This window comes from Bradyrhizobium sp. MV1.5 (assembly GCF_055807615.1).
Window position 1 is genome coordinate 56,672 of record NZ_JBVVPL010000004.1, and the last position, 57,260, is coordinate 113,931.

At 64.0% G+C, this 57,260-nt stretch carries 52 protein-coding genes (2 of these 52 running past the window's edge); 31 read left to right on the top strand and 21 right to left on the bottom strand.

The features are described 5' to 3' along the window. The 5 genes from AC0L2J_RS05280 to AC0L2J_RS05300 form a co-directional block, all read left to right on the top strand. Nucleotides 1–868: the end of a penicillin-binding protein 1A gene (locus AC0L2J_RS05280; RefSeq protein WP_007609759.1), read on the top strand. The gene continues 1,634 nt to the left of window position 1, outside the view; 868 of the gene's 2,502 nt are visible here — the last part of the coding sequence; its start codon lies beyond the left edge, outside the window; it ends in the stop codon at nt 866–868. A gap of 111 nt (nt 869–979) precedes the next feature. Continuing rightward, nucleotides 980–2,111, top strand: a protein-coding gene (gene prfB, locus AC0L2J_RS05285) for a peptide chain release factor 2 (protein WP_007609760.1) whose coding sequence is annotated in 2 segments (ribosomal slippage) — nt 980–1,048 and nt 1,050–2,111 — 1,131 coding nt in all. Because the reading frame shifts where the segments join, the coding sequence is not laid out codon by codon here. Further along, on the top strand, nt 2,111–2,992 hold the full coding sequence (locus AC0L2J_RS05290; RefSeq protein ID WP_007609761.1) for an NAD(P)-dependent oxidoreductase: 882 nt from the start codon (nt 2,111–2,113) through the stop codon (nt 2,990–2,992). The genes prfB and AC0L2J_RS05290 overlap by 1 nt, the downstream gene beginning before the upstream one ends. Nucleotides 2,993–3,133: 141 nt before the next feature. Next, nucleotides 3,134–4,045 (top strand): DMT family transporter, encoded by a 912-nt coding sequence (locus AC0L2J_RS05295; protein ID WP_473387640.1) that lies wholly within the window; start codon nt 3,134–3,136, stop codon nt 4,043–4,045. 108 nt (nt 4,046–4,153) lie between these two features. Next, complete coding sequence (locus AC0L2J_RS05300; protein ID WP_473387643.1) at nt 4,154–5,389, top strand: ABC transporter substrate-binding protein; 1,236 nt, start codon at nt 4,154–4,156, stop codon at nt 5,387–5,389. A gap of 104 nt (nt 5,390–5,493) precedes the next feature. Here AC0L2J_RS05300 and AC0L2J_RS05305 read toward each other — a convergent pair whose 3' ends face one another. The 3 genes from AC0L2J_RS05305 to AC0L2J_RS05315 form a co-directional block, all read right to left on the bottom strand. After that, nucleotides 5,494–5,979, bottom strand: coding sequence for a low affinity iron permease family protein (locus AC0L2J_RS05305; protein ID WP_473250041.1), 486 nt, complete (start codon nt 5,977–5,979; stop codon nt 5,494–5,496). Nucleotides 5,980–6,077: 98 nt separating this feature from the next. Continuing rightward, a complete protein-coding gene (locus tag AC0L2J_RS05310; RefSeq protein ID WP_473387645.1) occupies nt 6,078–7,436 on the bottom strand; it encodes a M23 family metallopeptidase in 1,359 nt (452 codons plus the stop codon). A gap of 110 nt (nt 7,437–7,546) precedes the next feature. Further along, nucleotides 7,547–8,239, bottom strand: coding sequence for a peroxiredoxin (locus AC0L2J_RS05315; protein WP_007609768.1), 693 nt, complete (start codon nt 8,237–8,239; stop codon nt 7,547–7,549). 204 nt (nt 8,240–8,443) lie between these two features. On the opposite strand from AC0L2J_RS05315, the gene AC0L2J_RS05320 reads away from it, so the two are divergent. Next, the gene (locus tag AC0L2J_RS05320) at nt 8,444–12,241 is read left to right on the top strand and encodes a YhdP family protein (protein WP_473387893.1); all 3,798 of its coding nucleotides are present in this window, start codon (nt 8,444–8,446) and stop codon (nt 12,239–12,241) included. 264 nt (nt 12,242–12,505) lie between these two features. Here the strand turns inward: AC0L2J_RS05320 and AC0L2J_RS05325 are convergent, their stop codons facing one another. From AC0L2J_RS05325 to tyrS, 4 genes are all read right to left on the bottom strand, one after another. Next, nucleotides 12,506–14,200 (bottom strand): methyl-accepting chemotaxis protein, encoded by a 1,695-nt coding sequence (locus AC0L2J_RS05325; protein ID WP_063992548.1) that lies wholly within the window; start codon nt 14,198–14,200, stop codon nt 12,506–12,508. 396 nt (nt 14,201–14,596) lie between these two features. After that, on the bottom strand, nt 14,597–15,001 hold the full coding sequence (locus AC0L2J_RS05330) for a DoxX family protein (RefSeq protein WP_007609771.1): 405 nt from the start codon (nt 14,999–15,001) through the stop codon (nt 14,597–14,599). Nucleotides 15,002–15,220: 219 nt separating this feature from the next. Continuing rightward, nucleotides 15,221–16,477, bottom strand: a complete 1,257-nt coding sequence (locus tag AC0L2J_RS05335) for an MFS transporter (RefSeq protein WP_473387649.1) — start codon at nt 16,475–16,477, stop codon at nt 15,221–15,223. Between the two features lie 57 nt (nt 16,478–16,534). Continuing rightward, nucleotides 16,535–17,788, bottom strand: a complete 1,254-nt coding sequence (gene tyrS / locus AC0L2J_RS05340) for a tyrosine--tRNA ligase (RefSeq protein WP_473387650.1) — start codon at nt 17,786–17,788, stop codon at nt 16,535–16,537. Nucleotides 17,789–17,952: 164 nt separating this feature from the next. Between tyrS and AC0L2J_RS05345 the strand changes: the two genes are divergently transcribed. From AC0L2J_RS05345 to AC0L2J_RS05355, 3 genes are all read left to right on the top strand, one after another. After that, nucleotides 17,953–19,056 carry an anhydro-N-acetylmuramic acid kinase gene (locus AC0L2J_RS05345; RefSeq protein WP_473387653.1) on the top strand — a complete coding sequence of 368 codons (1,104 nt, stop codon included), beginning with the start codon at nt 17,953–17,955 and terminating at the stop codon, nt 19,054–19,056. 108 nt (nt 19,057–19,164) lie between these two features. Beyond that, a complete protein-coding gene (locus AC0L2J_RS05350) occupies nt 19,165–19,842 on the top strand; it encodes a glutathione S-transferase family protein (RefSeq protein WP_473387657.1) in 678 nt (225 codons plus the stop codon). Between the two features lie 10 nt (nt 19,843–19,852). Continuing rightward, complete coding sequence (locus AC0L2J_RS05355) at nt 19,853–20,176, top strand: DMT family transporter (RefSeq protein WP_473387661.1); 324 nt, start codon at nt 19,853–19,855, stop codon at nt 20,174–20,176. A 121-nt stretch (nt 20,177–20,297) separates the two neighbouring features. On the opposite strand, the gene AC0L2J_RS05360 is transcribed toward AC0L2J_RS05355, so the two are convergent. Both AC0L2J_RS05360 and AC0L2J_RS05365 read right to left on the bottom strand, forming a co-directional pair. Further along, on the bottom strand, nt 20,298–20,945 hold the full coding sequence (locus AC0L2J_RS05360) for an alpha/beta hydrolase (RefSeq protein WP_007591562.1): 648 nt from the start codon (nt 20,943–20,945) through the stop codon (nt 20,298–20,300). Nucleotides 20,946–21,283: 338 nt separating this feature from the next. Then, nucleotides 21,284–22,138 carry a LytTR family DNA-binding domain-containing protein gene (locus AC0L2J_RS05365; protein ID WP_473387663.1) on the bottom strand — a complete coding sequence of 285 codons (855 nt, stop codon included), beginning with the start codon at nt 22,136–22,138 and terminating at the stop codon, nt 21,284–21,286. A gap of 179 nt (nt 22,139–22,317) precedes the next feature. On the opposite strand from AC0L2J_RS05365, the gene AC0L2J_RS05370 reads away from it, so the two are divergent. From AC0L2J_RS05370 to AC0L2J_RS05410, 9 genes are all read left to right on the top strand, one after another. Further along, nucleotides 22,318–23,508 (top strand): acyltransferase family protein, encoded by a 1,191-nt coding sequence (locus AC0L2J_RS05370; RefSeq protein WP_473387665.1) that lies wholly within the window; start codon nt 22,318–22,320, stop codon nt 23,506–23,508. 51 nt (nt 23,509–23,559) lie between these two features. Continuing rightward, nucleotides 23,560–24,699, top strand: a complete 1,140-nt coding sequence (locus AC0L2J_RS05375) for a cysteine desulfurase family protein (protein WP_473387668.1) — start codon at nt 23,560–23,562, stop codon at nt 24,697–24,699. Nucleotides 24,700–24,815: 116 nt separating this feature from the next. Next, entirely contained in the window at nt 24,816–26,312 is a 1,497-nt protein-coding gene (gene sufB / locus AC0L2J_RS05380) for a Fe-S cluster assembly protein SufB (protein WP_473387671.1), read from the top strand. Nucleotides 26,313–26,443: 131 nt separating this feature from the next. Next, complete coding sequence (gene sufC, locus AC0L2J_RS05385) at nt 26,444–27,196, top strand: Fe-S cluster assembly ATPase SufC (RefSeq protein ID WP_007609807.1); 753 nt, start codon at nt 26,444–26,446, stop codon at nt 27,194–27,196. Nucleotides 27,197–27,208: 12 nt separating this feature from the next. Then, complete coding sequence (gene sufD / locus AC0L2J_RS05390) at nt 27,209–28,513, top strand: Fe-S cluster assembly protein SufD (protein WP_473387674.1); 1,305 nt, start codon at nt 27,209–27,211, stop codon at nt 28,511–28,513. Next, nucleotides 28,510–29,757, top strand: coding sequence for a cysteine desulfurase (locus AC0L2J_RS05395; protein ID WP_007609823.1), 1,248 nt, complete (start codon nt 28,510–28,512; stop codon nt 29,755–29,757). Before sufD ends, AC0L2J_RS05395 begins: the two co-directional genes overlap by 4 nt. Beyond that, nucleotides 29,754–30,125: an SUF system Fe-S cluster assembly protein gene (locus AC0L2J_RS05400; RefSeq protein ID WP_007609827.1), complete on the top strand. Its 372-nt coding sequence runs from the start codon at nt 29,754–29,756 to the stop codon at nt 30,123–30,125. Before AC0L2J_RS05395 ends, AC0L2J_RS05400 begins: the two co-directional genes overlap by 4 nt. 61 nt (nt 30,126–30,186) lie before the next feature. After that, nucleotides 30,187–30,597: a HesB/IscA family protein gene (locus AC0L2J_RS05405; RefSeq protein WP_007609828.1), complete on the top strand. Its 411-nt coding sequence runs from the start codon at nt 30,187–30,189 to the stop codon at nt 30,595–30,597. Nucleotides 30,598–30,779: 182 nt separating this feature from the next. Next, on the top strand, nt 30,780–31,235 hold the full coding sequence (locus AC0L2J_RS05410) for a TfoX/Sxy family protein (RefSeq protein ID WP_473387677.1): 456 nt from the start codon (nt 30,780–30,782) through the stop codon (nt 31,233–31,235). Between the two features lie 3 nt (nt 31,236–31,238). On the opposite strand, the gene fabA is transcribed toward AC0L2J_RS05410, so the two are convergent. From fabA to AC0L2J_RS05430, 4 genes are all read right to left on the bottom strand, one after another. Then, nucleotides 31,239–31,769: a bifunctional 3-hydroxydecanoyl-ACP dehydratase/trans-2-decenoyl-ACP isomerase gene (gene fabA, locus AC0L2J_RS05415; protein WP_473387679.1), complete on the bottom strand. Its 531-nt coding sequence runs from the start codon at nt 31,767–31,769 to the stop codon at nt 31,239–31,241. 101 nt (nt 31,770–31,870) lie between these two features. Next, entirely contained in the window at nt 31,871–32,938 is a 1,068-nt protein-coding gene (locus AC0L2J_RS05420; protein ID WP_473387681.1) for a GGDEF domain-containing protein, read from the bottom strand. Nucleotides 32,939–33,103: 165 nt separating this feature from the next. Further along, nucleotides 33,104–34,666 carry a DEAD/DEAH box helicase gene (locus AC0L2J_RS05425; RefSeq protein WP_473387683.1) on the bottom strand — a complete coding sequence of 521 codons (1,563 nt, stop codon included), beginning with the start codon at nt 34,664–34,666 and terminating at the stop codon, nt 33,104–33,106. A gap of 298 nt (nt 34,667–34,964) precedes the next feature. Then, nucleotides 34,965–35,930, bottom strand: a complete 966-nt coding sequence (locus AC0L2J_RS05430) for a helix-turn-helix transcriptional regulator (RefSeq protein ID WP_473387685.1) — start codon at nt 35,928–35,930, stop codon at nt 34,965–34,967. Nucleotides 35,931–36,139: 209 nt separating this feature from the next. Between AC0L2J_RS05430 and AC0L2J_RS05435 the strand changes: the two genes are divergently transcribed. Further along, nucleotides 36,140–37,654: a caspase family protein gene (locus AC0L2J_RS05435; RefSeq protein WP_063992537.1), complete on the top strand. Its 1,515-nt coding sequence runs from the start codon at nt 36,140–36,142 to the stop codon at nt 37,652–37,654. A 142-nt stretch (nt 37,655–37,796) separates the two neighbouring features. On the opposite strand, the gene AC0L2J_RS05440 is transcribed toward AC0L2J_RS05435, so the two are convergent. Further along, nucleotides 37,797–37,931: a hypothetical protein gene (locus tag AC0L2J_RS05440; protein ID WP_007591544.1), complete on the bottom strand. Its 135-nt coding sequence runs from the start codon at nt 37,929–37,931 to the stop codon at nt 37,797–37,799. A 119-nt stretch (nt 37,932–38,050) separates the two neighbouring features. On the opposite strand from AC0L2J_RS05440, the gene AC0L2J_RS05445 reads away from it, so the two are divergent. Then, nucleotides 38,051–39,307 (top strand): FAD-dependent oxidoreductase, encoded by a 1,257-nt coding sequence (locus tag AC0L2J_RS05445; RefSeq protein WP_473387688.1) that lies wholly within the window; start codon nt 38,051–38,053, stop codon nt 39,305–39,307. A 179-nt stretch (nt 39,308–39,486) separates the two neighbouring features. Beyond that, on the top strand, nt 39,487–40,257 hold the full coding sequence (locus AC0L2J_RS05450; protein WP_063992536.1) for an outer membrane protein: 771 nt from the start codon (nt 39,487–39,489) through the stop codon (nt 40,255–40,257). 109 nt (nt 40,258–40,366) lie between these two features. Here the strand turns inward: AC0L2J_RS05450 and AC0L2J_RS05455 are convergent, their stop codons facing one another. From AC0L2J_RS05455 to parE, 4 genes are all read right to left on the bottom strand, one after another. Beyond that, nucleotides 40,367–41,137 (bottom strand): SDR family NAD(P)-dependent oxidoreductase, encoded by a 771-nt coding sequence (locus AC0L2J_RS05455; protein WP_063992535.1) that lies wholly within the window; start codon nt 41,135–41,137, stop codon nt 40,367–40,369. 21 nt (nt 41,138–41,158) lie between these two features. After that, on the bottom strand, nt 41,159–41,344 hold the full coding sequence (locus AC0L2J_RS05460; protein WP_007609848.1) for a hypothetical protein: 186 nt from the start codon (nt 41,342–41,344) through the stop codon (nt 41,159–41,161). A 230-nt stretch (nt 41,345–41,574) separates the two neighbouring features. Next, a complete protein-coding gene (locus AC0L2J_RS05465; protein WP_473387692.1) occupies nt 41,575–42,360 on the bottom strand; it encodes an outer membrane protein in 786 nt (261 codons plus the stop codon). Between the two features lie 479 nt (nt 42,361–42,839). Next, on the bottom strand, nt 42,840–44,882 hold the full coding sequence (gene parE, locus AC0L2J_RS05470; protein WP_473387694.1) for a DNA topoisomerase IV subunit B: 2,043 nt from the start codon (nt 44,880–44,882) through the stop codon (nt 42,840–42,842). A 274-nt stretch (nt 44,883–45,156) separates the two neighbouring features. Between parE and AC0L2J_RS05475 the strand changes: the two genes are divergently transcribed. From AC0L2J_RS05475 to AC0L2J_RS05495, 5 genes are all read left to right on the top strand, one after another. Continuing rightward, nucleotides 45,157–45,687 (top strand): DedA family protein, encoded by a 531-nt coding sequence (locus tag AC0L2J_RS05475; RefSeq protein ID WP_007609868.1) that lies wholly within the window; start codon nt 45,157–45,159, stop codon nt 45,685–45,687. 223 nt (nt 45,688–45,910) lie between these two features. Then, nucleotides 45,911–46,579, top strand: a complete 669-nt coding sequence (locus AC0L2J_RS05480; protein WP_473387695.1) for an FMN-binding negative transcriptional regulator — start codon at nt 45,911–45,913, stop codon at nt 46,577–46,579. Next, a complete protein-coding gene (argC, locus tag AC0L2J_RS05485; protein WP_473387698.1) occupies nt 46,576–47,574 on the top strand; it encodes an N-acetyl-gamma-glutamyl-phosphate reductase in 999 nt (332 codons plus the stop codon). Before AC0L2J_RS05480 ends, argC (AC0L2J_RS05485) begins: the two co-directional genes overlap by 4 nt. A gap of 93 nt (nt 47,575–47,667) precedes the next feature. After that, nucleotides 47,668–48,714: an N-acetyl-gamma-glutamyl-phosphate reductase gene (gene argC, locus AC0L2J_RS05490; protein WP_473387700.1), complete on the top strand. Its 1,047-nt coding sequence runs from the start codon at nt 47,668–47,670 to the stop codon at nt 48,712–48,714. Nucleotides 48,715–48,728: 14 nt separating this feature from the next. After that, a complete protein-coding gene (locus AC0L2J_RS05495; protein ID WP_473387702.1) occupies nt 48,729–49,316 on the top strand; it encodes a class I SAM-dependent methyltransferase in 588 nt (195 codons plus the stop codon). Nucleotides 49,317–49,487: 171 nt separating this feature from the next. Here the strand turns inward: AC0L2J_RS05495 and AC0L2J_RS05500 are convergent, their stop codons facing one another. From AC0L2J_RS05500 to AC0L2J_RS05510, 3 genes are all read right to left on the bottom strand, one after another. Further along, the gene (locus AC0L2J_RS05500; RefSeq protein WP_007609877.1) at nt 49,488–50,255 is read right to left on the bottom strand and encodes an outer membrane protein; all 768 of its coding nucleotides are present in this window, start codon (nt 50,253–50,255) and stop codon (nt 49,488–49,490) included. Between the two features lie 182 nt (nt 50,256–50,437). Continuing rightward, on the bottom strand, nt 50,438–50,836 hold the full coding sequence (locus AC0L2J_RS05505) for an MAPEG family protein (RefSeq protein ID WP_007609879.1): 399 nt from the start codon (nt 50,834–50,836) through the stop codon (nt 50,438–50,440). A gap of 65 nt (nt 50,837–50,901) precedes the next feature. Further along, nucleotides 50,902–52,710 carry a PHA/PHB synthase family protein gene (locus AC0L2J_RS05510; RefSeq protein WP_473387704.1) on the bottom strand — a complete coding sequence of 603 codons (1,809 nt, stop codon included), beginning with the start codon at nt 52,708–52,710 and terminating at the stop codon, nt 50,902–50,904. A gap of 255 nt (nt 52,711–52,965) precedes the next feature. Between AC0L2J_RS05510 and AC0L2J_RS05515 the strand changes: the two genes are divergently transcribed. The 5 genes from AC0L2J_RS05515 to AC0L2J_RS05535 form a co-directional block, all read left to right on the top strand. After that, nucleotides 52,966–53,241, top strand: coding sequence for a hypothetical protein (locus AC0L2J_RS05515; protein ID WP_473387895.1), 276 nt, complete (start codon nt 52,966–52,968; stop codon nt 53,239–53,241). A 214-nt stretch (nt 53,242–53,455) separates the two neighbouring features. Continuing rightward, complete coding sequence (locus AC0L2J_RS05520) at nt 53,456–54,676, top strand: LL-diaminopimelate aminotransferase (RefSeq protein WP_007591524.1); 1,221 nt, start codon at nt 53,456–53,458, stop codon at nt 54,674–54,676. A 29-nt stretch (nt 54,677–54,705) separates the two neighbouring features. Then, nucleotides 54,706–56,022 carry a homoserine dehydrogenase gene (locus tag AC0L2J_RS05525; protein WP_473387706.1) on the top strand — a complete coding sequence of 439 codons (1,317 nt, stop codon included), beginning with the start codon at nt 54,706–54,708 and terminating at the stop codon, nt 56,020–56,022. A gap of 96 nt (nt 56,023–56,118) precedes the next feature. Then, on the top strand, nt 56,119–57,120 hold the full coding sequence (gene glpX / locus AC0L2J_RS05530) for a class II fructose-bisphosphatase (RefSeq protein ID WP_007609885.1): 1,002 nt from the start codon (nt 56,119–56,121) through the stop codon (nt 57,118–57,120). Between the two features lie 125 nt (nt 57,121–57,245). Then, a protein-coding gene (locus AC0L2J_RS05535) for a haloacid dehalogenase type II (protein WP_473387707.1) crosses the window boundary here: on the top strand, nt 57,246–57,260 show its beginning. The gene runs 705 nt beyond the window's last position; 15 of the gene's 720 nt are visible here — the first part of the coding sequence; the start codon lies at nt 57,246–57,248; its stop codon lies beyond the right edge, outside the window.

Consider the following 57,260-nt stretch of genomic DNA (forward strand, 5'->3'; position numbering starts at 1 on the left):
GCAGTCGCTCAACACGGTGACGGTGCGCCTCGCCCAGGACATCGGCATGCCCCTGATCGGCGAATATGCCCGCCGCTTCGGCGTCTATGACGAACTGCCGAATTATCTCTCCTACGCGCTCGGCGCCGGCGAGACCACGGCGATGCGCATGGTCACGGCGTATTCGATGCTCGCCAATGGCGGTCGCCGGGTGAAGCCCACCCTGATCGACCGCATCCAGGATCGCTACGGCCACACCATCTTCAAGCACGACCAGCGTGAATGCCGCGGCTGCGACGCGCCGGGCGGCTGGAAGAACCAGAACGAGCCGCAGCTGATCGACCGCCGCGAGCAGGTGCTGGATTCCATGACCGCCTATCAGATCACCGAGCTGATGGAAGGTGTGGTCCAGGCCGGTACTGCCACCGTGGTCAAGCAGGTCGGCAAGCCGATCGCCGGCAAGACCGGCACCACCAATGAGGCCAAGGACGCCTGGTTCGTCGGCTTCTCGCCCGACGTCGCCGTCGCCATCTATATGGGCTACGACAAGCCGCGTCCGCTCGGCAAGGGTAACGCCGCGACCGGCGGCCATCTCGCAGCCCCCATCGCGCGCGACTTCCTCCAGCTCGCGCTCGCCGACAAGCCCGCGGTCCCGTTCAAGGTGCCGGCCGGCATCAAGCTGGTGCGGGTCGTCGCCAAGACCGGCATGCGCGCCGGTCCGGGCGAGACCGGCGGAACCATCCTGGAAGCCTTCAAGCCGGGCACGGCGCCGCCGGATAATTATTCGGTCATCGGCGTTGCCGATGCCGACGGCCGGATGCCGGCGTCACAGCAGCAGCAGCCGGATTCCGGTTTCTTCATGCGGCCGGGCACCGGCGGGCTGTACTAGGGCTTAGGACAAGACAGACGTTCGTCGCCGCGGCGGTTGCGCTTTGCAGCTGCCGCCGCTACATCCCGTTGTCATGAGACGCGGAACAATTCCGCGAGACCAGAGAATCCCATGCGCGCCGAAATCGAACGGTTGGTAGAAGAGATCAAGCAGTCTGTCGGGCTGCTGAGGAGGCATCTTTGACGTCGAGAAATCGACGGCGCGCCTCGCTGAGCTGAACAAGCTCGCAGAAGATCCCAACCTCTGGAACGATCCCCAGAAAGCCCAGAAATTGATGCAGGAGCGCACCTCGCTCGAGGATGCGCTCTCCGGCATCGGCAAGGTCGAGCAGGAGCTCGAAGACGACATCGGCATGATCGAGCTCGGCGAAGCCGAGGGCGATGAGGGCGTCGTCAAGGAAGCCGAAGCCGCGCTGAAGACCCTCAAGAAGGAAGTTGCCCGGCGCGAGCTCGAGGCGCTGCTGTCTGGCGAGGCCGATAGTTTCGATTCCTATCTCGAAGTTCATGCCGGCGCCGGTGGCACCGAGAGCCAGGACTGGGCGCAGATGCTGCTCCGCATGTACTCGCGCTGGGCCGAAACCCACGGCTTCAAGGTCGAGATGCTGGAAGAGTCCGAGGGCGAAGAGGCCGGCATCAAGTCCGCGACCATCCAGGTCTCCGGTCACAATGCCTATGGCTGGCTCAAGACCGAGGCGGGCGTGCACCGCCTGGTGCGGATCTCGCCGTTCGATTCCAACGCGCGGCGGCACACCTCGTTCTCGTCGGTTGCCGTGTTTCCCGTCATTGACGACACCATCAAGATCGACATCAAGGAATCCGACGTCCGCGTCGATACCATGCGCTCCGGTGGCGCCGGCGGCCAGCACGTCAACAAGACCGAGTCCGCGGTACGGCTGACGCATATCCCGACCGGCGTCGCCGTGGTCTGCCAGGCCGGCCGCTCGCAGCACAAGAACAAGGCGCAGGCCTGGGACATGCTGCGCGCGCGGCTTTACCAGATCGAGCTGAAGCGGCGCGAAGAGAAAGCCGCCGCCGACCAGGCCGCCAAGACCGACATCGGCTGGGGCCACCAGATCCGCTCCTACGTGCTGCAGCCCTACCAGATGGTGAAGGATCTGCGCACGGGTGTGCAGACCTCCGACACATCAGGCGTGCTCGGCGGTGATCTCGACGACTTCATGGCCGCGACCCTGGCGCAGCGCGCCTTCGGCACTCCCGGCGCCGACATCGAGGACGTCGACTGATGCCCCGCATCGCCTTCATCGGGCTTGGGCGGATGGGCCATGGCATGGCCGGGCGCTATCTCGATGCCGGCTTCACGGTGACGCTTTGGAATCGCAGCAAGGCCAAGGCGGAAGACCTGATCGCGCGCGGCGCGCAGTGGGCGACCTCGCCTGAGGACGCGGCGATCGACGCCGACGCCGTTGTGACCATGGTCGCCGATGACGAGGCCTCGCGTGCGGTCTGGCTCGGGCCTAAGGGCGCGGCCAAGACGGCGAAGGCCGGCACCATCGCGATCGAATGCTCCACCGTCTCCTATGATCATGCGCGCGAGATGGGCCGCGAAATGAACGCGCGCGGGCTGATCTATATCGATTGCCCCGTGACGGGATTGCCGGATGCTGCCGCCAGCGGAAAGCTGACGCTGCTCGTTGGTGCCGATGCCGCCGATCTCGAACGCGCGCGGCCCTATCTGACACCGATCGGCTCGACCATCCGCCATTTCGGCGCGGTCGGCGCCGGCACGGTCTACAAGCTGATCAACAATCTGATGGGCGCGATCCAGATCGCCGGCCTCGCCGAGGGGCTTGCCATTGCCGAGCAGGCCGGGCTCGACATGAACCTCGTGCTGGACTCGATCCAGGCTGGCGTTGCCGCGAGCCCGCAGGTGCAACGCCACTCCAAGCGCATGGTCGCCCGCGATTTTTCCGGCGCAACGTTCACGGCAGCGCTGCGGCACAAGGATGCCGCCTACGCGGTGAAGCTCGCCGAGAGCCTGCTGGCCGACAAGCCGCTGGTCGCGCGCGCCGCGGTGGAGGCCTACGCGCAGGCCAAGGCCGCGATGCCTGACGACGACGAAGGTAAGATGATCGAACTGGTGTCGCGGCCGAAGAAGCCGTCCTAGCGGATCACATCGACACAGGGCAGCCTCGTTCGCCTCCTTCGAGCATCGGTCTTGTAAACGGGTGCGTCGTCGGAAATCGGGTGGCGCGGTTCGCCGTGTTGTCCTAGGCGGCAGGTTGGACCGCCGCCGCCGTGAGACCCCATGCCCCCGAACAACAACCGGATCGACGCGCGCGACTGGTCGCTGCTCGCTGTGCTCTCGGTGCTCTGGGGCGGCTCGTTCTTTTTCAACGGGGCTGCGCTGCGGGAATTGCCGCCGCTCACGCTGGTGCTTCTGCGCGTTGCACTTGGCGCGGCCATTCTACTGCCGCTGCTCCGTATCCACCGCATCGGTTTTCCCAAGGGTGTGAAGGCCTGGAAGCCGTTCATCGCGATTGGGCTCCTCAACAACGTCATCCCGTTCTCGCTGATCGTGATCGGCCAGACTTTCATTCCAAGCGGGCTGGCGTCGATCCTGAATGCCACCACGCCGCTGTTCACGGTGATCGTGATGGCGGCGGCAGGCGAAGAGGCCCTACAGCTGCGGCGCGTCGCCGGCGTGGCACTGGGGCTTGCCGGCGTGATCATCCTGCGCGGATGGGGCGTTGAAACACGGGCCGGGCAGGGACTCGGCATCCTGCTCTGCCTCGGCGGCGCCTTCAGCTATGGCTTTGCCGCGCTGGCGGCGCGGCGGTTGTTGAAGGACGCAGCCCCGCTGGGGACGGCAGCGTTTCAACTGATGGCTTCCACGGTGATGATGGCGATCGTCGCCGGCGCCATGGAGCAGCCGTGGCGTCTGCCGATGCCGGGCGTGACGATTTGGCTCGCGGTGCTTGGCCTTGCCGGCCTGTCGACGGCGCTCGCCTATATCGTTTTCTTCCAGATCCTGCGGCGCTCGGGGGCGACCAATGTGATGCTGGTGACGCTGCTCATTCCCGTCACCGCCGTTCTTCTGGGATGGCTGGTGCTGGGCGAGCCGATCTCCATGCGCGAGATCGCGGGCGCGATCGTGATCGGCAGCGCTTTGCTGGTGATCGATGGGCGCGTTCTGAACCTGCTGCGGCGGGTCGTTTGACTCCAGAGCCGCCGTTTCACCTCACGGAAAATCGCGGCGCTTGCCAGCGGCAGGTCCGCTTGCGACACTCGCGGCAAAACAAGACTATAAAACACAGCGGAGAGAACGATGCCGGGTCGTCGCAATAACCTTGCTGCCCTCGCCATTCTTGCTGCCGGCGTGCTCGTCACGACACCGGCCCTGGCGCAGAAAAAATACGATCCCGGCGCTACCGACACCGAAATCAAGCTCGGCAACATCATGCCCTATAGCGGGCCGGCATCGTCCTATGGCGTGATCGGCAAGACCGAGGCCGCGTTCTTCAAGATGATCAACGATCAGGGCGGCATCAACGGGCGCAAGATCAATTTCATCAGCTATGACGACGCCTATTCGCCGCCGAAGGCGATCGAGCAGGCGCGCAAGCTGGTGGAGAGCGACGAGGTGTTGCTGATCTTCCAGCCGCTCGGCACGCCCTCGAACTCCGCGATCATGAAATACATGAACGCCAAGAAGGTGCCGCAGCTCTTCGTCGCCTCCGGCGGCACCAAGTTCGGCGACCCCAAGAATTTCCCATGGACCATGGGATTCCAGCCGAACTACCAGAGCGAGGGGCGGATCTACGCGAAATATATTCGTGACAAGTTTCCGAACAGCAAGATCGCGGTGTTCTGGCAGAACGACGACGCCGGCAAGGACCAGTTCAAGGGCCTTAAGGACGGGCTCGGCGACAAGGCCAGCATGATCATCGCCGACAAATCCTATGAGGTCAGCGATCCCTCGATCGACTCGCAGATCGTTGCGCTTCACGATTCCGGCGCCGACATCTTCTTCTCATGGGCCGCGCCGAAAGGCTCGGCACAGGCGATCCGGAAAGTCGGCGAGCTCGGCTGGAAGCCAAAATTCTTCCTCGCCAATACGGCGACGTCAATTGCCTCTGTGCTCAAGCCCGCCGGGCTCGACTATTCCAAGGACATCATCTCGACCGCGTATCTGAAGGATCCGACCGACCCGACCTGGGACAAGGATCCGGCCGTCATCGCGTGGCGCACCTTCATGGACAAGTACTATCCCGAAGGGGACAAGACCAACGCCAACAACCTTTATGGCTACGTCCAGGCGGAGGCGATGGCGCAGGTGCTGAAGCAGTGCGGCGACAACCTCACACGTGACAACGTGATGAAGCAGGCCACGAACCTGAAGGATTTCCACACCGACCTGATGCTGCCCGGCATCATGGTCAATACCTCAGCCGACGATTACTTCCCGATCGAGCAGATGCAGCTGATGCGCTTCAACGGGCAGGCCTGGGAGCTGTTCGGCGACGTCATCACCGGTGAGGTCGGCCACGAGCGCGGCCAGTAGTCAAGGCTGGCTGATCACAAGGGAGGCGCTGGCGAGTAGAGCCTGCCGAAGCAGTGCGATTCCGAACGAAGCTGCGCCTCGTCGTTTTCCGGTGTTTCCCCAGCTTATTCGGTGACCAGATCGGCGGCGCGTTTCGCCTTCTTGCCGGCATTCTTGACCGTCTCTTCTCCGACCTTTTCGGCCTCGGCGCGAAGCTCACACTTGGTGCGGATCTCGTCGAGCTCGTCGTCGGTCAAATGCTCAATTCCCACGAAGGAATTGTGCGCCGCGCTCACCCGGATCAGTTCGTCGAGTTTCACCTGGATGGCCGCGCTGTCGCGATTCTGGGAATTCTGAATCAGGAAGACCATCAGGAACGTCACGATCGTGGTGCCGGTGTTGATCACCAACTGCCATGTATCGGAGTAATGGAAGACGGGACCGGTGACCGCCCAAACCAGGACGACGCCGGCGGCAATCATGAATGTCAGCGCGCGCCCGGCAGCTTGAGATGTTCGGTTAGCAATATCGCTGAAGAGTTGAGCCGCGCTGTTGCGTGGCTGGTCCGCCTTGCCCTCGGCCGGACGAGCTTTCGTATCGGTCTTTTGCATCAGAAGATCGCGCCATTGAGGACCTGCGACCTAACGCGGAGGGAACTCCGAAGTTCCGCCGTGTAAACCCGGACTAGGCGAGAGCGCTCCCAACGAGTCTAGCCCGCGCTGAGCCGCACGCCGGCGCGCAGGAATTTCTGCGGATCGACTGCTTCGCCGTCGATGCGGGTTTCATAATGCAGATGCGGGCCGGTGGAACGGCCTGTCGACCCGACGAGACCGACGACCTGGCCGATCTTCACGATCTCGCCGACCCTGACGTTGATCTCGGAGAGATGGCCATAGCGGGTCGCAAGACCATTGCCGTGATCGACCTCGATCATGCGGCCGTAGCCGCCCGACCAGCCGGCCGAGACGACCTTGCCGTTGGCGGTGACGCGAACGGGATCGCCGCTTGCGGCGCGGAAGTCTAGCCCGGTGTGCATCGCGGGGCGGCCGAGGAATGGATCGCTGCGCACGCCGAAGCCGGAGGTGAACTCGACCTCGCCGATGACGGGCTTGCGATAGGGCACGAGTGCGAGCGTGCGATTGAGCCGGTCCATCTCGGCGCGGGTGCTGTTGATGCGATAGAGCTGCTTCTCGAACGGCCCCGAACTGGCGGTGAGTTTTACGGGTACGAAAGGCCCGCCCATCGCCGTGCGCGGCACGGCGGCTTCGAGACTTGCGAGGTTCAGGCCGAGATCGCTGACGACGCCGCGCATCCGGCGCATGCGCGAATCCATGCCTTCCTCGACGGCGTTGAGTGCCGCCATCTGGCGGCGCTCGACCTGGTCGAGCGAGGTCGTGAGCCGAACGACGACGTTGTCGAATCCCTGGTTCTTGGCGAATTGATTGACGGGCGGAGCTGCGAGGGTCGGCGCGCGCGATTCGAGCCGCGCTTCGCGATCCGGCGGCGCCACGAAGATCACGGTGTCGCTGATCGGCGAGGGCTTTGGTGTGCCCTGCGTCGTCTGGCTGGCATCGCCACGCTGCGGGCTGGAACGGGGAATCGATCCGGTCACGTCCGGCATGGACCCGAGCGCCGTGGCCCGGGACTCCAGCGCCGTCTGGCGCTTCATGATCTGGTCGAGCTTCTGGTCGAACTGCTCCTGGTCGAGCAGCTGCCGACTGGTGGTGCGGTCGACCTTGGCGCGCAGCTCGGCGATGCGGTCCTCATAGGCGTATTGCATCTCGGCCTGCCGGGCGATCAGCCGGGTGAGGACGTCGTCGCGGAAGGCGAAATAGGTGGCGGTTGCGGCCGACCAGAGCCCCAGCAGCACGACCGTGCCGACCACGATCCAGAACACCACAGGCCCCAGGCGAACCTGCTTGCCGTGATGCACGATGGTGTAGGCGTCGTCGGTGTCCGGAAGGGGGAGCGCGGTTGCCACCGAGGCAGCACGGCGATGAAAGGCTCGACCGTGGTCGTGGGGGTGATGTTGGGGGTACTGCGAGAATTGGGCAGAACTTTTCAACATCGGCACTCCCGCGCCGGTCGGATGAGTCCGTACGGCCTAATTGCCGCGGCAATCTGGGCCAGTCATGGTTAATTTTCCGGAAACGGAACCGCTTGAATTTAAATGATTGGTTAAAGGCTCCTTGCGGCTTCCAGCACCTCGTCGGCGTGGCCGTCGACCCGGACATTGCGCCAGATCCGGGCGATCCTGCCGTCGGCGCCAAGCAGCATCGTGGTACGAAGAACTCCCAGGAAGCTCTTGCCATACATGGACTTTTCGCCCCAGGCGCCGTAGGCCTCCAGCATCGCGTGCGTCTCGTCCGAGATGAGGGGCACGCCGAGACCGTGCTTGTCCCGGAATTTATCCTGAGCCTTGACCGGATCGGCGGAGATACCGAGCACGGCGGTGCCGGCCGAGGCGAAGGCGCCGGTCAGCCGCGTAAAGTCGATGGCCTCCCTGGTGCAGCCCGGCGTGTCGGCGCGGGGGTAGAAGAACAGGACCAGCTTCTGGCCGGTATAATCCGACAGCGCGACGACACCGCCACCGTCGCGGGGCAGGCGGAAGGCGGGAGCCTTCTTCCCCTCGGCCAAGCCGGCCTTCGCCGCCGTTTCGGGCGCGGATGCCGATTTGGAAGAATTTAACCGTTTCGATGCGGCCTTATGCGATGCTGTCTTTGCTATGGTCCCAGTTGATTTGCTCGCCGGTGTCCGCTGTGTTTTCGCGGGCTTGGTTTGAGTCGCTGCCCGCGTTTTCACGGGCGTCTTTTTAGCCGTCGGACTGCCGGAGGGCGTTTTGGACGATTTCTTTCGGGATTTCTTGGACATACGCCTTCCTTTCGTCGCTTTCGGCGGGTCAACCAAAGCGGTATTGCAGCCCTTTTCCGCTATGCCGGAATCGTGCCCTCGGCAGGGCGAGTCTGACGACGCCGGAGTCTGGTTACAAGGAATTCCACGCACCACCCCACTGCTCGTTGAACGCGCTCCCGGGGCGACATGACGAACAGAAGGAATATTCGAGGTATGGCGGCAATGCCGGCGCGGGAAGCTTCGCTTCCCGTCGACGGCTGCGGCCCCGGCGGCGCTCAATCCCACGACGGGCGCCTGTATCGAGAGGCAATGGCAAGGAATACGTCGCCCCAGGATTACAATCGGGATTCGGATCGGCGCGGCAGCCAACCAGAGCAACAGCAATGGGACGACGCCGATTGGGATCCGGATCAGGAAGCGGCGGCGGGCTATCGTGCGCGCCGGCTGTTGTCGCGTTCCAATTCGGGCTTCCATCGCTTCGCTGACGGGGTTGGTCCGTTGCGCCGCTGGTTGGGCGGCGGTCGCTGGTTGAAGCGCGTGGCCGTGGTCATCGGTGCCCTGATCGTCATCTTCGTCGGCTGTTTCGGCTCGCTGTGGTGGCGGCTCGGCGCCGGGCCCATCAATCTCGACATTGCGACGCCGTGGCTCGCGGCCGCGATCGAGGACAATATCGGTCACGGCAACACCGTGGAGGTCGGCGGCACGCAGATCGAGCGGGCCGGGCGGATCCGGATCGCCGTGCGCATCCGCGATATCGTCGTGCGCGACCACGATCACGTCATTGTCGCCACCGCACCGAAGGCCGAGGTGAAGCTGTCGGGTGCAGGCCTGCTGATGGGGCATCTGCGCGCCGAGAGCCTCAACCTCGTCGATGCCGAGCTCGCGATCCGGATCGCGCCTGACGGCACGGTCACGGTGTCGGCTGGTGACACCGCCAAGCCGCTTGCAACCGGTGTCGCCTCCAAGAAGGACGCGGGGCTGCCGCCGACTTTCCCGCGCAACGGTGTACCACCGCCGCCATTCGCCACCGAGCCTGCGACTCCCGATGCATCGCAAGCCGCGACCCAGGCCACGGCCCCGACCGGCATTCTTCAGGGCCTCGACTGGCTCGACAGTCTGAGCATGACCGGCCTCGACGGCCAGAACCTCAACGAGATCGGCCTGAAGAACGGCAATCTGATCGTCGATGACCAGCAGCGCGGCAGCAAATGGACGTTTGAGAACATCACGCTCAGCCTGCGCCGTCCGAGCCGTGGCGGCGTCGCGCTCAGCCTCGGCGAGGAGGGCGCGCGTCCGTGGTCGTTGCGTGCCACGATCGGCCCCACCGAGAACGGCGTGCGCTCGGTCGATATCCGCGCCGACAAGGTCTCGACCGCCAACATCCTGCTGGCGCTGCGGGTGAAGGACCTCACCTACACCGCCGACCTGCCGCTGACCGGCGAGCTCAAGGGCGAGCTCGGCCGCGACGGCGTGCCGACCTTTTTTCGCGGCAAGATCGCGGTCGGTGCCGGCAACATCATCGATACCGATACGCCCGACTATCCGATGGCGATCGACTCGGCCGAGATCAATGTCGAGTGGGACGCCAATCGGCGGGTGCTGGTCGCTCCGTTCAAGGTCCTCTCGGGCGCGAACCGTCTGACGCTTCTGGCTCACGTCGAGCCGCCCAACGGCACCGTCAACGACTGGCAGCTCGGTTTCAGCGGCGGTTCGATCCTGCTCGGCGGCATCGACAACGAGCCGCCGCTGGTCTTCAACCGTATTGCGATCGGCTTCCGCTTCGACACCGACCACAAGAGGCTGCTGTTGACGCAGGCCGATATCTCCAACGGAGAGATCGGCGTTGCCGGCACCGGTGCCATCGACTATTCGGGCGAGCCGCGGCTGACATTGGGTTTTGCGGGAACGCCGATGTCGGCCTCCGCGCTCAAGCGGATGTGGCCGACGCTTGTCGTCCCCGAGTTGCGCGAATGGGTGATCGAACGGATCGAGCGTGGAACGCTCCAGCGCATCGAGATCGGCGTTAATTCACCGACGAAGAATCTTCCGCGCAAGGGCCCACCCATTCCCGACGACGGCCTGTCGGTCAATATCGTGGCGAGTGGTGTCACGGTTCGCCCCGTCGATGGCCTGCCGGTGGTGCACGATGCCGATTTGAAGGCGCGCGTGACCGGCCGCACGGCGACCGTGAATATCGGGCAGGGCATCGCCGATACGCCAGCGGGCCGCAAGATCACGATTTCCGACTTCGTCTTCGAGGTGCCCGATATGGCGCCCAAGCCGTCGCCGTCGCGGACCAGGTTCCGTGTCGAAGGCCCGGTGCCTGCGGCGGCCGAAATGCTTTCCAATGATCGCCTGAGCGATCTGTCGTCGACCGTCATCGATCCCAATACCAGCAAGGGGACGTTCTCGGCGAACGTCCAGCTTGGGTTGCCGGTCAAGGGCGAGCTGACCAAAGCCGATACCACCTACAGCGTTACCGCCGATCTCAACGGTTTTGGTGCCGACAAGCTGGTGATGAACCAGAAGCTGGAGGCCAACAACCTCAAGATCGTCGCGAGCAACCAGGGCTATCAGGTCAAGGGCGACGTCAAGATCAACGGGCAGGCGGCCTCGCTCGACTATCGCAAGCCGGCCGAGGGCGATGCGGACGTCAAATTGCAGACCACGCTGGACGATGCGAGCCGCGCGCGCCTCGGATTCGATCTGGGCCCCGCCGTCAGCGGATCGGTGCCGATTAAGCTGTCCGGCAAGATCGCCGGGGGGCCCGACCAGACGACGAAGCTCGGCATCGAGGCCGACCTGACCTCGGTCAAGCTCGACAACATCCTGCCCGGCTGGGTCAAGCTGCCGGGCAGAGCGGGCAAGGCCAGCTTCAAGGTGGTGCCGACGGCGCAATCGACGCGTCTGGAGGACATCGTCATCGAAGGCGGCGGCGCTGCGATCAAGGGGTCGCTCGAGGTCGATGCCAACGGCGACCTCATGAACGCGAACTTCCCGACTTACGCGCCGTCCGACGGCGACAAGGCGTCGCTGAAGGTGGAGCGCAGCCAGGAGGGCGTGCTGAAGGGTACGATGCGCGGCGACGTCTTCGACGGCCGCGGCTTCCTGAAATCCGCGATCTCAGGCAGTTCCAAGGACGATGCCAAGAGCAAGACGAAGAACGTCGATTTCGACATCGACGTGAAGCTCGGCGCCGTCATGGGTTTCAACGGCGAGGCGATGCGCAGCGTCGAGGCCAAGATGTCTCGGCGCAATGGTGCGGTCAAAGCCTTCACGCTGAGCGGCAGGATCGGAAAAGACACGCCTGTGGCCGCCGATTTGCGCGGCGGCCGCGCCCAGGGCAACCGCGAGGTCATCTATCTCCAGACCAGCGATGCCGGCAACTTCCTGCGCTTCACAGACACCACCAACAAGGTTTACGGCGGTCAGATGGTCGTGGCCATGGAGCCGCCGACGTCGGAGCCCACGACACGGGAAGGCCTGATCAACGTGCGCGACTTCTCGGTCAAGGGAATGGATCAACTCGATCGCGTCGCGGCGGGCGCTCCCAACGGTGCGCAGAGCGGCGTCGCCTTCACGGCGTTGCGCGCGGAGTTCACGCGGCAGAACGGCGCGCTCACGATCCGCGACGGCGTGGTCAAGGGACCGATGATCGGCGCCACCATCGAGGGCTCAATCGACTTTCCCGGCAACCAGGTCTGCATGAGCGGCACCTTCGTGCCGATGTACGGCGTCAACAACATCTTCGGCCAGATCCCGTTGTTCGGCATCTTCCTCGGGGGCGGCAACAATGAAGGATTGATCGGCGTGACCTACGAGGTCGTCGGCACGCCGGCCGCGCCGGTGATGCGCGTCAATCCGATTTCGGCGATGGCGCCCGGTTTGTTCCGCAAGATCTTCGAATTCAACACCGGCAAACAGAACTCGCCGTTCGAGGAATTCCCGTCGCAATCGAGCGATGGCTCGACCGGAACGACGCGCCAGCTCTCGAGCGGCTGCACCCTCGCGCGGCGATAGCGGCGAGGCTGGGCTGATTTCGTTGACTGCGATCAAGTCGGGCCGCCGCCAGGACGGAGCTGCGCTCCTTCCCCCGCTTGCGGGGGAGGGTTGGGGAGAGGGTGTCTCCGCAATCGAGAGCCCCCGAGAGGAGAGAGCCCTCACCCGGCGCTATGCGCCGACCTCTCCCCGCAAGCGGGAGAGGTTCAGAACCCGCGGCGCGCTCCTGCGTGCTTAACCCCGCGCAACATTCTCGGTAGAACGCGCGCCTAGCTAGCCGGCCGTTTACGCCGCGCGCACGCCCGCCAGGAAGGTCCCGACTTCGCCAGAGAGCTGCTCGGCCTGCTTGGAGAGGTTTGACGCAGCTGCGAGCACCATGCCTGCGGCATTGCCGGTCTCGTTCGCTGCCGTGCTGACGCCCCCGATATTGGTGGTGACCTCCTGGGTCGCCTCGGCCGTCTGCGAGACGCTGCGGGCGATCTCGGCGGTGGCGGCGCCTTGCTCCTCGATCGCGGCGCCGATCGAGGTGGCGATCCGGCTGACTTCCTCGATGGTGGCGGTGATGCCGCCGATGGCGTCCACCGCTTCCTTGGTCGCGCCCTGGATCTGGGCAATCTTGTCACCGATCTCGCGGGTGGCTTCCGCGGTCTGGCTCGCCAGCGACTTCACCTCGGAGGCGACGACAGCAAAGCCGCGTCCGGCTTCGCCGGCGCGTGCGGCCTCGATGGTGGCGTTGAGCGCGAGCAGATTGGTCTGCGCCGCGATGCTGGAAATCAGCTCGGCGACATGCTCGATCTGCTGGGCGCCATCGGAGAGCGCGCGCACGATGGTGTCGGTGCGGCGTGCGCTGTCCACGGCGCGGCCGGTGACCACGGCGGACTGCGCGACCTGACGGCTGATCTCGGTGATGGAGGAGGAGAGCTCCTCGGCGGCGGCCGCGACCGTCTGGACGCGCTGGCTGGCTTCAGTGGCGGCCGAGCCGACGACGGCGGCGCGGCGGTTGGTGCCTTCCGCGGTCGACGACATCGACTTGGCGGTAACCTCCAGCTCGCCCGAGCCCGAGGCCATCAGGCCGACGAGCTGGCCGACGGAGGCGTCGAACCGGTCGGCAAGCGAGATCAGCGCGTCGCGCTTCTCCTGTTCGCTGCGGATCTTGGTGGCGACCTGCTCGGCCTCCAGCTTGCGCGCCGTCAGCGCGGTCTGCCTGAGCACTTCGAGGGTCTCGGCCATGCGGCCGATCTCGTCGCCGCGACCGGTCTCCTCGACCGGCGCGTCGATGGCGCCTTCGGAAATGGCCTGCATGCGGTTCTTCTGGCGGTCGAGCGCGCCGAGCACGTCGCGGGCGATCAGCCAGGACAGTGTCGCCATCAGCAGCATCAGGCCGATGCCGATCGCCCCCAGCTCCAGCGTCAAGGCTCGCACGTCGGCGTCGATGTCGTCGACATAGAGGCCGTAGCTGATCGTCGCGTTCCAGGGCGCGAATTTGCGCGCGAAAACGGTCTTGCGGACGGGCTCCGTCTGGCCGGGGCGGGGATAGAGATAGGAGGTCACGCCGCCCTGTGCGGTCTCAGCGCCGGCCTTGATAATGGCGTCGGCGATCAGGACGCCATTGGAATCCTTCGCACCGGTGATCTTGCCTTCGAGCTGCTGGTTGGCGCCGTTGACGATGAGGGACGTATCGGCGTTATAGACCACCGGATAGCCTTGGCCGCCATTGAAACTCATGCGGCGGCCGCGCTGGTGGAACTGGACCTTCGCTTCGGCCTGCGTCAGCTTGCCGGCGCCGACCTCCTCTTCGAGTGATTGGGCGAGGTTGTGGAGCATATCGACCGCGGTCCGCATCTGCTGGACGCGGTCCTCCAGCATGCGGCTCTTGCTGAGCACGGACGACACCCCGATGATGGCCGTGACCGTGAGTGCCGAAAGACAGACCATGCTGGCGAGCTTGGTGCGGATCTTGAGGTGGCTCAGCAGCTTCATCACGGCCTCGACGGAATGGTTATTGTTGCTCGCGTCGGTAGCATGAAATTCTTACCAATCATGAATGGACGCGTGCGACGGCTGCCGCGCAAGCGGCGTCCGCGAGCCGCATGCGCAAACATCCATGCGGAAAAGCGCCGTGTCGGCGCATGGCAAGTCAACTGGGAGAAAGATTGTGTGGGTGTTTAGTCCCGACCGAATCCGGTGGGAGCGGACATGAACCGATTCGTCCACCGCCTCATCATGTCGATGCTGCTGGTCGCGGTCCTCGTCCTGGTCTGGAACGTGCTGGGCTCGCGCTGAGATGGCACCCGTAAATGTACTGGTGCCATCCCTTTATTCACGAATCAATTGCTGACGCCTCAGCGCCGCGCGAACGCGCCGCCGGTTGTGCCGCTAGTCCTTGCCCATCGCCGCATCGGCGCTGACCGAGCCGCCGCCGGCTGCCGAGAGGTAGAGGCAGGCGAAGCAGAACAGGATCGCCGCGGTGCCACCATTGAGCAACGGCAGGAACACCGGCGTCTCGCCCTTGAACATGTGGCCCATGAAATAGGCGAAGGCCATCTCACCCGAGAGGATGAACGCCGCGAGGCGGGTGAACAGGCCGATCATCAGCAGCGCGCCAAGCACCAGCTCAAGCGTACCGGCTGCGTAGATGATCGGCGGGATGTTTGCGAAGTAGGGAAGCACCGGAAACTTGAAAAGCTTGGCGATGCCGTACTGGAGCAACAGGAGTCCAGTGATGAAGCGAAACAGGCTCAAGAGAACCGGTTGAAAGCGAACGAGATAGGGAAAGTTCATTGGTTTGTGCCCTCCATCCAATGCTTGCGACTAGCCGCATTCAGTTCTGCCCTGCAAGCCACCCAAGGGCAATTTGCGCTGACATTTTTGTCATGTCGGACAAAACACCGCAGCCAGGACTTTCAGCCGCGCGCGATGCACATTTTTTGCAGCTATTCGCGTCGTGCCCATCCGTAATTTCCCGGTGACGCGAATGCGCTCAGGTTACCTTCGGGAGACCTAGCGCCGCAAAGCGGGCACGACCAGGAACGGGATCATCCCGAGCACCACGCTTGCAAGCGCGAAGGCGAGCAGCGCGTTGTAGCCATGGGTCGCGTCATGGATCAGGCCGCCGCTCCAGGAGCCGAAAGCCGAGCCGAGCCCGCTGCCGATCGAGATGGTGCCGTAGATGGTGCCGACGCGCTTGCCCCCAAAGATCTTCATCGCGGTCGCCGTGATCAGCGGTCCACGTGAGCCCATCATGCTGCCGAAGCAGACCACGAATCCGATGAGCAGGAGGAGATTGGCGGAGTACTGCAACAGCCACAGCAGGAAGATGCCGAGGATCGAGATCGCGTAGCTGAGCAGCACCGACGGCCGGCGTCCGATCAGGCCGTCGAGCGCTGACACCCCTAACATGCCGAACACCAGCACGACGCCGGAGAAGCCCCAGGCGGTGGCGGCCTGCAGCGGTGGAAAGCCGGCATCGATCAGATAGGCCACGATCTGGGCGGCGATCGCATACATGCCGACCGCAGTGAAGAAGAATGTCGAGAACAGCGCCCAGAAGGCGTGATGGCGCATCGCGCTCGGAAGGGTCCAGCCGTGATCGACGAAATCCGGATCGGTCTTCTTCGCGATATGCGGCGAGCCCGAGGCGAACAGCCGCCATGGCAGCAGCATGAGCGGCACCAGCAGGCCGAGCGCGGCGAAGCCGAACAACTGGTAGGTTTCGCGCCAGCCGAGATGATCGATCAAAAGCTGCGAGGCCGGCAGCAGCGCCAGCACGCCTCCACCCATGGCCGAGTAGACCACCGCCATCGCGGTCGGCAGCTTTGGGCCGAACCAGCGGCCGAGCAGAATCGAATTCGGCACATTGCCGATGAAGGCAACGCCGATGCCGACGCAGAGTCCGATCGAGAGCTGGAACTGCCAGAGTGACTGCGCGTGGCTTGCGATCAGGAAGGCCGAGCCGAGCAGCAACAAGCCCAGTGCATAGACGATGCGCGGTCCGGAATGATCGAACAGGCGCCCGACCAGCGGCGCCATCAGTCCGCTGACGAGCCAGGTCAGCGAATAGATCGAGACCACCTGGGCGCGATCCCAGCCAAAATTTTCCGAGATCGGCTTCAGGAAGACGGTGAAGCTTTCGCTGAGGCCGCGGCCGAGCACGGCGAGTGTGAAGCAGAGCGCGAGCACCACGAGCGCGGTGCGCACGACGCCCTGCGGCGTCGCCGTGACGCGCTTGGACTGTTCCTCTCGCGTGTTCTGGTTCATTGCCGATCAGGGAGCGCGCTTCAGCGCGCCCTGACAAGCAGCGAAAAGCTCATACGCCTATGCAGGCCTCAGGAGGATGTGCTTCTTCTTGCCGAACGACAGCTTGACCACGCCTTCCGGCGTCAGGTCGGCCGCCGACAACGCCATCTTCTCGTCGGTGACGGGCTGGTCGTTGACGCGCAGGCCGCCGCCCTTGATCTGGCGCCGTGCTTCGCCGTTGGAGGCAACGAGGCCCGCCTTGACGAAGGCGTTGAGCACGCCGAGGCCGGCGTCGAACTCGCCGCGCGGAATTTCCACGGTCGGCAGGCTCTCGGCCAGCGCGCCTTCCTCGAAGGTGCGGCGCGCGGTCTCGGCCGCCTCGTTCGCGGCCTCGCGACCATGCAGGAGCGCGGTCGCCTCCGTGGCGAGCACCTTCTTGGCCTCGTTGATCTCGGAACCTCCGAGCGCCTCGAGCTTCCTGATCTCGCTCATCGGCAGCGTCGTGAACAGCTTGAGGAATTTGCCGACGTCGGCGTCCTCGGTGTTGCGCCAGTACTGCCAGAAATCATACGGCGAGAACTGGTCGGCGTTGAGCCAGACCGCGCCTTGCGCGGTCTTGCCCATCTTGGCGCCCGACGCCGTGGTCAGCAGCGGCGTCGTCAGCGCGTACAGTTGATGGGTGCCCATGCGGCGGCCGAGATCGACGCCCATGATGATGTTGCCCCACTGGTCGGAGCCGCCCATCTGCAAGTTGCAGCCGGTCCGCCTGGCGAGCTCGACGAAGTCATAGGCCTGGCAGATCATGTAGTTGAACTCGATGAAGCTCATCTCCTGCTCGCGCTCGAGGCGCAGGCGCACGGAGTCCATGGTCAGCATGCGGTTGACCGAGAAGTGCCGGCCGACGTCGCGCAGCATCTCGATGTAGTTGAGCTTTGTCAGCCACTCGGCATTGTCGAGCATGATGGCGTCGCTCTTGCCGTCGCCATAGCGCAGCACTTTTGCGAACACACCACGGATCGATTCCTTGTTGGCCTCGATCTCGGCGACAGAGCGAATCGCGCGCGTCTCGTCCTTGCCGGAGGGATCGCCGACCATGGTTGTGCCGCCGCCCATCAGGGTGATCGGCTTGTTGCCGGATTCCTGGAGCCAGTGCAGCATCATCATGGTCAGGTAATTGCCGATGTGCAGCGAGCGGGCCGTGCAATCGTAACCGACATAAGCCGTCACCTCGCCCTTGGCGGCGAGCGCGTCCAGCCCCTCGAAATCGGAGCACTGATGGACGAATCCACGTTCCTGCAGCGTGTTGAGGAAATCCGATTTGAATGCAGTCATTTGTCGGCGCGCCTGACAATTCTTGGTTTACTGTTTTGGGAGCAATTTAAGGGTCTTCCGTGGGAACTCGGTTGCTGCCCGCCACTTTGGCCTGTGGCATTATAAGATGTGTCCCTCTGGCACAAGATCGGCATGCCGGAAGGGTCTCTTGAGGACGCTGATCCATGATGTTGACGGCACTCGGTTTGATGAGCGGCACCTCGCTGGACGGGGTGGATGTCGCGCTGATCGAAACCGACGGAAAGCAGGTGAAGGCGTTCGGGCCATCCGGCTACCGGCCGTATAGCCCGGCGGAGCGCAACCTGCTGCGGCAGGCGCTGAGCGAGGCTGTGCAGCTGTCGCAACGCGATGCCCGACCGGGAGTTCTGGCCGAGGCCGAACGCGCCGTGACGCTGGCGCACGGCGAGGCGGTCGCCGCCTTTGTCGCCCAGAACCGGATGAGGCCGGAAGACATCGACATCGTCGGCTTCCACGGCCAGACCGTGCTGCACCGCCCCGAGAAGCGACTGACGGTCCAGATCGGCGATGCGCCGGCGCTGGCCAGGGCGATCCATATCCCCGTGATGCATGATTTCCGCGCCGCCGATGTCGAGGCCGGCGGGCAGGGCGCGCCATTCGTGCCGGTTTATCACCGCGCGCTTGTCCATTCGCTGGAACGCGAAGGACCGATCGTTGTCGTCAATATCGGCGGCGTCTCCAACATCACCTATATCGACGGCAACGACACGCTGATTGCCTGCGATACCGGGCCCGGCAACGCGCTGCTCGACGATTTCATGTACCGCACCATGAACCAGGCGTTCGACGCGGACGGAAAGTTCGCAGCCCTCGGCAAGGCGGACGACGCCTGGATCGCGCGGGCGCTGCAGTTGCCGTTCTTCGCAAGCCCGCCGCCGAAATCGCTCGACCGCAACGATTTTGCCGCACTGAAGCTCGGCGAGGTGCAGCCGGCCGACGGCGCCGCGACTCTGACCGCCTTCACTGCGGCGGCCATCGCCCGCATCATCCCGCTGCTGCCACGCAGGCCGCGAAGCTGGATCGTCTGCGGCGGCGGCGCCCGCAACCGGACCATGCTCCAGATGCTGCGGGAGCGCGTTGGGTCCGCCACTGTCGAGGCCGCCGAGACAGTCGGCTGGGCCTCCGACGCCATCGAGGCGCAGGCCTTCGGCTTCCTCGCCGCGCGCGGCCTGAAGGGCCTGCCGCTGTCGTATCCCGCTACCACGGGGGTGCCGATGCCGATGACGGGCGGGGTGATCGCGCGGCCTTGAGGTAATTCCTGGATTGATACCGGTCGATGCAAATGCATTGAACTTGACGAGTGCATGCAGATGCATCTATATTGGATGCAGTTGCATCCAACCGCCGGGATCGTTGCCATGACCGCTTCACTCAAACTGATCAGCCACAAGCTTTGTCCCTACGTGCAGCGCGCGGTGATCGCGCTCAAGGAGAAGGGCGTTCCGTTCGAGCGGGTCGACATCGATCTCGCCAACAAGCCGGACTGGTTTCTCAAACTGTCGCCGCTCGGCAAGGTGCCGGTGCTGGTCGTGACGAGCGAGAAGGGCGAGGTCGCGCTGTTCGAGAGCAACGTGATCTGCGAGTACATCGAGGAGACGCAAGGCGGTGTGAAGCTGCATCCGGCGGATGCCTTGAAGCGTGCCGAGCACCGGGCGTGGATGGAGTTTGGATCAGCAGTGCTCGGCGACCTCTGGGGCCTGGAGACCACCACCGATGCGGCGACCTTCGAGAGTAAGCGCCAGGCACTCGTCGCTAAATTCGCCCGGGTCGAAGCGGCGCTCGGTGCCGGTCCTTATTTTGCTGGCGAAGCGTTCAGTCTGGTCGACGCCGTGTTCGCCCCCGTCTTCCGTTATTTCGACGTGTTCGATGAAGTGACCGAACTCGGCATCTTCAAGGATCTGCCGAAGGTGCGGGCGTGGCGCGCCGAGCTGGCGAAGCGTCCGAGCGTCCGCACTGCCGTGGGCGCCGACTATCCGCAATTGCTGCGCGCTTTCCTCGTGCGCCACGACGCGCATCTGCTCAAGCTTGCGGCCTGAGCCGACGCCGATGTCGCAGTCCATGGCTTGGCTGATGCTGGTGACCGCCGGCGCACTCGATGTCGGCTGGGCGATCTCGATGAAATACTCGGAGGGCTACACGCGCGCAGGCTGGAGCATCGTCTCGCTGGTGCTGCTCGCCGCCTTCGTTGTCCTGCTCGGGCGTGCCTTGAAGGTGCTCGAGGTGGGCGTCGCCTATTCGGTCTGGACCGGCATCGGCGCCGCCGGCACCTTCGTCATGGGCGTCGTGCTGTTCGGCGAGACCTTGAGCGCGATGAAGCTTGCGGGCATCGCGCTCGTCTTGATGGGAATCGTCGCGCTCAAGCTCGCCTGAAGCCGAGCTTAAGTTTCGTAGCCCGGATGGAGCGCAGCGCAATCCGGGGCCTTGTCTCGCGGATGGAGCTTGCCGGATTTCGCTTCGCTCCATCCGGGTTACAAGGCTCAGCGACGAGGCCTCAGCGCACGTTGGCGAGGCGCATGTCGAGATAGGCGGTGATGGTTTCCATCAGCGGCTCGAGCTTGGCGTCGAAGAAATGATTGGCGCCGGGGATGACCTGCTGGTCGATCACGATGCCCTTCTGCGTCTTCAGCTTCTCGACCAGCGTGTTGACGTCCTTGGGCGGCACCACCGCATCCTTCTCACCATGCACGATCAGACCCGAGGACGGGCAGGGCGCGAGGAAGGAGAAGTCGTAGAGGTTGGCGGGCGGCGCGATCGAGATGAAGCCCTCGACCTCCGGACGGCGCATCAGCAGCTGCATGCCGATCCAGGCGCCGAAGGAGAAGCCGGCAACCCAGCAGGCGCGCGCCTCGGGATTGATGGTCTGCGCCCAGTCGAGCGCCGCGGCCGCGTCCGACAATTCGCCGGTGCCGTGGTCGAACGAGCCCTGGCTGCGGCCGACGCCGCGGAAATTGAACCGCAGCACCGAGAAGCCGCGATGCGCGAACGCATAGTAGCACTGGTAGATGATCTGATGATTCATCGTGCCGTGAAACTGCGGATGCGGATGCAGGACCATCGCGATCGGCGCATTCTTCTGCTTGGCCGGATGGTAGCGGCCTTCGAGACGGCCGGCGGGGCCGGTGAAAATAACTTCAGGCATGATGATCTCTTGATTGATCCCTTGAAGACGCTCTTCAACAATCAACCGATTGTGCGGATTTCATCGGCTGCTGGGCCGATCAAGCCGCGAATGGAAGGGTGGAGCGGCGCCCTCGGATGATGCGCGAGCGGCGCGCGGCGAACTGACGCGCGCGTTCTAACATGAGGCGAGGGTCAAAAAGCAAGCATCTTCGGCATCTCTCAACGAGCTCAAGAACTTAGCTGGTCGTGACGATGTCGTGAGCGCCCGGCGCATGTGCTCCTGCCGCTGTCGTTTAGCGGCAGGAGCTGATGATGTGGGCCGCAATGGAGCTCATGAGCCTCCGGCAAGTAACTGAATTACAACGTTTTTTCGTTCGTTCGGCGATCCGCGGGCGTTTCCCGTGATTGCCGCCCGGCCCCGAGCGAGACGACCGCCGGCCGGTAGCGGCGGCTGCCCCCAAGCGTCTGCCCGTTGTCGAAAGTGAGTTCGAAATCCCCAGATGGCCTGAGGTCGAGGCTGCTCACGCGGTCGAGATTGGCCAGCTTTGTGCGGTGGACCCGCACAATGCCAAGGCGCGACAACTCGCTCTCCGCCATTGCGAGCGTGCCACGGATCAGGTGCTGGGTGCCGTCAGCGAGACTGTATTCGATATAATTACCGGCGGAGGCGACCCACAGGATATCGCGGGGCACGACGCGAATGCGGCTTGTGCCGTCTCTGAGCCAGATCAGATCGGGGGGCGGGGATCGTTGCGGGCCGGCCGGCGCGGGCGGGATCGACGTTGCAACGCTTTTCAGCTCGCGCCGGCTTTCGAGCAGCCAGAGCGTGCTGCCGATCAGGAACACGGCCACGCTGTCCTTGCGAAACTCGTACAGGACCGTCGCAAGCGAGAAATGGAAGTCATAGGCGCCTCCGGCAAGCCAGAGCGCGAGCTTCCGAATCCAGACCATGCCGGTGATGTGAAGGGCCGAGAAGCCGAGCAGGGCGGCGACGCCGATCCAGACCCGCATGAGGGCCCCGGCGCAACGCATCCGTCGCATCGCGAGCACGAGCATCGGCAGCAGCAGCAGGATCACGGCGATGCTCGAGAGCTCCCAGAAAAGCCGCTTGCCGACGTCGGAACTGTCGCCGCGCCAGGCGGCATCCTGCGCTCCGGAGAGTGCATTCACGATTCCGATCGCGAGCGAAACCGCGGCGATCGCGATGAACATCGTCCAATGATTGCCGCTGGCCCCCGAAGCCCAGCCGCTCGTCCCCGCGGACGGCACTTCATCCCTTCGTTCCCTGTCCTGATCCCAAACCGGCGCGACGCGCTCGGTTTGTGAGGCATTTTCCGTGTCAGCCATGGCCGATGAACCGTATTTGGCATCCCCTCAAGGAGCAGAAAACCATGTCAACACCACTGCAACTCCCAATCGCGGAACGGCGCATCGACCTGGATTGGGTACGGATTTTAGCCTTCGGGCTTCTGATCTTCTATCACGTCGGCATGCTCTACGTGTCCTGGGGATTTCACATCAAGAGCGCGCACCGGCTGAGCTGGCTCGAGCCCCTGATGCTGGTCATCAATCCATGGCGGCTGTCGCTGTTGTTTCTGGTGTCCGGCGTCGCCACTCGTTTCATGCTGGGCAAGTACAACCTAGGTACCTTCGTCCGGACGCGCTCGGCACGGCTCCTGATCCCACTGATCTTTGGCATGTTCGTGATCGTGCCGCCGCAGTCCTACCTCCAGATCGTTGAGAGCTTCGGTTACCCCGCCGGCTTCGCCGACTTTTACGTCCGGCACTATCTGGCGTTCGGAGCGCAATTCTGCCCGAACCCCTGCATTGTGCTGCCGACCTGGAACCATCTCTGGTTCGTGGTCTACCTGTGGGTCTACACCGTCGCGCTGACCGGCGTGCTCTGGCTGTGGCCCATGCTGGCCGATCGGGTCGGTGCGAGACTGGCTGTCCTGCTCGCCGGGCCCGGGCTGCTGGTCCTGCCGTGCCTTTTGTTTGCGGCTTGGCGCTTGTTCCTGTTTCCGGCCTTTCCGTCGACGCACGCGCTGTTCGGCGACTGGTACAACCATGCGGACCATGCGACCGCGTTCCTGATCGGCTTCCTGCTGGCGAAAGAGGGCAACATCTGGCGCGACATCGAACGTCAGCGCTGGATCGCGCTCGCCCTTGCCGCAGGCCTGTTCGTTGTGTTCATTCTGCTTCGTGCCGGCCTGTTCGAGACATCGATGCTGAGGTGGTTCGCGGGCCTGGCATATGGTTGTTATCAATGGCTGGCGATGGCCGCTGTGCTGGGCTTTGCGCGCCGCCACTTCACCGCCGATGGCGCCGCGCGCCGGTACCTGACCGATGCCATCTTTCCCTATTACATTGTGCACCAGACCGCGATCATCATGATCGCGCACGCACTCAAGGGCAGCGATTTGTCCGCCGGAAGCGAGGGCTTCATCGTCATTGCCTGCACCGCGGTTACCTGCGTGGTTACTTACGAGGTGGTACGGCGGATCGCCTGGTCGCGGCCGCTGTTCGGTTTGCGGATCGAGCGGTGCCGCGCGGCCGCGACCGCGCAGCAGCAGGCGGCCTGATGCGAATCGGCTTCCGATTGGCGCGAGGACAAAAGGTGCTAAGAGGGCGACATGCCGACCCGTGTCTATCTCGACTGGAATGCGACCACGCCGCTGCGCTCCCAGGCGCGAGCGGCGATGGTCGCGGCCTGGGAGCTGATCGGCAACCCGTCCTCGGTTCATGCCGAGGGGCGGGAGGCACGTCGGCTCGTCGAGGCAGCCCGGTCTACGCTTGCCGAAGCCGTCGGGGCGCTGCCCCGGAATGTCGTGTTCACCTCGGCGGGAACAGAGGCCAATGCGCTTGCGCTATCGCCGGGCCTGCGGGGGCCGTCTGGCGGGCCAGTCGAGCGGCTTCTGGTCTCGGCTGTCGAGCATGCTTCGGTGCTGGCGGGCGGCCGGTTCCCGGCGGATAAGATCGGTCAGATCAGGGTCACGCGCTCCGGCGTGATCGACCTTGACCATTTGAAGGCGCTGCTCGGCGACGGCCCGCCGGCGCTGGTTTCCATCATGGCGGCCAACAACGAAACGGGCGCGCTGCAGCCTATCGCCGAGGCCGCGGCAATCGTTCACGGGGGTGGCGGCCTGCTGCACGTCGATGCAATCCAGGCGCTTGGAAAAGTCCTTTTTAATATCAAGGTGATCGGCGCAGACCTTGCGACCTTTTCTGCACACAAGATCGGCGGCCCCAAGGGTATCGGCGCGTTGGTTGTGGCCGAGGGTGTGGCCGGACTTGAGCCGGTGCTGCGGGGCGGCGGGCAGGAGCTGAACCGGCGCGCCGGAACCGAGAATGTCGCCGGCATAGCCGGCTTCGGGGCAGCCGTGCGGGTTGCCCTTGAGGCTTTGCCGGAGGATGCGGAACGGATGGCAAGCCTAAGAGATCGCTTGGAAAATGGCATTCGCTCCATGGCCGGCGCAACGGTCTTCTCGAGTGAAGTCAGGCGGTTGCCAAATACCGTTCTTTTCACGGCTCCCGGCTTGAAAGCCGAGACCGCGGTGATCGGTTTCGACCTCGAAGGTGTCGCGGTGTCCTCGGGATCTGCCTGTTCCTCGGGCAAGGTGCAGCCGTCCCACGTGTTGTCGGCAATGGGGTATGATCCGACCGTCGCCCAAGGAGCGGTGCGTCTTAGTCTGGGCTGGTCCACGGGGCTGGATGACATCAACAGGGCGTTAGAGGCTTGGCGAAAGCTCGGTAATACCCTACTTAAGGGATAAGCGATGAAACACGGCTTGAATGGTTCTAAGCACGTGCGTCCCGCCAAGAAACATCGTAATAGTCGTCCGAGTTTGATGATCCACCGCGGTCCTTGAAACCGCGAGCGGAGGATAGAATGCCAGCCGTGCAAGAGACGGTCGAGCGCGTGAAGCGCATCGACGTCGATCAGTATCGTTATGGGTTTGAGACCCTGATCGAGTCCGACAAGGCCCCCAAGGGGCTGTCGGAAGAGACCGTCAAGTTCATCTCCGAGAAGAAGAACGAACCCGCCTGGATGCTCCAGTGGCGGCTCGAAGCCTATCGGCGCTGGCTGACCATGACCGAGCCGACCTGGGCCCGCGTCGACTATCCCAAGATCGACTTCCAGGATCTCTATTACTATTCGGCGCCGAAGCCGAAGAAGACGATCACCTCGCTCGATGAGATCGATCCCGAGATTCTCAAGACCTACGAGAAGCTCGGCATTCCGCTGCGGGAAGTCGCCATGCTCGAAGGCGTCGAACCCAAGCCCGGCGAGGAAGATCCTAACCGGCGCAAGATCGCGGTCGACGCCGTCTTCGATTCGGTCTCGGTTGCGACCACCTTCAAGGCGGAGCTGAAGAAGGCCGGCGTGATCTTCATGCCGATCTCGGAGGCGATCCGCGAGCATCCCGAGCTGGTGCAGAAATATCTGGGATCTGTGGTTCCGACGTCGGACAATTTCTATGCGACGCTGAACTCGGCGGTGTTCTCGGACGGTTCGTTCGTCTACGTGCCGCCGGGCGTGCGCTGCCCGATGGAGCTGTCCACCTACTTCCGCATCAACGAGCGCAATACCGGCCAGTTCGAGCGCACGCTGATCATCGCCGACAAGGGCTCCTACGTCTCCTATCTCGAGGGCTGCACCGCGCCGCAGCGCGACGAGAACCAGCTGCACGCGGCCGTGGTCGAGCTCGTCACCCACGACGACGCCGAGATCAACTATTCGACGGTGCAGAACTGGTATCCCGGCAACTCCGAAGGCAAGGGCGGCATCTACAATTTCGTCACCAAGCGTGGCGACTGCCGCGGCAACAACTCCAAGATCTCCTGGACCCAGGTCGAGACCGGTTCGGCGATCACCTGGAAGTATCCGAGCTGCATTCTCCGCGGCGACAATTCCCGTGGTGAGTTCTATTCGATCGCGATCTCGAACGGCTACCAGCAGGTCGACTCGGGCACCAAGATGATCCATCTCGGCAAGAACACGTCGAGCCGCATCATCTCGAAGGGCATCGCGGCCGGCAGGTCGCAGAACACCTATCGCGGCCTCGTCACGGCGCATCGCAAGGCGACCGGCGCTCGCAACTTCACCGCCTGCGATTCGCTGTTGATCGGCGACAAATGCGGCGCGCACACCGTGCCCTATATCGAAGCCAAGAACTCCTCGGCGACGTTCGAGCACGAGGCCACCACGTCGAAGATCTCCGAGGACGTGCTGTTCTACTGCATCCAGCGCGGCCTCACCCAGGAAGAAGCTGTCGGCCTCGTCGTCAACGGCTTCGTCAAGGACGTGCTGCAGCAACTGCCGATGGAATTCGCGGTGGAAGCGCAGAAGCTGATCTCGATCTCGCTCGAGGGGAGCGTCGGCTAACGCTGACCTCATCCTGAGGAGGCCGCGTAAGCGGCCGTCTCGAAGGATGGATACGGAAAGATAGTGGCCTCAATCCTTCGAGACGCGCCTGCGGCGCTCCTCAGGATGAGGAGATAGATGGAAACAAGATAATGGCTTTGCTTGAAGTGAAAGACCTCAAGGTTCGCGTCGAGGAGCGTGAGATCCTCCACGGGCTGACGCTGACCGTGAACGAGGGCGAGATCCACGCGATCATGGGGCCGAACGGCTCCGGCAAGTCGACACTGTCGCACGTCATCGCCGGCAAGCCGGGCTATGAGGTGACCGACGGCGAGATCCTGTTCAAGGGCGAAGACCTGCTCGCGATGGCCCCCAACGAGCGCGCCGCCAAGGGCGTGTTCCTGGCGTTCCAGTATCCGGTCGAGATTCCCGGCGTCTCTACCATGAATTTCCTGCGCACCGCGCTGAACGCGCAGCGCAAGGCGCGCGGCGAGGGCGAATATTCGACCCCCGACTTCCTGAAGAAAGTGCGCGAAGTCTCGAAGTCGCTGAACATCCCGCAGGACATGCTCAAGCGCGGCGTCAATGTCGGCTTCTCCGGCGGCGAGAAGAAGCGCAACGAGGTGCTGCAGATGGCGCTGTTCGAGCCCAGCCTGTGTATCCTCGACGAGATGGATTCCGGCCTCGACATCGACGCGCTGCGGATTGCGGCCGACGGCGTCAACGCGCTGCATTCGCCCAAGCGCGCCATGGTCGTCATCACCCACTATCAGCGGCTGCTCAACTACATCGTGCCTGACGTCGTGCACGTGATGTCGAAGGGCCGTGTCGTGAAGAGCGGCGGCAAGGAACTGGCGCTGGAGCTGGAAGCGTCCGGCTACGCCCAGTTCGAGGACGCCGCGTAAGGATTGTTTGAGATGAACGTTGCTGTGGCAAAGACCGGGAACGGCCGCGCGGTGAGCGATCTCTTCGCCAGCGCCGAAGGCCGTCTGCCGGGTTCGCCTTCCGTGATCGCAGCGCGCCACGAGGCGTTCGAGACCTATGAGCGTCTCGGCCTGCCGCACCGCCGGATCGAGGAGTGGAAGTACACCGATCTGCGCGCGCTGGTCGGTGAGGTGCTGCCGCTCGCGGCTGCACCTGATGCGGCTGCGTTGAAGCGCGCCGCGGACGCGGTGAAGGCGCATGCGATCGCGGGTGCCCGCAAGCTGGTGCTGGTCGATGGCGTGTTCGCTCCCGATCTCTCCGACGTCAAGGCGCTGGCCTCCGAGGCCGGCTTTAAGACATTGCGAGAGACGCTGGAGAAGGATTCCGGGCTGCTGAAGACCGCAGCTACCGATGCTGTGATCGCGCTGAACGCCGCGATGGCGACCGACGGTGTCGTGCTTGATATCGCCGACGGCGTGCAGCTGTCCGCGCCGATCCACATCATCCACATCGCGATCGCTGCTACGGCATCGACGTTCACCCGCTCGCAGGTCGTGGTCGGGAAGGGCGCTCGCGCCACCATCATCGAGAGCTTTGTCGCGGCCGGCGCCAAGGCTTACCAGGTCAACGATGCCGTCATCCTCTCCGTCGGCGACAACGCCGACGTCGCGCATATCCGCCTGATGGATGATTCACCGGATGCGGTGAACATCACCTCGCAATTCGTCACGGTTGGCGCGAATACAAAACTCAATTTCTTCAACATGACCACCGGTGCGGCCGTCAGCCGCCTGCAAGGCTCCATCACGCTGGCAGGTGAGGGCAGTGAGCTCTCCGTCAACGGCGTGAACCTGTTGCAGAAGACCGAACATGGTGACACCACCCTGGTCGTCGACCACGCCGTGCCGAATTGTGTGAGCCGCGAGGTCTTCCGTGCCGTGATCGACGATCGTGCGCACTCGGTGTTCCAGGGCCGCATCATCGTTCGTCCCGATGCGCAGAAGACCGACGGCAAGATGATGATTCGGGCGCTGCTGCTCTCGGACGAGGCGGAAGCCGACAACAAGCCCGAGCTCGAGATCTTTGCTGACGACGTCTCCTGCGGCCATGGCGCCACCGCCGGCGCGCTCGACGACAGCCTGCTGTTCTATCTGAAGGCGCGCGGCCTGCCGGAGAAGCAGGCCCAGGCGCTGCTGATCCAGGCCTTCGTCGGCGAGGCGATCGAGCAGATCGCCGATGATGATCTGCGCGAGCACGTGATCGGCATTGCCGAGCGCTGGCTGGAGCGGCGCCAATGAGCACGCATCCGGCAGTCAAGAACGGGGCTTACGACGTTGCGCGCGTGCGCGAGGATTTTCCGGCGCTGGCCATGCAGATCTACGGCAAGCCGCTGGTCTATCTCGACAACGCTGCATCTGCACAGAAGCCGAGCGCCGTGCTCGATCGCATGACGCAGGCCTATACCTCCGAATACGCCAACGTGCATCGCGGCCTGCATTACCTCGCCAATGCCGCGACCGAAGCCTATGAGGGCGGCCGCATCAAGGTGGCGCAGTTCATCAACGCTGCCCGGACCGAGGAAGTGATCTTCACCCGCAACGCGACCGAGGCGATCAATCTCGTCGCCTCGTCCTGGGGCGAGCCGAACATCAAAGAAGGCGACGAGATCGTCATCTCGATCATGGAGCACCACTCCAACATCGTGCCCTGGCATTTCCTCAGGGAACGCCATGGCGCCGTGATCAAATGGGCGCCGGTCGACGACGAGGGCAATTTCCTCATCGATGAATTCGAAAAGCTGCTGACGTCGAAGACCAAGCTGGTCGCGATCACCCAGATGTCGAACGCGCTCGGCACCATCGTCCCGGTCAAGGACGTCGTGAGGATCGCCCACGCCCGCGGCATTCCCGTGCTGGTCGACGGCAGCCAGGGCGCGGTGCATCTGCCCGTCGACGTCCAGGACCTCGGCTGCGACTTCTACGTCTTCACCGGCCACAAGGTCTATGGTCCGACCGGCATCGGCGTGCTCTGGGCCAAGTACGACCACCTCGTCGCGATGCGCCCGTTCAACGGCGGCGGCGAGATGATCCGCGAGGTCTCGCGCGACGTCGTCACTTATGGCGATCCCCCGCACAAATTCGAGGCCGGCACGCCCGCGATCGTCGAGGCGGTCGGGCTTGGCGCCGCCATCGACTACGTCAATTCGGTCGGCAAGGAGCGCATCGCCGCGCACGAGCACGATCTCGTCACCTACGCCCAGGACAAGCTGCGCGAGATCAACTCGCTGCGGCTGATCGGCACGGCGCGGGGCAAGGGCCCGGTGATCTCCTTCGAGCTCAAGGGCGCGCACGCCCATGACGTCGCCACCGTGATCGACCGCCAGGGCATCGCCGTGCGCGCCGGCACCCATTGCGTGATGCCGCTTTTAGAGCGGTTCAACGTCACAGCCACATGCCGGGCGTCTTTCGGCATGTATAATACGCGGGAAGAAGTCGATCATCTGGCACAGGCGCTGTTGAAGGCGCGGGATTTGTTCGCATGAGTGACACGGCCGAAATCAAAGCCAATCCGATGGAAACCCGGTCGGCGCTGCCGCCTGAAGAGACCGAGCGTTTGACCACCGAGATCATCGCCGGGCTCAAGACCGTGTTTGATCCGGAGATCCCGGCCGACATCTACGAGCTCGGCCTGATCTACAAGGTCGAGATCAAGGACGATCGCTCGGTCGACGTGCAGATGACGCTGACGACGCCGAATTGTCCGGCCGCCGGTGAGCTGCCGACCATGGTCGAGAACGCGGTCGCCAGTGTTCCCGGCGTCGGCGTGGTCGACGTCAAGGTGGTCTGGGAGCCGGCCTGGACGCCAGAACGCATGAGCGACGAGGCCCGCCTCGTGCTCAACATGTGGTGACGCGTAACCTGCTTTCGATCCTTGGCATTGAATTCGCTCGGCAACGGACCACATCACTGACATGACACAGATATCGTCGGGCTCGACACCAGCATCCACTCCAAAGCCGCGGCGGCCCCGCCCGCAGGTGATGCGGCTGACGGACGCTGCTGCCCAGCGCATCAGCGAGCTGACCCAGCGGGCCGATTCGGAGATCGTGGGCCTGCGCGTCGGCGTCAAGAACGGCGGCTGTGCCGGACAGTCCTACACTGTCGAATACGCCCACGATGTCCGCCCGACCGACGAGGTCGTCGAGGACAAGGGCGTCAAGATCCTGGTCGATCCGAAGGCCGTGCTGTTCCTGCTCGGAACCGAGATGGACTACAAGGCCGACAAGATGCAGGCCCAGTTCGTCTTCAACAACCCCAACCAGATCTCCGCCTGCGGCTGCGGCGAGTCGGTCGAGCTGCGCCCGGCGCAGATCGACGGGTAGCCCGTTTCTCGCAAATCACTCCGCTGTCGTCCTGGCGAAGGCCAGGACCCATACCGGGTGATCTCGCGGTGATCGTCGGTGCCAATACCGACGCTGGCACGACCGGCAGTCTTCGCTAAACTCCCTCCTGTGGTAATGGGTCTTGGCTTTCGCCAGGACGACGACAGGGAAACAGTTCAGCCATGGACCGCGAATTCCTGATCGACCTGTTCGCCGATTTCGGCCCCGTCGCCATTCGGAAAATGTTTTCCGGCTACGGCATCTCCGCCGACGGCATCAATTTCGCGCTGTCCCTGCGTGCCGGCCTGTTTTTCCGCGCCGACGAGATGACCATCCCGGACTATGAGGCGGAAGGCTCGAAGCCATTCCAGTACTCGACCCGCGCCAAGACGGTGCTGGTGAACTCCTACTGGGAGCTGCCGGCCCGCCTGTTCGACGATTCCGCGGAACTTGCGCAATGGGCGAGGGCCGCGCTCGCCGCCGCCCAGCGCGCCAAGGTGAAGAAGCGGCCCAAGGCTAAGAAGGCGGTAAAGAAGCCAGCGAACAAGCCAGCGAAGAAGGTCGCCAAGCCTGCGAAAGCGGCGAAGAAAGTCGGCAAGAAGAGCCCGGCCCGCGAGCGCGCCACGCGCAGGGCTTGAGGTTCACTCCACGGCCTTGGTCAGCCCAACCCGCATGTCCTTGGCGGTGAAGACGCAGATGCCGTCGGCAAGCACGCGACCGTCGGCAATTCCGAGCACCAGCTTGCCGCGCCGGACCATCCGCATGGCGACCTCGTAGCGCACGCGTTGCGCGTTCGGGGTGACCTCGCCCGTGCACGCGACTTCACCGACGCCGATGGCGCGGCCCTTGCCCGGCGAGCCCGACCATCCCAGCCAGTAGCCGACCATCTGCCACATGGCATCCAGCCCCAGGGACGCCGGCATCGTCGCATCACCGCGATAGTGGCAATCGAAGAACCAATGGCCCGGCGCGATGTCGAGCTCGCCGACGATATGGCCCTTGCCGAACTCGCCGCCGTCCAGGCTGATCTCCGTGATGCGGTCCATCATCAGCATCGGCGGCGCCGGCAATTGCGCATTGTCCGGGCCGAAATAGCCGCCCTCGCTCGATCTCAGCAGCTCGTCCCTGGTATAGGACGGTTGGGGCGTGTGAAAATCATGCGGGTTGGGCAAGACGACAAGTCCTCCGGGTGCGCGCAGTCGGGCGCCTCGAGACGGCGAGGGAGATGTCGTTCGTCAGGGCATAATGTCAAGCGCGGTGAGCCGCTTCGGCGTCACGCCACCCGGTTGTGCGTCTCGACCGCGAATTCCGGGTCGGCCTCGCAGATCACGCGGTTGCGGCCGTTCCGTTTGGCGGCGTAGAGACAGGCATCCGCCCGTTCGATCAGCGCATCGGTGTCGTCGCCCTGCTTGAGCATGGAGACGCCGACGGAGACGGTGACGCGGCCGAGGATTTCGCCGGTGGACTTCTTTTTCAATTCCTTGGCCATCACCGCGCGGCGGATGTGATCGGCCACCGTCAGAGCCTGGCGCAGCGCGGTGTTGGGCAGCACGACCGCGAATTCCTCACCGCCATAGCGCGCGGTAATGTCCTGGCCCTTGATGGTCTGCTTCAGGGACAGACCGACCAGCCGCAGCACCTGGTCGCCGGTGAGATGGCCGTAGGAATCGTTGAACGACTTGAAATGATCGATGTCGACCAGCAGCAGCGACAGCGGCTCGCCGGAGGCGAGCGCGCCTTGCACGGCCATGTCGATCATGCGATCGAAATATTTGCGGTTGCCGAGCCCCGTCAGCGGATCGGTCAGGCTCTCGGCGCGGATCGCCTCCAGGCTCTGCTGGAGGTTGCTGATCTCGCTCTTCGAGAGAGTCAGCCGGTCTTCCAGCGCCTTGTTGGTCTCGCGCATCTCGTTGGTGGAACGCAGCAGCGTCTCGACGATCGACTTGATCTGCTCGCGGCTCTTGGCCGATGACAGCTTTTCGGTCGCGCCCGACAGGCTGGCATCGTAGGAGCCGGTCATCCCAAGCGCGTGGCCGAGAACCTTCATCACGTCGTCGATCTCGCCGATGACGCGCGCGCCGACCTTGTCGATGCGGTCGGTGGTCTTGATGTGGGAGAGATAGGTCTCGTAGATCTGATCGAGATCGGCTTCGGTCAGCTTGCCGCCCCGCGCCAGCGTCTCGTTGATGATCTTGTTGAGCGGGGCGTTGTAGCCGGTGGCGTAGACGAACCAGATCTCGTAATTGCGGGGAATTGCCGTCTGCCGTAGCGATCGGATTTGACCGAGCGCTACCTCGGCGAACGCCATCGTGCGTTCGTGTTCGTCGAGCACCTTGACCACGGAACATACCCCACAACGATCGGCGCGCCGTCGACCGCAGCAATACTTAAATTATGTTCGTAGGCTAACGGACGATCGTGAACGCCCCGTAAATATACGTCCACGAATGCATCCGAAAAAGTGCGCGCCGGCTTTATTAAACCAAAGCCGGGCGCGCACCGCGCTTCAGGCACCGGCGGGGGAGCGAACCGGCCGCAGCAGAAAGGCCGGCAGATGCGAGTGGTCGCCCGGCTCGCTGTCGGCCTCGCGTTGACGGCGCGGCTCGGGACGGCCGATCGACGGCACATGCGACGGATTGGGCTGCTGGCGCGCACCGTCACGCGGCTCGGATGATGGCTTGGCTTCGCGCGGCGGCCTGGCTTCACGCGGAGGTCTTGCTTCACGCGAAGGCCTGGCCTCGCGCGCGGGCCTTGCTTCGGAAGCGGGCCTTGCCTCGGGAGCGGACCGTGCTTCGGCTGAAGGCTGTGCCTCGCCACGCGGTTCGCGCGGCTCGTGGCTGCGCTCGCGACCGCGCTGCGGCTTGCCGCGACCGCCGCGTGAACGTTCACGGCCGCGCTGCTCGCGCGGACGCTCGCTCGCATCGGAAGCATCGGCGCGGATTTCGAAATCGCCTTCGGCGCGCGGAATGGTCTGGCCGATCAGCTTCTCGATCGCCACCATCGACTTCTGGTCGAGCGGCGTGACGAGCGAGATCGCCATGCCGGACCGGCCTGCGCGACCGGTGCGGCCGACGCGGTGGACATAATCGTCGGGATGGTGGGGAACGTCGAAATTGAAGACGTGGCTGACCTCGGGGATGTCGAGGCCGCGGGCGGCGACGTCGGATGCGACCAGCAGGGGCAGCTCGCCCTTGCGGAACTGCTCGAGTGCCGCCGTGCGGGCCGACTGGTCCATGTCGCCGTGGAGCGCGCCGACGCTGAAGCCGTGCTTTTGCAGCGATTTGTGAACGACGGCGACCTCGCGTTTGCGATTGCAGAAGATGATCGCGTTCTGGAGATCCTTGGCCTCGCGCAGCAATCGGCGAAGCAGCTCGCGCTTCTCGTGCGCCTCGCGCCCGGCCGGGACCTGACACTGCGTAACGGTCACAGCGGTGGTGGCGGGCTTCGATACCTCGACCTTCTGCGGATTGTGCAGGAAGGTTTCGGTGATGCGGCGGATCTCCGGCGGCATGGTCGCCGTGAAGAACAGGGTCTGCCGCGTGAACGGGACCAGCTTGCAGACGCGCTCGATGTCGGGAATGAAGCCCATGTCCAGCATGCGGTCGGCTTCGTCGATGACGAGCAGCTCGACACCGGTGAGCAGCAGGCCGCCGCGCTCCGTGTGGTCGAGCAGGCGGCCGGGAGTGGCGATCAGGACATCGACGCCGCGCGTCAGCTTGGCATCCTGGTCGCCGAAGGAAACGCCGCCGATCAGGAGGGCGACGTTGAGTTTCTGGCCCGCGCCGTAGCGGTCGAAGTTTTCCTTCACCTGCGCCGCGAGTTCGCGGGTCGGCTCTAGGATCAGGGTGCGCGGCATGCGCGCCCGGGCGCGGCCCTTCTCGAGAATGGTGAGCATCGGCAGCACGAAGGCCGCGGTCTTGCCGGTGCCGGTCTGGGCGATGCCGAGCACGTCCTTGCGAGCGAGGACGTGAGGGATCGCCTGTTCCTGAATGGGGGTGGGGGTGGTGTAACCGGTGGCCGCCACTGCGGCGAGGACTTTTTCGGATAGTCCGAGATGGGTAAAAGACATTGAGCCTCTGGTCGAAACCGCCGTTCGGAATCGAGGGTAATAAGGCTGTCGCGTTCCACCCCGAAACGGCGCGCTCTCAAAGAAGCTGGGGGTGCTGACTCACGCGAACAAAGCGCCAGGCTCAGGAATCGCTCTTCGATCTGAGCCGCGTCGCCACGGAACATAGGCGGGAATCGGCCAAAGTCAATGGAGCAGGCGCGGGAAGGCCCTAAAAAACCTGAGGTTTTCGCCCAAATAGCGGGCGAGGCTGCAGTTTTCCGCCCAATCGTGCGATCGGCCGGTGCTGCCCAAACGTCGGCTAACGCCCCTCCGGCCCCTGCGCGCGGAAGTCGCCGGGGGCCATCCCGTAGGCGGCATTGAAGACCCGGTAATAGGTCGCGAGGCTGTCGAAGCCGCAGGAGGTCGCGATGTCGGCGATCAACCGGTCCGGGGCTTCGCGCATCAAGCGGCGGCTCTGGTTCAGGCGTTCGTCGGTCACGGTTTGCGAGAAACTCCTGGCGGCGCCTTCGAACAACATATGCAGGTGACGCACGGAGACGCCGAGCAGGTCGGCCACCATGGTCGGCGCCAGATTTGGGTCTTGCAGGTGACGCGCGATCAGGCGCCGTGCGTGCGAGAGCCGGGCGGTCCGCAGCGCGGCCTGCCCGAGGCGGCTGCCGGGCCGCACGATGCCGCGCTCGATCAGCGCCAGATGGGCTAAAGCCTCGACGAGGGAAGCGGCATCGGCGGCGCCGTCATCACCCGCGGCAACCTCGCCGAGATCGGCGAAGCAGGCGTCGAGCAGGGGCTTCAATCCGGGATCGTCGAACGTCCGAGGCGCAAGCTCGCGCATGCGCTTGTCCTGCGTGGAGAGGCCGCTCAAGGGAATCTTCAGGATCCGCAGGTGGAAGCCTCCCGCGCCCAGCGGTGCCGCGCGATAGGGCTGGTCGGTATGGCTGGTCGCGAAGCTGCCATTGGCGATCGTGAAGTCGCTGCCGCGCATGCCGCCGAACCAGGCGCCGCTGCCGAGCTGCTGATAGAGGCAGAGGCTGTCGCCCGGCGCGTCAGCGATGTCGGTCATGCTGCGCTCGACCGTGTAATGGGAGGCCTTTAGCTCGACCAGGCCGGCTCCGCCAAGCTGGCGCAGCGAGAATTCGCCGAAGAAGTTGGCGCGGCGTTCGCGCTCGAGTTCGACGGTAACACCGAACAGGCCCTTGGCGCGCACCTCGCGCCAAAAGTCGAAGCGGTCGTGCGGCTCGACCTCGTCGGTGCACCAACAATACACAGCGGCCCCCACTTCCAGCGGAATTGCCCACAAGAATTGACCGAGAAAAAGCAAATTCCGGTGGCATCTACCATAGCTGGACGACAGACCTGAGTCCTCAGGGCTGTTGAACCAGCGATGTGGCTGGGCCGACTATCACATCAACGACGCGGTTCCCATGAACCGCTGTTCGAGGGAACCGGCGTGGGGCCGTTCTTGAGGGATTTTCGATGACGCGTCGGCTTTTCAGAGTACTGGCAGCGCTTGGCCTCGCGGCGGGCCTCAGCGGTTTCGCGCTTCCCGCCTGTGCCGAGAAGCGCGTTGCGCTCGTCGTCGGCAACAATGACTACAGGAACGTTCCGAAGCTGCTCAAGGCGGTCAACGACGCGCGCACCATGGGCGATACGCTGAAGCAGCTCGGCTTCGCGGTGATGGTCGCCGAAAACCAGAGCCGGCAGCAATTTTCGGAGACGCTGCTCGCGTTCGATCGGACGATCGAGCCCGGCGACACCGCGTTCTTCTTCTATGCCGGCCACGGCTTCGAGATTGCTGGCCAGAACTATCTGCTGCCGACGGACGTGCCGGCGGCGACGGAAGGGCAGGAAGAGCTGGTGCGTGACGCCTCCATCCTGGCAGATCGCATCGTCGAGCGCCTCCAGAACAAGAAGGCGCGAACCTCGATCCTGGTGTTCGACGCCTGCCGCAACAACCCGTTCGAGCGCAAGGGTACCCGCGCCGTCTCCGGTGGTGGCGGGCTTGCCCCGATGGTGCAGCTGCCCGAAGGCGTGTTCTCGGTCTTCTCGGCCGGCCCGCGCCAGACCGCGCTCGACCGCCTCTCGAACGACGACGCCAATCCCAATTCAGTGTTCACGCGCACCTTCGCCAAGGAGCTGCTCCAGCCCGGCGAGAACCTGGTGCAAGTGGCGCAGCGTACGCGCCGTCTCGTCAGCGAGATGGCCGACACCGTCAAGCACAGGCAGGTGCCGGTCTATTTCGATCAGATGGTCGACGACGTCTTTCTCAGCGGCATCGCCAAGGATGCCGCCGCGCGCCCGGCCGACCCACCGGCGCAGAAGCTCGCGGCGCTGCCACCGGTCTCGGTGCCGCGCGTGCCGAAGGAGGAGACCACCAACGCGCCGATCGCGAGCTTCTCGCGCCACAATGGCGGCTGGAGCGTGGTGTTCTCCTTTGCCGATCCGACGCTCGGCGTTTCCTGGCGCATGGCCGGCAATGGCGATTTCCGCGAAACCGGCTTCATCGATACGCTCGACCCGCGTACGCGCAAGAGGATGCCGAACCCGTCGATCGAATTGCCGCCGGACGCGCAGGCCGGCACCATCGAGGTCCGCTATGTCGACCAGTCCGGTGACATGCAGGGCCCGTTCCCGATCAGGTTCGATCCCGAGGCCGCGCTGATCCGCGACCAGCGCAAGATCCTCGACATGACCGCGACGAGCTGGCTGTCATTCCGCGAGTTCAACGGGCTGCTGGTCTACTACACGCACCTCGTGTCCTATCGCTGCGCCATCCGCGAGGTGCGCATCGGCATCGACACCGCCGTTCCGAACCAGGTGTTGAAGATGCCGGGCTGCGACATGCGCGATCCCAGCGCGATCAGCGCCGGCATGCCGCTCTACATGAAGCTCGCGCCGGCAACGCAGTTCATCTCGGTGGAGCTGACCTATCGCGACGGCAGCGTGTCGGAGATCAAGAGCTTCCGCAGCGCGAACCGCAGCAACAACTGAGGTGTCGAGCAGGCCGCGTCCGCCGCAGCCATTCGCGGCGCTTCCTGATGAAGCGCTTGACGGCCTCGATCAAGGGCGGAGTCAGCGAGAAGAACGCGCCCATCGCGGTCGAGGCGATGACGCGGCGCAGCAGGAGCTGCTCCTACTCCTCGTACGGATAGCCGTTCTGCTCGATGCGCACCGGCGCAAGCGGCGGCCTGCGCGGTGCGATCATGATCAAGACGAAAAGCACGTTGATCAGGATCCAGACGCCGAGCAGTATGAGGATTGTCTGCACTGCAATTTCCTCAATGAGTCGGAATTGGCGGCAAGGCTAACGGCCATTCACAACTGCGGCAAATGAATCTTGCTTGCTGCACCGCACAGAAAGCTTACCTCTCGAATGAGGACCCGGCCGTGAAACCCGATACGTCGCAGCATCCCCAAGGCGCCTCGCTGAAAGTGCGGTGTTGCATCGTGGGCGGCGGACCGGCGGGCATGATGCTCGGCTATCTCCTGGGGCGCGCCGGCATCGATGTCGTGGTGCTGGAGAAGCATGCGGATTTCTTCCGCGACTTCCGCGGCGACACCGTGCATCCCTCGACGCTCCAGGTGATGGACGAGCTCGGCCTGATCGACGGATTCCTGAAGCTGCCGCATCAGCGCTTGCAGAAGATGGACGGCCTGTTCGGCGGTACCCCCGTTCGCATCGCCGATCTCAGCCGCCTCCGCACCAAGTACCCCTTCATCGCCTTCATGCCGCAATGGGATTTCCTGAATTTCCTGCGCGAGGCCGGCCAGCGTTTCGCCTCGCTGAAGGTGATGATGAACACCGAGGCGGTCGATCTGATCCGCCACGGCGAGACCATCGCCGGCGTGCAGGCGAAGACGCCTGACGGCATCGTGGACATCGAAGCCGATCTCACCATCGCCTGTGACGGCCGGCATTCGACCGTGCGCCAGCATTCCGGCCTCGAGGTCGAGGAGATCGGCGCGCCAATGGACGTGCTGTGGTTCCGCGTCGGACGCAAGGCGAACGAAACCGAGAACCTGTTCGCGCGCGTCGAGCCCGGCAAGATGATGATCACCTTCGACCGCGGTGACTACTGGCAGTGCGCCTATGTCATCGCCAAGGGACAATACAACGCGGTGAAGGCGAGGGGATTGCAGGCGCTGCTCGACGACGTCGTCCGCATGGCGCCGATCCTGAAGGGCGGCATTGCCGATGTGAAGAGTTTCGACGACGTCAAGCTGCTCACCGTCGCGATCAACCGCCTGCCGCGCTGGACGCGGCCGGGCCTGCTTCTCATCGGCGACGCCGCACATGCGATGTCGCCGGTCGGCGGCGTCGGCGTCAATCTCGCCGTGCAGGATGCGGTCGCGACCGCAAACCTGCTGGCGGACAAGCTGCAGCGCGGCTGCCCGTCGGAGAACGAACTCGATGCCGTGCGCCGTCGCCGCGAATTCCCGGTGAAGATGACGCAGCGAATGCAGATGGTCGTGCAGAACAACATCATCAGCGGCGCCTTGCAGGGCGGCGACCGGCCGCTGAAGGTGCCGCTGGTCCTGCGCCTCATCACCGCGCTGCCGTGGCTCCAGGGCATTCCGGCGCGCCTGCTCGCCCTTGGCGTCCGGCCCGAGCACGTGCAGTCGAAGGCTGCGTCGGCATCGTAGCGCAAGGACTCGGTAGGGATAACGCGGTGTTAAATCGCGCTCGACGCGTTGCCTGCGTGCAACAGCGCAAACGGATTGAAGGCGCGCTGCTTGCCGATCCGACATCTTAACTGTCTTGATTCAAATTTGAGTAAGACCTGCGTGTGAGCGTGCACCCATCAAAGGACACGGGGTGTACCATGCGTAACAAGTTGATTGCCGCCTTCGCCTGCACGACCGCTCTGGTTTCGACCGGCGCCGCTTCCGCCGCCGATCTCGGTGCACGGCCCTACACAAAGGCGCCGGCCTATATGGAGTCGATGTTCAACTGGACCGGCTTCTATGTCGGCGGCCACATCGGCGGCGCATGGACCAACGAGCAGTTCATCAACAACGGGACCGGTGCGCCGTTCGGCGATCTGACCCCGGGCCAGGGCTACCGTCAGCGCAACTCCGGCATCCTGGGCGGCGCCCAGATCGGCTACAATTGGCAGGCCAACAACTACGTGTTCGGTATGGAAGGCACGATCTCGGGCCTCGACAACAAGGGCTCGTTCTTGAACACCGCGTTCGGCGCGGGTGACGACGTGTTCTCCTGGCGCGCCAATGTGCTTGCGACCGTCGTCGGTCGTGCGGGCTTCGCCGTGCAGAACAACCTGTTCTACATCAAGGGCGGCTATGCCGGCGTGAACAACCGTCTGTCGGTCACCGATACCGTCGGCGTGGCCACTGGTTCTGGCGGCCAGACCCATTGGGCCAACGGCTGGACCATCGGTGCCGGCTGGGAATACGGCATCACCCGCAACTGGATCGTCGGCCTCGAGTACAATTACGCGGCCTTCGCCAGCCAGACCTATCAACTTGGCGGCACGTCGGGCAATTACAGCTTCGATGCCAAGCCGCGCGACCTCCAGTGGGCCGTCGTGCGCGCCAGCTACAAGTTCGACGCGCCTGTCATCGCCCGCTACTGAGTGGGTCAACGAACGACCAAGCAGCCATAAAAGACGATCACTGCCCAAATTTTAAAGCCCCGGCATTGTCCGGGGCTTCTTTTTTGTGTGCAGATTTATTCGTGTACGCCTATGCCATCACCGAGAACCCGCCGTCGACGGGGATCGCGGTGCCGGTGACGAAGTTGGAGGCGGACGAGGCAAGGAACACCGTGATGCCGGCGAAGTCGTCGATGTCGCCCCACCGCCCCGCAGGCGTGCGTGCCAGCACCCGCTCGTGCAATCCTGATACCTGCTGCCGCGCACCGCGGGTCAGGTCGGTGTCGATCCAGCCCGGCAGGATGGCATTGACCTGGATGTTGTCGGGCGCCCACGCATTGGCGCAGGCGCGCGTATACTGAACGATGCCGCCCTTGCTCGCCGCATAGGCCGTTGCGAAGCTCGCGCCGAAGATCGACATCATCGAGCCGATGTTGATCACCTTGCCGTTGCCGGACGCCTTCAGCGCCGGATAGGCCAGCTTCGAGCACAGGAAGGCGCTGGTGAGGTTGGTGTTGATCACCGTATTCCACTCGTCGAGCTCGAGCTCGTGCGGCGGCTTGCGGATGCTCATGCCGGCATTGTTGATGAGGATGTCGATGCGGCCGAGATCACCGACGACACGCTCGACCATTGCGGCGATGGCCGCCTTGTCGGTGACGTCGGTGGGAACACTGATCGCCTTCACGCCGCGTTGGCTGAGATCGGCAACGGCGGCGGCGGATTTGGTTTCGTTGCGTCCGACCACGGCGATGTTGGCGCCGGCGTCGGCGAGGCCACGGGCCATGCCGAGCCCGATGCCACCATTGCCTCCCGTGACGATCGCAACCTTGCCGCGGAGATCGAACCGACTGGATGTCATGCTGCTATTCCCTGGTTTCTTCTATTGGTTGCTCTGCCAGATCAGCACCAGCCCGAAGCCGGCCATGGCTGCGCCATAGCCGGCCCATTGCAACTGGTTGACCATGAAGCTCGATCGCGGCCACGCAACGGTGCCCGTGCCCTGTCCGATCCAGAGCAGCCCGACGGCAAGGGCAAACAGGCCTGCGATCAGCAGGAATCTGCGCATGCATTCCTCCCCATTGGTCTGCTTCTGTCGTGACACGCGGTCCGTCAATGACGTCTGCGCTCACGAAAGCTTGGCCTACACAGTAGCGGGCTTCGATGGGGATACAATGGTTAGGGACGAGGACCGAGGCGAGCGTTCGGATTGCCGAAGGCCGGCTTGGGCTCTTCATCACCCCAAACGAAAAAGCCCCGGACGATGCCGGGGCTTTGACGTCTGAACTTGCGTTCGGATCAGTACTTCGCGACGACCGGACCGGTCCAGTTGAAGCGGTAGACCAGCGAGGTGGAGATCGTCTGGTTCCAGCTGTTGGCGCGGATGCTGTTGATGCCGGTCGGCAGGTTGGTGGCGTCGGAGATCTCGTCCCGGGTCTTCGCACCGTAGAAGGCCGAACGATACTCGGTCTTCATGAACCAGCCGGGTGACTGGATGCCGAAGATGTTCAGGTTGTTCTCGACACCGCCGCCGATGAACCAGCCGTTGCGGTTATAGCCGTTGAGATGCACGCCAGATGCAACGCCGCCCAGGTTCGTGAAGTTCGTGCTGCCGAAATGGGCGCCCGAGTAACCGCCGTTGACATAGGAGAGAACATTCGGGGCAACCAGCCAGCCGAGGCGCACACCGGCGGCCCAGGAGTCTTCCAGCTTCTGCTTGCCGGTGAGGCCCAGGATCGGATCCTGAACGGTGCCGCTGATGCTGCCGAACTGGCCATCGGCGAACACGCCGGCAACCCAGGTGCCGCTGAACTGCCAGTCGTAGCCGAGACCGACGGTGCCGAACCAGCCCGAAGCGCCCTGGCGCTGTGCGATCGTCAGGGGCAGGCCCGTCGGGGTCGAAAGAATGGTCTGGTCAGAGGCCGAGATGCCGCCGCCGGCGCCGCCGAAGAGGTAGAAGCCGGTCCAGCTGGCGACGGGAGCTGCCATCGGGGCCTTCACGTAGGGACGGGCGCCAAGGTCAGCGGCCGAGGCCGAACCGGTCATCGCGGCAACCGCGGTCAGTGCGAGCAAAATCTTCTTCATCTTAAAATCCCCAAGCTTTGGTCTGTCTGGCAGGCGCGAGCGCACTGAAGTCCGTGTGATCTGATGTTCCGGACTATACCTGCTTCTCTCCGAAATGCTGTTGCAGAGCAGGCACAGTCGCCGGGAAACGCCGCACGGCGGGGATTCTGAGCGTCGTTGTCGAAATATACAATATGCCTGCATTATCAATGCGTTATTCAGAATTTTGCGATCTGTGTTTTGGTAGCTTCTCGTTAGCAAATCCGGCTTTGTCCGATATGGAGGCAATCCTGCATCAGCCTGGCTGGGTGAGTCGTTGGCCGAGTCGCGATGCGACGAGGCCGGAATCAGCGAAGTCGAGGCCGACCGTTGGCCGGGTGGTCGGGCAAGATCGGCGGGCAGGATCGGCGGGGAAAGAGCGGTTGTCGTCCCAAAAACAAAAGAGCCCCGGGCTTCATGCCGGGGCTCAGGATGGGATACGACCGGGCAGCGCCTGCGGATCAGACGTCCAGCAAATCGTCATTGGCGAATTCGGCCTTGTCCGAGATGAACGCGAAGCGCGCTTCGGCCTTGGTGCCCATCAGGCGCTCCACCGAATCCGCCGTGGTGTCGCGGTCGTCGGCGAGCAGAACCACTTTCAGCATGGTCCGCTTGGCCGGATCCATGGTGGTTTCCTTGAGCTGCGCCGGCATCATTTCGCCGAGGCCTTTGAAGCGATTGACCTCGACCTTGGCGTTGGCGTTGAACTCGCTCTTGATCAGCGCTGCCTTGTGCGCGTCATCGCGGGCGTAGACAGACTTCGTGCCGTTGGTCAGCTTGTAGAGCGGCGGCACTGCGAGGAAGAGGTGGCCCTGGTCGATCAGCGGGCGCATCTGGCGGTAGAAGAAGGTGATCAGCAGCGAAGCGATGTGGGCACCGTCGACATCGGCGTCGGTCATGATGATGATGCGCTGATAGCGCAGATCCTCCTCGCGATACTGCGCGAGCATGCCGCAGCCGATCGCCTGCACGAGGTCGGCGAGCTGCGTGTTCGCCGTCAACTTGTCCTTGCCGGCGGACGCGACGTTGAGGATCTTGCCGCGCAGCGGCAGCACGGCCTGGGTCTTGCGGTCGCGCGCCTGCTTGGCGCTGCCGCCGGCCGAGTCTCCCTCGACGATGAAGAGTTCCGAGCCGTCCAGGCCGGCATCGCTGCAATCGGCGAGCTTCCCGGGCAGGCGCAGCTTCTTGCCGGCCGTCTTGCGCGCGGTCTCCTTCTCTTGCCGGCGGCGCAGCCGCTCCTCGGCGCGGTCGATCACGAAGTCGAGCAGCCTGTTGGCCTGGTTCGGGTTGCCCGACAGCCAATGGTCGAACGGGTCCTTCATCGCCTGTTCGACGATGCGCTGCGCTTCGGCGGTGGCGAGACGGTCCTTGGTCTGGCCCTGGAATTCAGGTTCGCGCACGAACACCGAGAGCATCACGGCAGCACCCACCATCACGTCTTCAGACGTAATGGACGACGCGCGCTTGCCTTGGCCGACGCGCTCGGCGTGATCCTTCAGACCGCGCAACAGCGCGCTGCGCAGGCCGGATTCGTGCGTGCCGCCGTCGGGCGTCGGCACGGTGTTGGTGTAGGAAGACAGGAAGCCGTCGGCATCCGCGGTCCAGGCAACGGCCCATTCGCAGGCGCCATGCGCGCCGTTGCGGCCCGACTTGCCGGAGAATATGTCGGGATGCACCAGCGTGTCGGCATGAATCGCGGCCGCCAGATAATCCTTGAGGCCGCCAGGAAAGTGGAACGTGGCCTCCGCCGGCACGTCGTCGACGCCCTTGAGCAGTTCGGGCGCGCAATTCCAGCGGATCTCGACACCACCGAACAGATACGCCTTCGAACGCGTCATCTTGAACAGGCGCTGCGGCTTGAACACGGCCTTGGCACCGAAGATGTCGGTGTCCGGCTTGAAGCGCACGCGAGTTCCGCGGCGGTTGTTGATCTTGCCGAGATCCTCGAGCTTGCCCTTCGGGTGCCCGCGCTCGAACGTCATGCGGTAGAGTTTCTGGCTGCGCGCGACCTCGACCTCGAGCAGCGAGGAGAGGGCGTTCACCACGGATATGCCGACGCCGTGCAGGCCGCCCGAGGTCTCGTAGACCTTGGAGTCGAACTTGCCGCCCGAGTGCAGTGTGCACATGATGACTTCGAGCGCCGACTTCTTCGGGAATTTTGGATGCGGATCGATCGGGATGCCGCGGCCGTTGTCTGTGACGGTCAAAAAGCCGTCCGCGCTCAACTCGACTCCGATGAAGGTCGCATGCCCCGCCAGCGCCTCGTCCATCGAGTTGTCGATGACCTCGGCGAAGAGGTGATGCAGCGCCTTCTCGTCGGTGCCGCCGATATACATGCCGGGCCGGCGGCGCACCGGTTCCAGACCTTCGAGCACCTCGATGTCGGCGGCAGTGTAGTCGGCCTCGGCGCCGCCCGCGCGCGGGGCTGCCTTGCCGGGACGAGGCTTCGGCTCATCGCCGCCGAAAAAATCGTCTTTTGCTTTGGGTTTCAACTGCTTGGACATATATCTTTATGCGTTTTGAGGGCCGCATGAGCGGCGAATCGGTTGGCGCGACTATGCCACTTCTCGCCTGGAAAGGTTATCGCAGGGCGGGTCGGGCGGTGTGGTTGGGAGCCAATCCCGGCGATTTTACGCCGCAGCCCTATCAAATCCCGGCAATTTGACGGTCCGGTCCAGCCTGGACCGGACTTTGTGACTTGATGTCACACAAGTCCTTGGCTTACCAGTCCTTTTCATCGAGCAGCACCTTCGGGCAGGGCGGAAAGGCTATTTTTGAATGGAGCAGTTTGCGCACGGGCTCGCTGATTTCGTGCGCGCTCACCAGACATGGGCAGCTCCCATCGTGTTCATGCTCGCCTTCGGGGAGTCGCTTGCCTTCATCTCGCTGCTGATCCCGGCTTGGGGCGCGTTGGTCGCGATCGGCGCGCTGATCGGCGCGAGTGGCATCAGCTTCTATCCGGTCTGGATCGCTGGCGGCATCGGCGCGGCGCTGGGCGACTGGGTCTCGTATTGGTTCGGCTATCGCTACAAGGAGAAGGTCGCCCAGATGTGGCCGCTCTCGCGCTATCCGGAACTCCTGCCCAGGGGTGAGGCTTTCGTGCGCAGCTGGGGCGTGCCGAGCATCTTCATCGGCCGCTTCTTCGGCCCCTTGCGTGCCTCCGTGCCGCTTGCGGCCGGCATTTTCGAGATGCCCTATTGGAGCTTCCAGGCCGCCAATTTCGTCTCGGCGCTGATCTGGTCGGCGGCGCTGCTGCTGTTCGGAGACGTGATCGCGAAGATCATGGAATGGATCTGGCGGGTGGTGTGACGTCCGAACCTTGACGCGAACCGCAACTGGCCCTATAGCCCCGCGCCATGATCAACGCCGCGACCATTTTGTTCGCCCGTCGCCGCCGCCGCAGCTTTGCGGTTTGGGCGGTCGATCGCGTTTGAGATCATCGTCTTTGCCGCTGGATCCGATCCGCGGCATTCTCTCTCCTGTCAGTGCGATCTGATCCGGCGGCCACCAAGGAGGCCAGCAGGAGACTACGATGTACACGCCACCCTTTTTCAAGCAGGACCGCGCCGCGAGCCTGAAATTCGCCGACACGCGCGGCTTCGGCACCATGTGCGCGTTCGACGGCCACAAGCCGGTCGCCTCGCCGCTGCCGTTCTATTTGACCTATGCCGCGGACGGCACGCCGCAGGCTGCCTTTCATGTCGCCCGTCACAATCCGCTGCTAAAGCTTGCGGACGGGACGACCTCCTGGCTGCTCGCGGTCAACGGTCCCGATGCCTACGTGTCGCCGGACTGGTACGTCTCGCCGGATCAGGTGCCGACCTGGCTGTACCAGTCGGTCCATCTGACCGGGCCGGTGCGGTTGTTGTCGGATGGTGAACTGGCCGAGCAAATCGATACGCTCAGCGACAAGTTCGAGAGCTGGCTGTTGCCGAAGAAGCCGTGGACGTCGGCCAAGATGACGGCCGGGCGGCTCGAGGCGCTGAAGAAGGCGATCGTGGGTCTGGTCATGACGGTTGAGGAGGTCGAAGCCAGCTTCAAGCTCAACCAGCACAAGTCCGACGCCGACTATACGGCGATCGCCAATGCGCTTGGCGCGCAAGCCCATGCCGACGCCAGGGAGATCGCGCAACTGATGCAGGACGTAAGGCCGGAGGCCTTCGCATCCGAAACCAACATGCTCGAAAGGAGCGCGCCATGACCTTTTCTGAAGCCAGCCTCGTTGACACCAAAAATGCCCCGAAGACGGGCGCTGCGACAAAGCCCGCCACGGTCTTCGTCGACGGCGGCTCCGGCACCACCGGGCTCGGCATCAACGAGCGGCTGAAGCTGCAGAGCGACGTGGTCGTGAAGACGATTGCCGACGACAAGCGCAAGGATCCCGCAGCCAAGAAGGCGCTGATGGAGGAGGTTGATCTCGTCATCCTCTGCCTGCCGGACGATGCTGCCAGGGAAACGGTTGCGCTCATCGACAGCATGGGGCCGTCGGGCCCGAAGGTGCTGGATGCCTCGACCGCGTACCGGGTCGCGCCCGACTGGGCCTATGGCTTTCCGGAACTGACGCCGGATCAGGCCGGCAAGATCAAGGCTGCGAAGAAGGTCTCCAATCCCGGCTGCTATCCGACCGGCGCGATCGCGCTGCTGCGACCGATCGTCGATGCCGGCCTGCTGCCGGCGGACTATCCCGTCAACGTCAATGCGGTGAGCGGCTATTCCGGCGGCGGCAAGTCCATGATCGCGAGTTTCGAGGACGGCAGCGCGCCGTCCTTCGAACTCTACGGCCTCGGCTTCGAGCACAAGCATCTGCCGGAGATGCAGCTCTATTCGAACCTGGCGCGGCGGCCGATCTTCATCCCGTCGGTCGGCAACTACCGGCAGGGCATGCTGGTGTCGGTGCCGCTCCAGCTCGACTCGCTGCCCGGCAAGCCCAGCGGCGCCGATCTCCAGGCGGCGCTGGCAAAGCGTTACGCCGGCTCGAAATACGTCTCGGCGATGCCGTTGCAGAACGAGGCGACCAAGGGCGGCAAGCTCGAGCCGGAAGCGCTCAACGAGACCAACATGCTCGAGCTCTACGTCTTCGCCAGCGACAAATACCACCAGGCGGTGCTGGTCGCCCGGCTCGACAATCTCGGCAAGGGCGCGTCCGGCGCGGCCGTGCAGAACATGCGGCTGATGCTGGGTCTTGCCGACGAGTAGCCGATGAGCGTTGCCCGCGAGACCAGTCACGAAGCGACGCTGCAACTTTCTACTCCGGCAAGACGATCCAGCGACGCCTGAAAGGAACGTGTGATGAGTTCGAAGAAAATCGGCATTCTCGGCGCCTCCGGTTACACCGGGGCCGATGCGGTGCGCCTGCTGGCGCGGCATCCGAATGCGGAAATCACGGCACTCACCGCCAACACCCACGCCGGCAAGGCCATGAGCGAGGTGTTTCCGCATTTCTTCATGCTGGATTTGCCCCAACTCGTGGAATGGGAAAAGGTCGACTGGACCAAGCTCGACGCGGTGTTCTGCGGGCTGCCGCACGGCACCACGCAGCAGATCATCGCGGCCGTGCTGAAGGCCAACCCGAAGATCAAGGTCCTCGACATGTCCGCCGATTTCCGGCTGCGCGACAAGGAAACCTACGCCCATTGGTACGGTCACGAACATCAGGCGCTCGAGCTGCAGGGCGAAGCCGTCTACGGCCTGACCGAATTCTATCGGGAGAAGATTACCGCGGCGCGGCTGGTCGCCTGTCCCGGCTGCTATCCCACGGCAGCGCTGTTGGCGCTGGTGCCGCTGGCGAAAGCAAAACTGATCGACGTCGATGACATCCTGATCGACGCCAAATCAGGCGTCACCGGTGCCGGACGCGGCCTGAAGCAGAACACGCTGTTCAGCGAGGCGGGCGAGGGGATTTCGCCGTATTCGGTCGGCACGCACCGGCATGCGCCGGAGATCGAACAAGAGATCGGCGTCGCGGCGGGCGCGAGCGTGACCGTCAATTTCACGCCGCATCTCATACCGATGTCGCGGGGCGAACTCTGCACGTCCTACGTCAAGCTCGACGGCGCGACGCCGGACGATTTGCGGGCCGCGCTCGAGCAAGCCTACGCAAACGAGCCCTTCGTGCATGTCGTCAAGAAGGGCGTGCTGCCGCAGACCCAGAACGTACGCGGTTCGAACTATGTCCAGATCGGAGTCATCGCCGACCGGATCAAGAACCGCGCCATCGTGATTTCGGTGCTCGATAATCTGGTGAAGGGCTCGGCCGGTCAGGCGATCCAGAACATGAACCTGATGTTCGGATTTCCCGAGATCGCTGGATTGGAGCAGATCGCGCTGTTTCCCTGATCGGAGTGGTCGCCGTGGACGAAGGGACTCTGCAATTCTATCGGAGCAACGCCCGGTCCTATGCGGACTGGGCGAAGGCGCCTTCGACGCGGCTGCGCTGCTTTCTCGCTCTGCTGCCGTCCGGCGGCTCGATCCTCGAGCTCGGCTGTGGCGCCGGCAATCATTCGGCGGTGATGCTGGCCGAGGGTTTTTCGGTGCGCGCCACCGACGGCTCGCCTGAAATGGCCGAGATCGCGTCGCAGCGGCTCGGTCATGCCGTCGAGGCGATGCGATTCGACCAGCTTGACGCGCACGAGGCCTATGACGGCGTCTGGGCCAGCGCCTGTCTCCTGCACGTACCGCGCGACGAGCTCGCCGGCATCCTGGCGCGGATTCATCGCGCGCTCAGGCCGTCAGGCGTGTTCTATGCCAGCTACAAGATGGGCGAGGGCGACGGCCGGGACAGCCTCGGGCGTTACTACAATTATGCGTCGCCAGAATGGCTCGAGGCGACCTACGCCAGCGCGGGTCCATGGATCACGCTGTCGTCGGACAGGAACGTGATCCGGAGCTTTGACGAGACGCCGGCGAACATGCTGCATCTCGTCGTTCGCAAGGCCTGATCTAAAACGACGAGGATCTCAAACCACCTTGAAGATCACGACGGCCAGCTCGATGAAGCCCACCGCCGCGGTCGAGTGAGACCGTGTATGTCCGTGGCCTTGGCCTCACCGAAGCGGCTTCGGCCGCGCAGGCGCGACCAGCCCGGGCATGACGGCTGCGAGGGCGCCTTCTCAGTACTTCGCGATGATCGGGCCGCCGAATTTGTAGTTGATGCGGGCGGTGATCAAATCGACGTCCTGGCCGATGCGGTCGGTGCGTGAGAACGTGCCGACCGGCGTCAGCGCGCCGTTGGAAGTGAGCGTGACGTCGTGGCGGCCCATGAACAGATGGTCGTATTCGAGGCCGACCGACCAGTTCGGGGCGAAGCCGTATTCGATGCCGACGCCGACCGTACCGCCCCAGCGGGTGTCGTCGGCACCGTCGAACTCGGCTCCGGCCAGACCGCCCGTTCCGATGCCGCGGTAGCGGTTGCGGGTGACGGCGGCGCCGCCCTTCACGTAAAGCAGTGCGTTATTCCAGGCGTAGCCGACCTGGCCGGTGAACAGGCCGAAAGCATCGACACGGGTGCGGTTCGCGACGCCGGCCACGGCGCTGGCGTTCCGGCCGGAGAGATCCGCCCAGTCGCCCTGCGCTTCAAGGCCGAACACGAAGGCGCTGCTCTGCCAGCGATATCCGATCTGGCCGCCGGCGACGGCGCCCGTCGCGTCATGGCAGCCTTCCGCAACGCCGGCGGCAAAACCAACCGTCTGGTCCCAGCAATTGCGTGACGAGCCATAGCCGCCGTTGGCGCCAATGTAGAAGCCGCTCCAATCATAGATCGCCGCGATCATCGGCGGCGCCTTGGTGTAGGGACGTGCGGCGAGATCGGCGGCACTGGCCTGGGTGGTGACGGCTGCGAGCGAGAGTCCGGCGAGCGCGGATGCAATCTTCCAATTCATATCTGCCCCGAATCATCAATGCGATGACCAAATATACCTGTGGATAGACGACCCTTCGCGTCAGCCCACGGAAGGCATTCCTATTTTTGTCGCACTGTCATCCTTCGGCAACACCAGCAGCCGAGGCAGGCTTTCGAGGATTTTACCCCTTTGTTGCAGCCGCTAAGCCATCGGAGCTGCGATCAAACCACCTTGAAGATCGCGACGGCCAGCACGGCCTGCGCGATGAAGCCGACGGTGAAGGCCAGGGTGCGGAAGACGGGGATGCCCATCGCATAGACGATCAGATGCGCGACGCGCGACCAGAAATAGACGGCGCAGGCAAGCACCGTCCATTTCGAGGAATAGTCGATCGCGTTCAGGATCAGCACCAGCGGCGCGAACAGCACGAGGTTCTCGACGGCGTTGTCATGCGCGAACATGAGGCGGTTCGCCCATTCCGACTGCGGCTTGTCGGTGCGCGAGGGATTGGCCATCGCGCCACCGAGACCGCGAATCTGGCAGCGGTTGATGGTGTAGGGAATCCAGAGGATTCCGGTCAGGACCACCGTCAGTGTCAGCCAGAACAATTCACGCGTCATAACCCGGTCCCCTCATCAATTTCTGCCGCAGGCGTGGAGCTTATACGAAAGCGCGGAAGATTCTGCTATGCGCGAACCCTGACATAGCTGCCGGGCGCGTCCTCGATCGGGGGAAACGCATCGCTGCCGACCGTGCGGGCCGGGACTTCCTCGGGATCGAGCGCGCCCAGCCATTGCCGCCAGTCCGGCCACCACGAGCCCTTGTGCTCGACCGCGCCTTTCATCCACTCGGCGACGTTGGCGGACTTGACGTTGTCGTTGGTCCAGTACTGGTATTTGTTCGAGGCGGGCGGATTGACCACGCCGGCGATGTGGCCCGAGCCGGACAGCACGTATTTCACCGGGCCGCCGAAGAACTGGGAGCCGTACAGCACCGATTCCGCCGGCGCGATATGGTCCTCGCGGGTTGCTAGATTGTAGATCGGTACCATGACCTTGGAGAGATCGAGCAAGGTGTTGTCCAGCACCAACGTGCCGGTCGAGAGCCGGTTCTCAAGATAGCAATTGCGCAGATAGTACGAATGGTTCGACGCGGTCATGCGCGTCGCGTCGGAATTCCAGTGCAGCAGGTCGAACGCGCTCGGCTGCTGGCCCTTGAGGTAATTGCTGACGACATAGGACCAGATCAAATCGTTGGAGCGCAGCATGTTGAAGGCCATCGCCATCTTCGAGCCTTCGAGCACGCCCGCCGCCTTCATGTCCTGCTCGAGGGATGCGATCTGCTCCTCGTCGACGAACACGAGCAAATCACCGGCATGGGTGAAGTCGACCTGTGCCGCGAAGAACGTCGCGGACGCCACGCGCTGGCGGCGCTTCTCGGCGAGCCAGGCCAGCGTGGTCGCGAGCATGGTGCCGCCGACGCAATAGCCGGCGGTGTGCACTTTCATCTCGCCGGTGACCTTCTCGATCACGTCCATCGCCGTGAGCGGGCCTTCCTTCATGTAGTCTTCCCAGCTCTTGGCACCTAGCCGCTTGTCGGGATTGACCCATGAGATCACGAACACGGTGATGCCCTGATCGACGCACCACTTGATGTAGGATTTCTCCGGCTTGAGGTCGAGGATGTAGAACTTGTTGATCCAGGGCGGGATGATCAGGAGCGGCGTGCGCAGCACGTTCTCCGTCGCCGGCGCATACTGGATCAGCTGCATCATCTCGTTCTGGTAGATCACCTTGCCCGGCGTCGTCGCCATGTTCACGCCGACGACGAGATTGTCAGGATCGGATTGACGGATCTTCAGCGTGCCCTTGCCGGCGGCGATGTCCTCGGCCAGCATCTTCAGCCCGCGCGCGAGATTTTCGCCGCTGCTGGCCACCGTCGCGCGCAGCACTTCCGGGTTGGTCAGCACGAAGTTGGAGGGCGACATCGCGTTGGTGAGCTGCTGGACGTAGAACTCGGCCTTGCGGCGGGTCTGCGGATCGAGCCCCTCGGCGTCCCGCACAAGCTCCTGCGCAAATTTGGTCGTGAGCAGGTAAAGCTGCATCATGAAATCGAAGAACTGGTTCGACTTCCATTCCGGATCGGCAAAGCGCTTGTCGCGCGGCGACGGCGCGATCGCGGGCGGTGCGTCCTGACCGGCCATGCGGCGCGCCGCCGAGCCCCAGAGGTCGAGATAGTCCTTGGCGAGCTTGGTCTGGAGCTCGGAGGACCGCGACGTATCAGACAGCCAGTATTCGGCGACGGCGGTGAAAGTCTTGACGACCTCCGCAAGCTCGGCCGGCGGCCGATCCTGCACCTCGCCGCTCTCGCGCGGCTTCAGGTACGCGGCGAGCGCCTTGCCGCCGCTTTCCATCGCCCGCGCGACATTCATCGCGAAGGCTTCCGCATCGAACTTCGTCTCGGGTTTGGGCGTATCGGTGGTGGCCATGCTCATGAGCAGAACAGTAACGATTCATTCCGTATTCGTCACCGCGAAGCTCGCATGTTTGGCGTTAAACACTCTCGAAGATGTGTTGCAGTGCGACAAATTTTCTTGGTTCCGTCACAATCGAGCCGCACCGCTCGGCTTGGTAGTCCCGGGGTTGTTTTCTCGCTCGCACCGTTTGGGCAGCAATGGTTTGAGCTTGGGCGCGGATTTGGGTAAGATTGCCCCGGGGCCGTGCTTTGGTACGAAGTGGGGATTTCCCTAGTGTTGGCGTTGAGGGACCTGCAAAAGTCGCGGCGGATCCGTGGCGCGCTGCTGATGGCGGCGCTGGCCTTGGGCGGCTGCTCGAGCCAGCTTGCGGATATGACGCCTTCCGATGCGCAAGCGCATCCCAGGGAGGCCGGTAGCTATCTGCCGGTGCACGATCTGCCGCCGGATCGCGATCAGGCGGTCATGCCGCCGGACCAACGGGCCAAGATCGAGGCCGAACTTGCTGCCGCGCGCGACCGCCAAGCGGTTGCCACCAAGGATGCGAAATAGCGCGCTGCAAGGTAATCGCTGGCGCCTCCGCCTCGCCGTGCTAAAAGACCTTAGTTCAGCCGAGAGTCAGGGCGAACGACTTCAGTCAACGTCGGCGATAATTGCTCTAAGTATTTGATCTTGAGTAATTTTCGCGAAGGATGCGGGCGCCTGCCGCTTGGTCTTTATGGCCTGTCGATTCTGTCCTGACCGGTTGCCCGGAGCCGAGAGAGCCATGGAAGAATTTTACCGCATCCGCCGTCTTCCGCCTTACGTGTTCGAACAGGTCAACCGGGCCAAGGCAGCCGCGCGGAATGCCGGCGCCGACATCATCGACCTCGGCATGGGCAATCCGGACCTGCCGGCGCCGGCGCATGTGCTGGAGAAGCTGAAGGAGACGCTGGGCAAGCCGCGCACCGACCGCTACTCGGCCTCCCGCGGCATCCCCGGACTGCGCCGGGCCCAGGCCGGCTACTACGCCCGCCGTTTCGGCGTGAAGCTCAATCCCGACACCCAGGTGGTGGCGACGCTCGGCTCCAAGGAGGGGTTTGCCAACGTGGCGCAGGCGATCACCGCGCCCGGCGACGTCATCCTTTGTCCCAATCCGAGCTACCCGATTCACGCCTTCGGCTTCTTGATGGCTGGCGGCGTGATCCGCTCGGTGCCCTCGGAGCCGACGCCGCAATTCTTCGAGGCGGTCGAGCGGGCGATCGTGCATTCGATCCCGAAGCCGCTGGCGCTCGTCGTCTGCTATCCTTCGAACCCGACCGCCTATGTCGCGAGCCTCGATTTCTACAAGGACCTGGTCGCGTTCGCGAAGAAGCACGAGATCCTGATCCTGTCCGATCTCGCTTATGCCGAGGTTTATTTCGACGAAAGCAACCCGCCGCCCTCGGTGCTCCAGGTGCCGGGCGCGATGGACGTCGCCGTCGAGTTCACCTCGATGTCGAAGACCTATTCGATGGCTGGCTGGCGCATGGGCTTTGCGGTCGGCAACGAGCGCGTGATTGCGGCACTCGGCCGTGTCAAATCCTATCTCGACTACGGTGCGTTCACGCCGATCCAGGTTGCGGCGACCGCCGCGCTGAACGGACCGGACGATTGCATCAAGGAGATGCGCGACACCTACCGCAAGCGGCGCGACACGCTGGTGGAATCGTTTGGCCGTGCCGGCTGGGAGATCCCGCCGCCGGAAGCGTCGATGTTCGCCTGGGTGCCGCTGCCGGAAGCCTTCCGCAGCGTCGGCAGCATGCAGTTCGCGACCCTGATGGTGGAGAAATCCGGTGTCGCGGTCTCACCCGGCGTCGGCTTCGGCGAGCATGGCGAAGGATATGTCCGCATCGCCATGGTGGAAAACGAGCAACGGATCAGGCAGGCCGCGCGCGGCGTGCGCCGCTTCCTTGAAAGCGGCATCGAAACGTTGCACAACGTCGTTCCGCTCGCCACTCGGCGTTAAGTTCTCTTCCGCAGGTTTTCCAAGGCATCATGGTTGCACCCCTGAAAGTGGGCATAGCGGGGCTCGGCACCGTGGGCGCCGAAGTTGTCCGTCTGATTGAAACGCAGGCGCGCGTGCTTGCCGGCCGCAGCGGCCGCGGCATCCGCGTCGTCGCCGTCACCGCGCGCTCGAAGGCGAAGAAGCGCGGCGTCGATCTGCGTGGGATCGAATGGGTCAAGGATCCGCTTGCCCTCGCCACGCATCCCGGCATCGACTGCTTCGTCGAACTGATGGGCGGCTCCGGCGACCCCGCGCTGTCGGCGGTCGAAGCCGCGCTCGCTGCCCGCAAGTCCGTGGTCACCGCCAACAAGGCGTTGCTGGCAAAGCACGGCCTCAAGCTGGCAAAGGCGGCCGAAAAGCACGGCGGCGCGCTGAATTTCGAGGCAGCCGTCGGCGCTGCGATCCCTGTCATCAAGACGTTACGCGAAGGTCTTGCCGGAACCGGCATCAACCGGGTCTACGGCATCCTCAACGGCACCTGCAATTACATCCTGACCCGGATGGAGCAGGAGGGCCTGTCCTTCGCCGAATGCCTGAAGGACGCGCAACGGCTCGGCTATGCCGAGGCCAATCCGTCATTCGACGTCGACGGCCACGATACCGCGCAAAAGCTCGCCATTCTCGCCAGCCTCGCTTTCGGCACGAAAGTTGCTCAAAGCGCGGTGTATGTCGAAGGTATCTCCTCCATCGCGCCGGAAGATCTCCGTGCCGCTGACGATCTCGGTTACCGGCTCAAGCTGCTGGGCGTCGCGGTTCGCACCGCCACGGGCATCGAGCAGCGCGTGCATCCGACCATGGTTCCAAAATCCTCGTCGATTGCGCAGGTGATGGGTGTCACCAACGCGGTCACGATCGATGGCGAGGGAATCCCGCCGATCACGCTGGTCGGCCCCGGTGCCGGTGGCGCCGCGACCGCATCCGCCGTCGTCGCCGACATCGCCGACGTTGCGCGCGGCATTCGCGCCAATCCGTTCGGCCGGCCGGTTTCGCAGCTGCGCGACACCAAGAAGGCGCCGATGGAGCGCCACGAGGGCGGCTACTACATCCGCCTTCTGGCCCGCGATTTCCCGGGCACCGCGGCTGCAATCGCGACGCGGCTCGCGGAGCAGAAGATTTCGATTGAGTCGATCGTGCAGCGCCATCCCAATGGCGGCGCTGCGTCGACAAACGGCAAGGCGGTCCCGGTGCCCGTCATCCTCATCACCTATGCCACGCACGAGGACGCCGTGCGCCGCGCGCTCGCGGCCGTGCAGCGCGACAAGGTGATCAGCGGGCGGCCGCAGGTGATACGGATCGAGAAGAACTGAGCGTGCTTAGCAATGACACGGTTCGAACGAACTGTGGGTGTTACGAGTTGATGCGGCGGAGATGTCCGTCCAAAACTGTTTCGAAGGAGTGAGCCGATGTCGACCCATATTTCAGTCCCGCCGCAAGCGTTGCTCGAGCGCATTCTCACGCTGGAGATCGTGCGTGTGACGGAGCGGGCGGCGGTGTCTTCGGCGCGTCTGCGCGGGCACGGCAACGAGAAGGCGGCCGACCAGGCCGCGGTGGATGCGATGCGGCGCGAGCTCAACAAGCTGCCGATCGAGGGCACCATCGTCATCGGCGAGGGCGAGCGCGACGAAGCGCCGATGCTCTTCATCGGCGAGAAGGTCGGCATGAACGCTGGCCCGCAGGTCGACATCGCGGTCGACCCGCTCGAAGGCACCACGCTGTGCGCCAAGAACATGCCGGGCTCGATCGCCACCATGGCGATGGCCGACGGCGGTACTCTGCTGCACGCGCCCGACGTCTACATGCAGAAGCTCGCGATCGGTCCGGGTTACGACAAAGGCGTCGTCGAGCTCGATGCGACGCCGGCCGAAAACGTCCGCCGCCTTGCCAAGGCCAAGGGCGTCAAGCCGGACGGCATCACTGTTCTCGTGCTCGACCGGCCACGCCATGCCAGCATCATCGAGAGCGTGCGCTCGACCGGCGCCGCCGTGCGCCTCATCACCGACGGCGACGTCGCCGGCGTGATCCACTGCGCCGACCCTGACAATACCGGCGTCGACATGTATCTCGGCACCGGCGGCGCGCCCGAAGGCGTGCTCGCGGCCGTGGCGCTGCGCTGCATCGGCGGCCAGATGCAGTGCCGTCTCATCCTCGACTCCGACGAGAAGCGCGAGCGCGCCGCCAAGATGGGCGTCAACGATCCCAAGATGATCTACGGCATCGAGGACATGGCGCGCGGCGACTGCCTGTTCGCCGCCACCGGCGTCACCACGGGCTCGCTGCTATCAGGCGTCAAATTCCGCAAGGACGGCGTGATCGAGACCGAGACGGTGGTGATGCGCTCCGTCACCGGCACCGTACGCTACATCAAGGCCGAGCACCGCGAGCTGGCCAAGTTCCATTTGGATTGATGTTCTCCGTCATTCCGGGGCTCGCGAAGCGAGAACCCGGAATCTCGCGCCACAACTTCTGGATTCCGGGTTCGCGACTTCGTCGCGCCCCGGAATGACAACAAGAACAATTAAGGGAAGCGCCAGTGTCCGACCTGTCC

Coding starts and splice junctions, on each gene's coding strand:
- AC0L2J_RS05435 (WP_063992537.1), top strand. CDS start 36,140: ATGACGCGTCGGCTTTTCAGAGTACTGGCAGCGCTTGGCCTCGCGGCG.
- AC0L2J_RS05480 (WP_473387695.1), top strand. CDS start 45,911: ATGTACACGCCACCCTTTTTCAAGCAGGACCGCGCCGCGAGCCTGAAA.
- sufB (WP_473387671.1), top strand. CDS start 24,816: ATGCCAGCCGTGCAAGAGACGGTCGAGCGCGTGAAGCGCATCGACGTC.
- AC0L2J_RS05450 (WP_063992536.1), top strand. CDS start 39,487: ATGCGTAACAAGTTGATTGCCGCCTTCGCCTGCACGACCGCTCTGGTT.
- AC0L2J_RS05310 (WP_473387645.1), bottom strand. CDS start 7,436: ATGTTGAAAAGTTCTGCCCAATTCTCGCAGTACCCCCAACATCACCCC.
- AC0L2J_RS05330 (WP_007609771.1), bottom strand. CDS start 15,001: ATGAACTTTCCCTATCTCGTTCGCTTTCAACCGGTTCTCTTGAGCCTG.
- AC0L2J_RS05405 (WP_007609828.1), top strand. CDS start 30,187: ATGACACAGATATCGTCGGGCTCGACACCAGCATCCACTCCAAAGCCG.
- argC (WP_473387698.1), top strand. CDS start 46,576: ATGACCTTTTCTGAAGCCAGCCTCGTTGACACCAAAAATGCCCCGAAG.
- AC0L2J_RS05315 (WP_007609768.1), bottom strand. CDS start 8,239: ATGTCCAAGAAATCCCGAAAGAAATCGTCCAAAACGCCCTCCGGCAGT.
- AC0L2J_RS05355 (WP_473387661.1), top strand. CDS start 19,853: ATGTCGCAGTCCATGGCTTGGCTGATGCTGGTGACCGCCGGCGCACTC.
- AC0L2J_RS05375 (WP_473387668.1), top strand. CDS start 23,560: ATGCCGACCCGTGTCTATCTCGACTGGAATGCGACCACGCCGCTGCGC.
- sufC (WP_007609807.1), top strand. CDS start 26,444: ATGGCTTTGCTTGAAGTGAAAGACCTCAAGGTTCGCGTCGAGGAGCGT.
- AC0L2J_RS05505 (WP_007609879.1), bottom strand. CDS start 50,836: ATGACGCGTGAATTGTTCTGGCTGACACTGACGGTGGTCCTGACCGGA.
- AC0L2J_RS05410 (WP_473387677.1), top strand. CDS start 30,780: ATGGACCGCGAATTCCTGATCGACCTGTTCGCCGATTTCGGCCCCGTC.
- AC0L2J_RS05465 (WP_473387692.1), bottom strand. CDS start 42,360: ATGAAGAAGATTTTGCTCGCACTGACCGCGGTTGCCGCGATGACCGGT.
- argC (WP_473387700.1), top strand. CDS start 47,668: ATGAGTTCGAAGAAAATCGGCATTCTCGGCGCCTCCGGTTACACCGGG.
- AC0L2J_RS05290 (WP_007609761.1), top strand. CDS start 2,111: ATGCCCCGCATCGCCTTCATCGGGCTTGGGCGGATGGGCCATGGCATG.
- sufD (WP_473387674.1), top strand. CDS start 27,209: ATGAACGTTGCTGTGGCAAAGACCGGGAACGGCCGCGCGGTGAGCGAT.
- AC0L2J_RS05475 (WP_007609868.1), top strand. CDS start 45,157: ATGGAGCAGTTTGCGCACGGGCTCGCTGATTTCGTGCGCGCTCACCAG.
- AC0L2J_RS05400 (WP_007609827.1), top strand. CDS start 29,754: ATGAGTGACACGGCCGAAATCAAAGCCAATCCGATGGAAACCCGGTCG.
- AC0L2J_RS05295 (WP_473387640.1), top strand. CDS start 3,134: ATGCCCCCGAACAACAACCGGATCGACGCGCGCGACTGGTCGCTGCTC.
- AC0L2J_RS05325 (WP_063992548.1), bottom strand. CDS start 14,200: ATGAAGCTGCTGAGCCACCTCAAGATCCGCACCAAGCTCGCCAGCATG.
- AC0L2J_RS05350 (WP_473387657.1), top strand. CDS start 19,165: ATGACCGCTTCACTCAAACTGATCAGCCACAAGCTTTGTCCCTACGTG.
- tyrS (WP_473387650.1), bottom strand. CDS start 17,788: ATGACTGCATTCAAATCGGATTTCCTCAACACGCTGCAGGAACGTGGA.
- AC0L2J_RS05335 (WP_473387649.1), bottom strand. CDS start 16,477: ATGAACCAGAACACGCGAGAGGAACAGTCCAAGCGCGTCACGGCGACG.
- AC0L2J_RS05395 (WP_007609823.1), top strand. CDS start 28,510: ATGAGCACGCATCCGGCAGTCAAGAACGGGGCTTACGACGTTGCGCGC.
- parE (WP_473387694.1), bottom strand. CDS start 44,882: ATGTCCAAGCAGTTGAAACCCAAAGCAAAAGACGATTTTTTCGGCGGC.
- AC0L2J_RS05305 (WP_473250041.1), bottom strand. CDS start 5,979: ATGCAAAAGACCGATACGAAAGCTCGTCCGGCCGAGGGCAAGGCGGAC.
- AC0L2J_RS05425 (WP_473387683.1), bottom strand. CDS start 34,666: ATGTCTTTTACCCATCTCGGACTATCCGAAAAAGTCCTCGCCGCAGTG.
- AC0L2J_RS05500 (WP_007609877.1), bottom strand. CDS start 50,255: ATGAATTGGAAGATTGCATCCGCGCTCGCCGGACTCTCGCTCGCAGCC.
- AC0L2J_RS05345 (WP_473387653.1), top strand. CDS start 17,953: ATGATGTTGACGGCACTCGGTTTGATGAGCGGCACCTCGCTGGACGGG.
- AC0L2J_RS05520 (WP_007591524.1), top strand. CDS start 53,456: ATGGAAGAATTTTACCGCATCCGCCGTCTTCCGCCTTACGTGTTCGAA.
- AC0L2J_RS05510 (WP_473387704.1), bottom strand. CDS start 52,710: ATGAGCATGGCCACCACCGATACGCCCAAACCCGAGACGAAGTTCGAT.
- AC0L2J_RS05525 (WP_473387706.1), top strand. CDS start 54,706: ATGGTTGCACCCCTGAAAGTGGGCATAGCGGGGCTCGGCACCGTGGGC.
- AC0L2J_RS05455 (WP_063992535.1), bottom strand. CDS start 41,137: ATGACATCCAGTCGGTTCGATCTCCGCGGCAAGGTTGCGATCGTCACG.
- AC0L2J_RS05370 (WP_473387665.1), top strand. CDS start 22,318: ATGTCAACACCACTGCAACTCCCAATCGCGGAACGGCGCATCGACCTG.
- AC0L2J_RS05360 (WP_007591562.1), bottom strand. CDS start 20,945: ATGCCTGAAGTTATTTTCACCGGCCCCGCCGGCCGTCTCGAAGGCCGC.
- AC0L2J_RS05300 (WP_473387643.1), top strand. CDS start 4,154: ATGCCGGGTCGTCGCAATAACCTTGCTGCCCTCGCCATTCTTGCTGCC.
- AC0L2J_RS05365 (WP_473387663.1), bottom strand. CDS start 22,138: ATGTTCATCGCGATCGCCGCGGTTTCGCTCGCGATCGGAATCGTGAAT.
- AC0L2J_RS05460 (WP_007609848.1), bottom strand. CDS start 41,344: ATGCGCAGATTCCTGCTGATCGCAGGCCTGTTTGCCCTTGCCGTCGGG.
- glpX (WP_007609885.1), top strand. CDS start 56,119: ATGTCGACCCATATTTCAGTCCCGCCGCAAGCGTTGCTCGAGCGCATT.
- AC0L2J_RS05320 (WP_473387893.1), top strand. CDS start 8,444: ATGCCGGCGCGGGAAGCTTCGCTTCCCGTCGACGGCTGCGGCCCCGGC.